This is a genomic window from Pantoea sp. BRR-3P (assembly GCF_039621635.1).
Taxonomy (GTDB): Bacteria; Pseudomonadota; Gammaproteobacteria; order Enterobacterales; family Enterobacteriaceae; genus Pantoea; species Pantoea floridensis.
Genome location: NZ_CP155066.1, coordinates 2989487 through 3047157 on the forward strand (window position 1 = coordinate 2989487; position 57671 = coordinate 3047157).

53 protein-coding genes (1 of these 53 cut by a window edge) are annotated in these 57671 nt (G+C 53.7%); 24 read left to right on the top strand and 29 right to left on the bottom strand.

Annotated features, from left to right (window positions below; translation table 11 throughout):
* Both AAGR08_RS13965 and AAGR08_RS13970 read right to left on the bottom strand, forming a co-directional pair.
* Nucleotides 1-1443 carry the 5' portion of a SmdA family multidrug ABC transporter permease/ATP-binding protein gene (locus AAGR08_RS13965; protein WP_345827152.1) on the bottom strand. Its footprint begins 327 nt before the window's first position, so the window shows 1443 of its 1770 coding nt (coding positions 1-1443); the start codon lies at nucleotides 1441-1443; its stop codon lies off the left edge, out of view.
* 23 nt (nucleotides 1444-1466) lie between these two features.
* Nucleotides 1467-1928, bottom strand: a complete 462-nt coding sequence (locus AAGR08_RS13970) for an Lrp/AsnC family transcriptional regulator (RefSeq protein WP_097094704.1) — start codon at nucleotides 1926-1928, stop codon at nucleotides 1467-1469.
* Between the two features lie 115 nt (nucleotides 1929-2043).
* On the opposite strand from AAGR08_RS13970, the gene AAGR08_RS13975 reads away from it, so the two are divergent.
* Nucleotides 2044-3078, top strand: a complete 1035-nt coding sequence (locus AAGR08_RS13975; protein ID WP_345827153.1) for a PLP-dependent cysteine synthase family protein — start codon at nucleotides 2044-2046, stop codon at nucleotides 3076-3078.
* 34 nt (nucleotides 3079-3112) lie between these two features.
* Here the strand turns inward: AAGR08_RS13975 and cof are convergent, their stop codons facing one another.
* Nucleotides 3113-3934 (bottom strand): HMP-PP phosphatase, encoded by an 822-nt coding sequence (cof, locus tag AAGR08_RS13980; RefSeq protein WP_345827154.1) that lies wholly within the window; start codon nucleotides 3932-3934, stop codon nucleotides 3113-3115.
* Between the two features lie 93 nt (nucleotides 3935-4027).
* Between cof and AAGR08_RS13985 the strand changes: the two genes are divergently transcribed.
* Both AAGR08_RS13985 and queC read left to right on the top strand, forming a co-directional pair.
* The gene (locus AAGR08_RS13985; RefSeq protein ID WP_345827155.1) at nucleotides 4028-5743 is read left to right on the top strand and encodes an SgrR family transcriptional regulator; all 1716 of its coding nucleotides are present in this window, start codon (nucleotides 4028-4030) and stop codon (nucleotides 5741-5743) included.
* 26 nt (nucleotides 5744-5769) lie between these two features.
* The gene (gene queC, locus AAGR08_RS13990; protein WP_097094708.1) at nucleotides 5770-6465 is read left to right on the top strand and encodes a 7-cyano-7-deazaguanine synthase QueC; all 696 of its coding nucleotides are present in this window, start codon (nucleotides 5770-5772) and stop codon (nucleotides 6463-6465) included.
* 32 nt (nucleotides 6466-6497) lie between these two features.
* Here queC and AAGR08_RS13995 read toward each other — a convergent pair whose 3' ends face one another.
* The 9 genes from AAGR08_RS13995 to bolA all read right to left on the bottom strand — a co-directional run bounded on the left by AAGR08_RS13995 (nucleotide 6498) and on the right by bolA (nucleotide 16887).
* On the bottom strand, nucleotides 6498-6905 hold the full coding sequence (locus tag AAGR08_RS13995) for a YbgC/FadM family acyl-CoA thioesterase (RefSeq protein WP_097094709.1): 408 nt from the start codon (nucleotides 6903-6905) through the stop codon (nucleotides 6498-6500).
* A 101-nt stretch (nucleotides 6906-7006) separates the two neighbouring features.
* Entirely contained in the window at nucleotides 7007-7330 is a 324-nt protein-coding gene (locus tag AAGR08_RS14000) for a ComEA family DNA-binding protein (protein ID WP_097094710.1), read from the bottom strand.
* A 139-nt stretch (nucleotides 7331-7469) separates the two neighbouring features.
* The gene (ppiD, locus tag AAGR08_RS14005; RefSeq protein WP_345827156.1) at nucleotides 7470-9338 is read right to left on the bottom strand and encodes a peptidylprolyl isomerase; all 1869 of its coding nucleotides are present in this window, start codon (nucleotides 9336-9338) and stop codon (nucleotides 7470-7472) included.
* A gap of 237 nt (nucleotides 9339-9575) precedes the next feature.
* Nucleotides 9576-9848 (bottom strand): nucleoid-associated protein HU-beta, encoded by a 273-nt coding sequence (gene hupB / locus AAGR08_RS14010; protein WP_036648244.1) that lies wholly within the window; start codon nucleotides 9846-9848, stop codon nucleotides 9576-9578.
* A gap of 213 nt (nucleotides 9849-10061) precedes the next feature.
* Nucleotides 10062-12416, bottom strand: coding sequence for an endopeptidase La (lon, locus tag AAGR08_RS14015; RefSeq protein WP_345827157.1), 2355 nt, complete (start codon nucleotides 12414-12416; stop codon nucleotides 10062-10064).
* A gap of 187 nt (nucleotides 12417-12603) precedes the next feature.
* Complete coding sequence (clpX, locus tag AAGR08_RS14020; protein WP_008103932.1) at nucleotides 12604-13875, bottom strand: ATP-dependent protease ATP-binding subunit ClpX; 1272 nt, start codon at nucleotides 13873-13875, stop codon at nucleotides 12604-12606.
* Nucleotides 13876-14004: 129 nt separating this feature from the next.
* Nucleotides 14005-14628: an ATP-dependent Clp endopeptidase proteolytic subunit ClpP gene (gene clpP / locus AAGR08_RS14025; protein WP_007886971.1), complete on the bottom strand. Its 624-nt coding sequence runs from the start codon at nucleotides 14626-14628 to the stop codon at nucleotides 14005-14007.
* 335 nt (nucleotides 14629-14963) lie between these two features.
* A complete protein-coding gene (gene tig, locus AAGR08_RS14030; RefSeq protein ID WP_097094714.1) occupies nucleotides 14964-16268 on the bottom strand; it encodes a trigger factor in 1305 nt (434 codons plus the stop codon).
* A 301-nt stretch (nucleotides 16269-16569) separates the two neighbouring features.
* Nucleotides 16570-16887 carry a transcriptional regulator BolA gene (gene bolA / locus AAGR08_RS14035; RefSeq protein ID WP_176519194.1) on the bottom strand — a complete coding sequence of 106 codons (318 nt, stop codon included), beginning with the start codon at nucleotides 16885-16887 and terminating at the stop codon, nucleotides 16570-16572.
* A 263-nt stretch (nucleotides 16888-17150) separates the two neighbouring features.
* Between bolA and AAGR08_RS14040 the strand changes: the two genes are divergently transcribed.
* The 8 genes from AAGR08_RS14040 (at nucleotide 17151) to AAGR08_RS14075 (ending at nucleotide 25960) form a co-directional block, all read left to right on the top strand.
* The gene (locus AAGR08_RS14040) at nucleotides 17151-17729 is read left to right on the top strand and encodes a lipoprotein (protein WP_097094715.1); all 579 of its coding nucleotides are present in this window, start codon (nucleotides 17151-17153) and stop codon (nucleotides 17727-17729) included.
* 54 nt (nucleotides 17730-17783) lie between these two features.
* On the top strand, nucleotides 17784-19259 hold the full coding sequence (ampG, locus tag AAGR08_RS14045) for a muropeptide MFS transporter AmpG (RefSeq protein WP_097094716.1): 1476 nt from the start codon (nucleotides 17784-17786) through the stop codon (nucleotides 19257-19259).
* A 449-nt stretch (nucleotides 19260-19708) separates the two neighbouring features.
* Nucleotides 19709-20635 (top strand): cytochrome o ubiquinol oxidase subunit II, encoded by a 927-nt coding sequence (cyoA, locus tag AAGR08_RS14050; RefSeq protein ID WP_097094717.1) that lies wholly within the window; start codon nucleotides 19709-19711, stop codon nucleotides 20633-20635.
* Between the two features lie 4 nt (nucleotides 20636-20639).
* Nucleotides 20640-22622, top strand: a complete 1983-nt coding sequence (cyoB, locus tag AAGR08_RS14055) for a cytochrome o ubiquinol oxidase subunit I (protein WP_097094718.1) — start codon at nucleotides 20640-20642, stop codon at nucleotides 22620-22622.
* A complete protein-coding gene (locus AAGR08_RS14060; protein WP_007886985.1) occupies nucleotides 22622-23236 on the top strand; it encodes a cytochrome o ubiquinol oxidase subunit III in 615 nt (204 codons plus the stop codon). The genes cyoB and AAGR08_RS14060 overlap by 1 nt, the downstream gene beginning before the upstream one ends.
* A complete protein-coding gene (locus AAGR08_RS14065) occupies nucleotides 23236-23565 on the top strand; it encodes a cytochrome o ubiquinol oxidase subunit IV (RefSeq protein WP_007886986.1) in 330 nt (109 codons plus the stop codon). Before AAGR08_RS14060 ends, AAGR08_RS14065 begins: the two co-directional genes overlap by 1 nt.
* A gap of 11 nt (nucleotides 23566-23576) precedes the next feature.
* Complete coding sequence (gene cyoE, locus AAGR08_RS14070) at nucleotides 23577-24464, top strand: heme o synthase (protein ID WP_008103945.1); 888 nt, start codon at nucleotides 23577-23579, stop codon at nucleotides 24462-24464.
* A 131-nt stretch (nucleotides 24465-24595) separates the two neighbouring features.
* Nucleotides 24596-25960: an MFS transporter gene (locus tag AAGR08_RS14075; RefSeq protein ID WP_097094719.1), complete on the top strand. Its 1365-nt coding sequence runs from the start codon at nucleotides 24596-24598 to the stop codon at nucleotides 25958-25960.
* A gap of 33 nt (nucleotides 25961-25993) precedes the next feature.
* On the opposite strand, the gene adhP is transcribed toward AAGR08_RS14075, so the two are convergent.
* Complete coding sequence (adhP, locus tag AAGR08_RS14080) at nucleotides 25994-27034, bottom strand: alcohol dehydrogenase AdhP (RefSeq protein WP_097094720.1); 1041 nt, start codon at nucleotides 27032-27034, stop codon at nucleotides 25994-25996.
* Between the two features lie 30 nt (nucleotides 27035-27064).
* Nucleotides 27065-28585, bottom strand: coding sequence for an aldehyde dehydrogenase family protein (locus AAGR08_RS14085; protein WP_345827158.1), 1521 nt, complete (start codon nucleotides 28583-28585; stop codon nucleotides 27065-27067).
* Nucleotides 28586-28874: 289 nt separating this feature from the next.
* Between AAGR08_RS14085 and AAGR08_RS14090 the strand changes: the two genes are divergently transcribed.
* Nucleotides 28875-30647, top strand: a complete 1773-nt coding sequence (locus tag AAGR08_RS14090) for a sigma-54-dependent Fis family transcriptional regulator (protein ID WP_345827159.1) — start codon at nucleotides 28875-28877, stop codon at nucleotides 30645-30647.
* On the opposite strand, the gene AAGR08_RS14095 is transcribed toward AAGR08_RS14090, so the two are convergent.
* Entirely contained in the window at nucleotides 30644-31135 is a 492-nt protein-coding gene (locus AAGR08_RS14095) for a YajQ family cyclic di-GMP-binding protein (protein ID WP_097094723.1), read from the bottom strand. The two genes, AAGR08_RS14090 and AAGR08_RS14095, sit on opposite strands and share 4 nt — an antisense overlap.
* 125 nt (nucleotides 31136-31260) lie before the next feature.
* On the opposite strand from AAGR08_RS14095, the gene panE reads away from it, so the two are divergent.
* Both panE and yajL read left to right on the top strand, forming a co-directional pair.
* Nucleotides 31261-32181 (top strand): 2-dehydropantoate 2-reductase, encoded by a 921-nt coding sequence (panE, locus tag AAGR08_RS14100; protein ID WP_345827160.1) that lies wholly within the window; start codon nucleotides 31261-31263, stop codon nucleotides 32179-32181.
* The gene (gene yajL / locus AAGR08_RS14105) at nucleotides 32135-32743 is read left to right on the top strand and encodes a protein deglycase YajL (RefSeq protein WP_097094725.1); all 609 of its coding nucleotides are present in this window, start codon (nucleotides 32135-32137) and stop codon (nucleotides 32741-32743) included. The genes panE and yajL overlap by 47 nt, the downstream gene beginning before the upstream one ends.
* 198 nt (nucleotides 32744-32941) lie before the next feature.
* Here the strand turns inward: yajL and thiI are convergent, their stop codons facing one another.
* The gene (gene thiI, locus AAGR08_RS14110; protein WP_097094726.1) at nucleotides 32942-34390 is read right to left on the bottom strand and encodes a tRNA uracil 4-sulfurtransferase ThiI; all 1449 of its coding nucleotides are present in this window, start codon (nucleotides 34388-34390) and stop codon (nucleotides 32942-32944) included.
* Nucleotides 34391-34626: 236 nt separating this feature from the next.
* Between thiI and xseB the strand changes: the two genes are divergently transcribed.
* From xseB to AAGR08_RS14130, 4 genes are all read left to right on the top strand, one after another.
* Nucleotides 34627-34869 carry an exodeoxyribonuclease VII small subunit gene (gene xseB, locus AAGR08_RS14115; RefSeq protein ID WP_097094727.1) on the top strand — a complete coding sequence of 81 codons (243 nt, stop codon included), beginning with the start codon at nucleotides 34627-34629 and terminating at the stop codon, nucleotides 34867-34869.
* Entirely contained in the window at nucleotides 34869-35768 is a 900-nt protein-coding gene (gene ispA / locus AAGR08_RS14120; RefSeq protein WP_097094728.1) for a (2E,6E)-farnesyl diphosphate synthase, read from the top strand. The genes xseB and ispA overlap by 1 nt, the downstream gene beginning before the upstream one ends.
* A 19-nt stretch (nucleotides 35769-35787) precedes the next feature.
* A complete protein-coding gene (gene dxs, locus AAGR08_RS14125) occupies nucleotides 35788-37653 on the top strand; it encodes a 1-deoxy-D-xylulose-5-phosphate synthase (protein ID WP_345827161.1) in 1866 nt (621 codons plus the stop codon).
* A 90-nt stretch (nucleotides 37654-37743) separates the two neighbouring features.
* Nucleotides 37744-38718, top strand: a complete 975-nt coding sequence (locus AAGR08_RS14130) for an aldo/keto reductase (protein WP_345827162.1) — start codon at nucleotides 37744-37746, stop codon at nucleotides 38716-38718.
* 45 nt (nucleotides 38719-38763) lie between these two features.
* On the opposite strand, the gene pgpA is transcribed toward AAGR08_RS14130, so the two are convergent.
* From pgpA to nrdR, 6 genes are all read right to left on the bottom strand, one after another.
* The gene (gene pgpA / locus AAGR08_RS14135; protein ID WP_097094731.1) at nucleotides 38764-39255 is read right to left on the bottom strand and encodes a phosphatidylglycerophosphatase A; all 492 of its coding nucleotides are present in this window, start codon (nucleotides 39253-39255) and stop codon (nucleotides 38764-38766) included.
* Nucleotides 39242-40219, bottom strand: coding sequence for a thiamine-phosphate kinase (thiL, locus tag AAGR08_RS14140; RefSeq protein ID WP_345827163.1), 978 nt, complete (start codon nucleotides 40217-40219; stop codon nucleotides 39242-39244). The genes pgpA and thiL overlap by 14 nt, the downstream gene beginning before the upstream one ends.
* A gap of 46 nt (nucleotides 40220-40265) precedes the next feature.
* Entirely contained in the window at nucleotides 40266-40685 is a 420-nt protein-coding gene (gene nusB, locus AAGR08_RS14145; RefSeq protein ID WP_007887007.1) for a transcription antitermination factor NusB, read from the bottom strand.
* A gap of 19 nt (nucleotides 40686-40704) precedes the next feature.
* Nucleotides 40705-41175: a 6,7-dimethyl-8-ribityllumazine synthase gene (ribE, locus tag AAGR08_RS14150; RefSeq protein ID WP_097094733.1), complete on the bottom strand. Its 471-nt coding sequence runs from the start codon at nucleotides 41173-41175 to the stop codon at nucleotides 40705-40707.
* A 90-nt stretch (nucleotides 41176-41265) separates the two neighbouring features.
* Nucleotides 41266-42369, bottom strand: a complete 1104-nt coding sequence (ribD, locus tag AAGR08_RS14155; RefSeq protein ID WP_345827164.1) for a bifunctional diaminohydroxyphosphoribosylaminopyrimidine deaminase/5-amino-6-(5-phosphoribosylamino)uracil reductase RibD — start codon at nucleotides 42367-42369, stop codon at nucleotides 41266-41268.
* 3 nt (nucleotides 42370-42372) lie between these two features.
* Complete coding sequence (gene nrdR / locus AAGR08_RS14160; protein WP_008103978.1) at nucleotides 42373-42822, bottom strand: transcriptional regulator NrdR; 450 nt, start codon at nucleotides 42820-42822, stop codon at nucleotides 42373-42375.
* 174 nt (nucleotides 42823-42996) lie between these two features.
* On the opposite strand from nrdR, the gene lysM reads away from it, so the two are divergent.
* Together lysM and AAGR08_RS14170 are read left to right on the top strand one after the other, a co-directional pair.
* Nucleotides 42997-43434 carry a peptidoglycan-binding protein LysM gene (gene lysM, locus AAGR08_RS14165; RefSeq protein ID WP_097094735.1) on the top strand — a complete coding sequence of 146 codons (438 nt, stop codon included), beginning with the start codon at nucleotides 42997-42999 and terminating at the stop codon, nucleotides 43432-43434.
* A 14-nt stretch (nucleotides 43435-43448) separates the two neighbouring features.
* Entirely contained in the window at nucleotides 43449-44012 is a 564-nt protein-coding gene (locus tag AAGR08_RS14170) for a DUF3251 domain-containing protein (protein WP_345827165.1), read from the top strand.
* 57 nt (nucleotides 44013-44069) lie between these two features.
* Here AAGR08_RS14170 and secF read toward each other — a convergent pair whose 3' ends face one another.
* Genes secF through queA form a run of 5 tightly spaced genes read right to left on the bottom strand, consistent with a single transcriptional unit; the run spans nucleotide 44070 to nucleotide 49505 of the window.
* Nucleotides 44070-45038 carry a protein translocase subunit SecF gene (gene secF / locus AAGR08_RS14175; protein ID WP_097094737.1) on the bottom strand — a complete coding sequence of 323 codons (969 nt, stop codon included), beginning with the start codon at nucleotides 45036-45038 and terminating at the stop codon, nucleotides 44070-44072.
* 10 nt (nucleotides 45039-45048) lie between these two features.
* On the bottom strand, nucleotides 45049-46896 hold the full coding sequence (secD, locus tag AAGR08_RS14180) for a protein translocase subunit SecD (RefSeq protein ID WP_345827166.1): 1848 nt from the start codon (nucleotides 46894-46896) through the stop codon (nucleotides 45049-45051).
* A gap of 25 nt (nucleotides 46897-46921) precedes the next feature.
* Nucleotides 46922-47254 (bottom strand): preprotein translocase subunit YajC, encoded by a 333-nt coding sequence (gene yajC / locus AAGR08_RS14185; protein ID WP_064740429.1) that lies wholly within the window; start codon nucleotides 47252-47254, stop codon nucleotides 46922-46924.
* 24 nt (nucleotides 47255-47278) lie between these two features.
* Complete coding sequence (gene tgt / locus AAGR08_RS14190) at nucleotides 47279-48403, bottom strand: tRNA guanosine(34) transglycosylase Tgt (RefSeq protein WP_097094739.1); 1125 nt, start codon at nucleotides 48401-48403, stop codon at nucleotides 47279-47281.
* 31 nt (nucleotides 48404-48434) lie between these two features.
* On the bottom strand, nucleotides 48435-49505 hold the full coding sequence (gene queA / locus AAGR08_RS14195; RefSeq protein ID WP_345827167.1) for a tRNA preQ1(34) S-adenosylmethionine ribosyltransferase-isomerase QueA: 1071 nt from the start codon (nucleotides 49503-49505) through the stop codon (nucleotides 48435-48437).
* A gap of 182 nt (nucleotides 49506-49687) precedes the next feature.
* On the opposite strand from queA, the gene AAGR08_RS14200 reads away from it, so the two are divergent.
* The 4 genes from AAGR08_RS14200 (at nucleotide 49688) to AAGR08_RS14215 (ending at nucleotide 54760) form a co-directional block, all read left to right on the top strand.
* Nucleotides 49688-50269, top strand: coding sequence for an ACP phosphodiesterase (locus tag AAGR08_RS14200; RefSeq protein WP_097094741.1), 582 nt, complete (start codon nucleotides 49688-49690; stop codon nucleotides 50267-50269).
* A 195-nt stretch (nucleotides 50270-50464) separates the two neighbouring features.
* Complete coding sequence (locus tag AAGR08_RS14205) at nucleotides 50465-51274, top strand: inositol monophosphatase (protein ID WP_345827168.1); 810 nt, start codon at nucleotides 50465-50467, stop codon at nucleotides 51272-51274.
* On the top strand, nucleotides 51274-52515 hold the full coding sequence (locus tag AAGR08_RS14210; RefSeq protein WP_345827169.1) for a histidine-type phosphatase: 1242 nt from the start codon (nucleotides 51274-51276) through the stop codon (nucleotides 52513-52515). The genes AAGR08_RS14205 and AAGR08_RS14210 overlap by 1 nt, the downstream gene beginning before the upstream one ends.
* Nucleotides 52516-52807: 292 nt before the next feature.
* Nucleotides 52808-54760 (top strand): acyltransferase family protein, encoded by a 1953-nt coding sequence (locus tag AAGR08_RS14215; RefSeq protein ID WP_345827170.1) that lies wholly within the window; start codon nucleotides 52808-52810, stop codon nucleotides 54758-54760.
* Between the two features lie 75 nt (nucleotides 54761-54835).
* Here AAGR08_RS14215 and proY read toward each other — a convergent pair whose 3' ends face one another.
* Together proY and brnQ are read right to left on the bottom strand one after the other, a co-directional pair.
* Nucleotides 54836-56191: a proline-specific permease ProY gene (gene proY / locus AAGR08_RS14220; RefSeq protein WP_097094744.1), complete on the bottom strand. Its 1356-nt coding sequence runs from the start codon at nucleotides 56189-56191 to the stop codon at nucleotides 54836-54838.
* A 67-nt stretch (nucleotides 56192-56258) separates the two neighbouring features.
* On the bottom strand, nucleotides 56259-57578 hold the full coding sequence (gene brnQ, locus AAGR08_RS14225; protein WP_097094745.1) for a branched-chain amino acid transporter carrier protein BrnQ: 1320 nt from the start codon (nucleotides 57576-57578) through the stop codon (nucleotides 56259-56261).
* Nucleotides 57579-57671 lie beyond the last annotated feature (93 nt).

Consider the following 57671-nt stretch of genomic DNA (forward strand, 5'->3'; position numbering starts at 1 on the left):
GATGCGCTGCTTCTGTCCACCAGACAGCATCACGCCGCGCTCGCCCACTTCGGTTTCATAACCTTGGGGCAGGCGTAGAATATCGTCATGCACGCAGGCCATTTTCGCCACTTGTTCCAGCTCTTGCTGCGTGGCATTTGGGCGACCGAGCGCCAGATTATTGGCAATGGTGTCGGAGAACAGAAATGGCGTTTGACTCACCACCGCCAAACGACTGCGCCAGCTATCAAGCCGTAGCTGCTGCAGCGGGGTATTGTGATAGCGAATATCTCCCTGGTCGATATCGAAATGACGCTGAATCAGGCTCAGCAACGTACTCTTGCCGCACCCGGTTGGGCCACATAAACCGAGCATCTGGCCCGGTTTTAGCTGGAAGTTAATATGGCTGAGAACGGCGCCGGAACTGGCTGGATAGCGAAATTCGCGGATCGCGACGTGCAGATCGCCGGGGTCGGCGGGCAACACTTTCTGTCCATCCTCAACCGCAGGCACTTCTGCCAGCAGCGAGCGAATGCGACTCCATGCCGCGCTACCGCGCTCAACAATATTGATCATCCAGGCCAGCGCCAGCATTGGCCAAATCATCAGACCGAGATACATCACGAAGCTGGTGAGCTGACCGAGCGTTAAACTGCCGTTCCACACCATCCAGCCGCCGCCGGCGATCGCCAGCAGATTGGATATCCCGACCGCAATATAGATGGTGGGATCGAAACGCGCATCGACGCGCGCCACATGCAGGTTTTTCTTGCCGGTATCCGCGGCAATGTCTGAAAACTGTTGCGACTGATGATCTTCCAGGCCAAAGGCTTTGATCATGCGAATACTGGTCAGGCTTTCCTGAGTTTGATCGTTGAGGCTGGAAAACGCCGCCTGGGCGACTTTGAAGCGCTGATGCAAACGGGCGCCATCTTTCTGAATGACGAACGCCATAATCGGCATCGGTACCAGTGCCAGCAGCGTAAGCTGCCAGCTGATTTGCGTGCTCATCACCGCCAGCACCACCAGCCCCATCACCAAAGAATCCACCAGCGTCAGCACGCCTTCACCCGCAGCAAAAACAACGCGATCAACATCATTGGTGGCACGCGCGATAAGATCGCCAGTGCGGTGGCGCAGATAAAACGCCGGATGCTGACGACTGAGTTGACGATAGAAATCCTCACGCAGTTCCACCGCCAGCTGATAGGAGGCCCCGAATAGCAGCACGCGCCAGACGTAACGCAGCAAATAGACCACAACAGCCGTCACCAGCATGATGCCGATCCACATGAAGATCTGCCCTGCGTCCAGAGTATGCTGTGTCACGCCATCGACAATCACGCCCACCACATGCGGTGGCAGCAATTGCAGAAGCGCAATCACAATCAGCAAGCTGACGGCACCTAAATACCGCCGCCACTCGCGCAAGAAATACCAACTTAACTGACTGAATAATCGCACAAGACTGTCTCTTTATGTGCCCGTTAGGGCGCTACCGGCAAGGCGGTGGTGTATTTGATTTCTTCCATGGCAAAACTGGAGGTCACATCCATCAGGCCCGGCACGCCATTCACCAGACGTTTGTAAAAACCGTCGTAACTCTTCATATCCGCGACCTGAATGCGCAACAGATAATCGTATTCGCCAGCCATGCGGTAAAACGCCATCACTTCCGGCATTTGCTGCACCACGCTGACGAATTGCCTGAACCATTCGCTGCTGTGCTGCTGGGTTTTAACAAACATAAAGGCAGTAAGAGATAGACCAATCTTTTCGCCATCGATCAACGCCACGCGCGCACGAATAATGCCATCATCTTCCAGTTTTTTCAGGCGTTTCCAGCAGGGTGTTGTGGTGAGATTTACCGCATCGGCTAATGTCTGCAGCGACAATGTGCAATCCTGTTGCAGCATTGACAGCAGAGTGCGGTCAGTTTTATCTAACATCGGCCACTCCCGGAGAAAAATTTTCTCTAATCGCACCATTATAACCGGATTAAGGCAACCTCTTTTTCCTGCCAGTGCCTTACACTGTGCGCAATAATGATCACGGAAAAGCAACATGCAAACGCCCTGGGTTCGCCACGCCATCAATGAAATTAACGCCGATTTTCAGCGCTCGGCGGATACGCATCTGATCCGCTTCGCGCTGGATGATTTTCCCGGCATTCACTTCTATCTGAAGGATGAAAGCACGCATCCCACCGGCAGCCTGAAACATCGACTGGCGCGCTCGCTATTTCTCTATGGTTTGGTTAATGGTCGTATCCGTGAAAATACGCCGATCATCGAAGCGTCATCTGGCAGTACTGCTGTATCAGAAGCCTACTTCGCACGTTTGCTTGGCCTGCCGTTTATCGCAGTGATGCCCGCCAGCACCGCCAAACGCAAGATCGAGATGATTCGTTTCTATGGTGGCGAGTGCCATTTCGTTGCCGATCCCTGCCAGCTTTACAGCGAATCGGAGCGGTTAGCGCGTGAACTCAATGGCCATTTTATGGATCAGTTCACCTATGCCGAGCGCGCTACGGACTGGCGCGGTAATAACAACATCGCTGAAAGCATTTTTCGTCAGATGTCCCACGAACCGTTCCCGGTACCGCATACGGTGATCATGAGCGCAGGCACCGGCGGCACATCAGCCACCTTAGGCCGCTACATCCGCTATCAGGGTCACAACACGCGCCTGCTGGTCGTGGATCCACAGCATTCAGTGTTTTTCGATTACTGGCACAGCCGCAATCCTGCGCTGCGTAGCAATCGCGGGAGCTTAATTGAAGGCATTGGTCGGCCGCGCGTTGAACCATCTTTTTTACCCGACGTGATTGACGAAATGATGAAAGTGCCCGACGGCGCAACCGTTGCCGCGATGCTGCAGCTAGAGCAGATCCTTGGACGTCGTCCTGGCGCCTCAACGGGTACTAATTTCTGGGGGATGCTGCAGGTGGCAAAACGTATGCGTGTAACAGGTGAGCAAGGCTCGCTGGTGACGTTATTGTGCGACAGCGGGGAACGCTATCCCGACACCTATTACAATGCAGACTGGGTGAAGCTGAATATCGGTGACATCGAGCCTTGGATCCGTGAACTGCAATAAAAAACCGGACGTCCTGTCCGGTTCACTGTAAGCCTCAGCATTCGGGGGAATAATCGAGGTGTGGTGTGGTCATCCAGTGATTTAAGTAGTGAGACACCGCCTGTGCCTCGCAATGACCAATAATCGGCAGGTGGGGCAACGACGTTTTAAGTTGATTCATCGCGTTGCCCATAATGAACCCGCGGCCGACGCGTTCCAGCATTTCACGGTCGTTCATCGCATCGCCAAACGCCATGCAGTCCGCCAACGACAGCGAAAGATGCTGGCACAAACGCCCCAGCGCTGCGCCTTTATGGCAATCGACCGGTAACACTTCCAGACAATCCCACGCGGAAAAGCAAATATTCGCCCGATCGCCCAGCGCTGCCTGCAATTCACTGCGCAATGCCTGCAACATCTCGTGAGGTGCAATAAAACAGATCTTGGTGACCTCATGCGCTGACATCTGGCGCAAATCACGCAGCTGATAATGGAAACCGCTCATAGCATGCGCCTCAAGCGCGCCGAGCAGCGGCTTATCGGTAAACCAGCCTTCGTCGTTGAAAATATGAATCGAAGCAGGGGTTTGCCAATGAGTATGAATCACCTCTTCTGCCACCGATGAGGTTAAATCACAGCCGTAAAGCTGGTTGCCTTCCAAATCGTGAATACGCGTGCCATTGCCGGTAATCAGCCATGCCGGCAAGGTAATTTGATCGCGCACACGCTGCATATCCATGAGATGTCGGCCGGTGGCAAAAGCCAGGGTTACACCGCGCTCATGCAACGCATGCAAACTTGCCAGCGTTTCATTACCTAAACGATGCGTGGGCAGAAGCAGTGTACCGTCCATATCAAATGCCGCGAGGCGTGCCATGCGAATTCTCCTGTCTGAGTGAGGAGCTTACTATCACCTGGTAATTACGGAACTAATAGTGAATACTTCATTAAAACTGTTCCGGGTTTAGCGATGCGCGAACTTCATCGGGTTAATCAATTTCAACGTCTTTGGCAACTCAGTCACGGTGAGACGCAACGCCTTAGCGTCGCCGCGATGGCGCAGCACTGTTTTTGCAGCGAGCGCCATGTGCGCACGCTACTACGACAATGGCAAGAGATTGGGTGGCTGCGCTGGCGTGGCGAATCAGGGCGCGGCAAACAGGGCGAACTGACTTTTTTAGTATCGCCAGAGCAGCTGCGTCAACAACTGTTAACTCAACAGCTTGACGCCGGCGAAGCGGTGCAGGCATTGCAGGTGTTGGATCTCGATCCTGAACGGCTGGTGAAAATGCTGCGGCCACTGATGGGTGGGCAATGGCAGAATCAGTCTCCGGTGCTGCGTATCCCCTACTACCGTCCAATGGAGCCATTGCACCCTCTGCAACTAACCGGACGCGCTGAACAGCATTTGGCGCGACAAATTTTCTCGGGATTAACGCGGTTTCGCGGTAATGATGTTGAAGGTGATATCGCCCATCATTGGCAGCACGATGCCAGCGGCAGGGACTGGTACTTCTGGCTGCGTCCACAGCTTAGCTGGCATAACGATGAGCCCATGCAGGCCGCGCAGTTGGTCGAACAACTGATGCAGATCAGGCAAACTCCGCGCGGCTTGCGTCTGCTATCGGCCATTGAAAAGATTGAAGCCCCGCATCCTCTGGCCATTCGCATCCAGTTAAATGAAAGTGATTACTGGCTACCGCAGCGGCTTGCGCATCAGTTTTGCTTGTTACCTCATCCTGACTTTGCTGATATTGGCAGCGGTCCCTGGAAACTGACTCATTTCACTCCTGAAATGGTGCGGCTGGAGAGCCATACTCGCTGGCACTTTCAGCGCCCGCTGATTCAGCGCATGGAATATTGGATCACACCACAACTGTTTGATCGTGACCTCGGCACCAGCTGTAGCCACCCGGTACAAATTGCCATTGGCGATCCGGATGAACTGGATAAGCTGCGATCGGTTGACCGCAGTATCAGCCTGGGATTTTGCTATCTGGCACCGCGTATCTCGTCACATTTCAGCACCAAACAGGCCCAATTATTGATTGCCCTAATTCAGCGCAGCGGCGTGATTCAGCAGCTACCGCTGGCTGAAGGGTTGATTACCCCCAGTCATGAGTTGTTGCCTGGCTGGCCGGTGCCATTAGCAGCAAGTGATGCGATAGCACTGCCGCAAACGCTAACGTTGCATTACCATTTACCGGTTGAACTACATGTGATGGCACAGGCATTGGTTCCGCTATTAGCGCAATACGGCTGCGCCCTTACCTGCGTCTTTCATGATGTAAAAAGCTGGCGCGATGATAGCGATCTTAGTCAGGCCGATGTGGTGATGGGCGATCGACTGATTGGCGATGCTCCGCTGTTTACTTTGGTAAACTGGCTGGAGAATGATCCGCTATGGCTGCCGCTGCGCGCAAAAGTATTGCAACCCTCCCTGAGCGCCATTGCTCAGCAGGATAGTGCGATGCAGCGCAGTGATTTAACCCAACAGCTGTTCCAGCAGCTGATGAGCGATGGCTATCTGCTCCCCCTGTTTAACTATCGCTATCAGGTATTTGCGCCACCGGGCGTGGAAGGTATCCAGCTTAACAGCTTGGGCTGGTTTGATTTCACCCGAGCATGGATCCCACCGCCAACGGCTGCCAACACTGTTCAGCCCTTGCCTGAGCCAGTACCATAGGCACACTGAATTTTGGGGAAGAACAAATGAAACGAGCTGTTGTGGTTTTTAGTGGCGGACAAGACTCCACCACGTGTTTAATTCAGGCGCTGCAACACTACGATGAAGTGCATTGCGTCACTTTTGATTACGGTCAGCGTCATCGTGAAGAAATTGAGGTTGCGGCAGCACTGTCACACCAGCTGGGCGCACGCGCGCACAAAGTACTGGATGTTACGCTGCTTAATGAACTCGCCGTCAGCAGCCTAACGCGCGACAACATTCCCGTGCCCACTTACGATCCTAATGCCAGCGGTTTACCGAGCACCTTTGTGCCGGGCCGCAATATTCTGTTCCTGACGCTGGCCGCAATTTACGCCTATCAGGTTGAAGCAGAAGCCGTGATCACCGGCGTGTGTGAAACGGATTTCTCTGGCTATCCGGATTGCCGGGATGAGTTTGTAAAAGCGCTCAACAACGCTGTGAGCCTTGGTATGGCGCGCAATATTCGCTTTGAAACGCCACTGATGTGGCTGAACAAAGCCGAAACCTGGGCGCTGGCTGATTACTGGCAACAGTTGCCGCTGGTGCGTGCAGAAACCCTCACTTGTTATAACGGCGTGAAAGGCGATGGCTGTGGTGAATGCGCGGCTTGCCACTTACGGGCTCGAGGCCTGGCAGATTATCAGGCTAATGCGTCAGCCGTAATGGCAGCAATGAAACAAAAAAGCGGCCTCAACTGATTAGGCCGCGACTTACACTGGCGCCACTGGCGTCAGTCACTTTCCGCCATCAGAGAAGCCAAACGCTCACGTAATTCTCCTTCCATCGGTACCGCTTTTTGCGTGCGCAAATCAATACAAACAAAAGTCAGTGCGGCATCGGCCACAACTGAGTTATCACTGGCCAGCAGCACCCGCTGTGTTATGACACCGCTTTTACCGCTCAGCTGTGACACTTCACTTTCAATATTGAGTACGTCGCCCAGCACCGCTGGACGACGGTAATTGATATTAATATTGACCACCACAAACGCCAGCTGCTGCTCCATCAGCCAATGAAACGCATCGACATCCTCCAGCCACTGCCAGCGCGCCTCTTCAAGAAACTCCAGATAGCGCGCGTTATTCACGTGCTGATAAACATCCAGATGATAACCGCGCACTTTAATTGTGGTTTGCATTGTAGCTCCTGTTCAGGCTGAGAATGACAACTGGTAAGACCTGTTGAGCATAGCACAGCCTGAATTCAGGCTATTTCATTCCTTCAAAGTCGCGAGTCGCTTCACAGTTTAAGCCGATCGCTATTCCGCTCAATCAATGCGCTGCCAATACCGGGAACCTCCTTAAGTTGCTCAATGGCAGTAAACGGACCGTACTGCTCGCGATAACTGACAATCGCCTGAGCTTTTTTCAGTCCAATACCATTCATACCTGCGGCGAGCTGTTCGGCGGTGGCAGAATTGATGCTGACCTGCCCTTCCTGTGGCGTTGAGACCTGGGTCGACTGCGTTTCGCTGGGACTTTCGGCAGCCGCCAGTCCGGTGGTATAAACTGCGCCACCCAGCGCCAGCGTAATGCATAGGGCTTGAAACGTTGATTTCACCATGCTGTGTTTCTCCTTGTGTTTGACAGCCACAGCAGGGTGTCACAGCTGAAATCAGGGCTCAAAAGGGCAATTTCAGAAATGGAAAAGGCCGCATAAGCGGCCTTTCGATATTGCAGTGATTTAACTTTTTTTGTGAGGCTTACTGGTTTTGTGCAGCGGCGCCGTACTTAATCTTCGCCTCTTTACGCAGGTTTTCCAGCAGCGCTTCGAAGGCGATTTGCGCATTATTTTGCGTCACACCTTTCACCATCTCGTCGATCTGCGCTTGCGGCATATTGCCCGCACTGACTTTATCCAACGCAACCAGCACCACGTTGCCCTGCATATCTTCGCTCACGCCCCAGGACGGCTTATTATCCGTCGGTTGTGGCAGATTAAAGGCCGACTGTGCCACTGGATCTTGCGCGTTACGATCAAACGATTTGCTGGCGCTCAGCGTCAGGCCCGCAGCTTGCAGTGCATCCGCTTTGCCGGCTTTCAGATCGGCCAGCAGTTTGTCTGCTTGTGCTTTCGCCTGTTGCGTTGCTTTATCGTGCTTCAGGGTATCCACAATCTGCGCTTTAACCTGATCTAACGGCTTCACCGCTTCCGGCTTATGCTCGCTGATACGCAAGACGAAGGCGCGATCGCCATCTACAGAGATGATGTCGGAATTGTTTCCTGGCGCACCGTTCTGGCCCACTAAACCACCGTTAAAGATGGCCTGCTTAACCTGGTCAAAATCCAGATCGGCTGGCAGATTATCACGCGTAATCCAGCCGGTTTCCGCCACTTTAAGACCTGAAGCCTGCGCAGCACCTGCCAGCGATTCGTTATCGTTGCTGGCCGCTTCGCTCACCTTCTGCTGCATCTTGTAGAAAGCATCAACCGCTTTTTCTTGTTTCACTTTGTCGGCAATGGCGTCATGTACTTCAACCAGCGGCTTGACCTGCTCCGGCTGGATGTCATCCAGACGCACCACCAGGAAACCAACAGAAGATTTGATAGCGCCGGAAAGCTGGCCTTTCTGCGTCAGGTTGGCGTTTTTCAGCTCATCTGGCGTAGTGTTAGGTTCCAGCCAACCCATGTCGCCGCCTTTGCGGGCTGAAATGGGGTCGATGGATTTGCTTTTCGCCAATGCGGCGAAATCTTCACCCTTCTTCAGCGCCTCAACAACCGCGTTTGCATCGGCTTCCGTTTTGGTCTGAATCACGCTGTAGCGGTTACGCTGTGGCTGTGAGTAATCGGCTTTATGTTGATCGTACCAGCTCTGAATATCTGCTTCGCTGGCGTTTTCCTGCAGGCTCGCGGCATCCATTTTGATATAGCTTACGCGGAACTGCTCCGGTGCCATAAAGCTGTTTTGATGCTGCTGATAATATTGGCTGACCTCTTCATCACTGGCAGTCTGCTTAGCCGCAAGTGCGTTGACATCAATCACCGCCTGACGGATTTCACGCTGCTGTGAAACCAGATCGACCAGCTTGCCGGTTTCGCCTTTCAGCATGAAATCGGTATTAGCAATCGCGTTGATCAGCTGCTGGGTTGCCAGCTGCTTACGCAGTGCTTCGGCGTATTGATCTGCCGTAAAGCCCATGCTGGTTATCAGACCGCTATATTTAGCGTTATCGAACTTACCGTTGGTCTGGAAAGCTTTTTGATTGAAAATCGCCTGCTTAACCTGCTCATCGCTAATGCCAATGTGCAGATCTTTGATGTACTGATCGAGCAACGCCTGATCAATCAATTGCGACAGCGCCTGTTGACGCATCTGCTGCATATAACCTTCATTGCTGGCTAACTGCGAGAACTGATCGCCTAGCATCTGCTGCTGACGATTGCGCTCATTGTTATAGCCCTGCTCCAGTTCTGCGCGACTGATCTCGTGACCGTTAACTTTAGCAGCATAATCATTGCCGCCACCAATCAGGTAGTTGCCCACCCCGGTGAGTACGAAAGACAGGATGATCAATCCCAAAATAATCTTGAGCACGACATGATTCGACGCCGCGCGTAAATTGTCCATCATGGTATGACAACACTCCGCTGTAGTGTGAATGTAAAGCTTTGACACGATGTCATCATCGTGCAACTGCTGTTCAGGCTGGCAGTTGGCAACCATGCGGAGACAACAACCATAGGCTATCGCCGCGCATCAAGAATAAAAAAGGCACATCAAAAATGATGTGCCCGTATGTTACATGAGAACGGCTTTTGCGTCCTCAATCCATAGAAGAAAATGCTTCAATGGAGGTATCAGCGGTCATTAATTGACGGAATCTTTCAGTGCTTTACCCGCACGGAAGCCCGGAACTTTACCAGCCGGAATGGTCAGCTCTTTACCGGTTTGTGGGTTACGGCCTGTACGAGCTGCACGCTCACGCACAGAGAAAGTACCGAAACCGACCAGTGCCACTTCATCACCGCCTTTCAGAGCTTCGGTAACGGAGTCCATGAATGCATCTAAAACACGTCCCGCTGCTGCTTTAGAAATGTCAGCATCTGCAGCAATTTTGTCGATCAACTGTGACTTATTCACTCTATTCATCCCCTCTTTTATTATTCACATCGCACCCGTGCTTCCCGCCCGGTGCGAACGCGCAGCAAGTTATATCAAGCCTGTGGAGCCGAAACAACGGTATTCATCTTAATCGTTGATCCAGCAGCCCACTAAGTTAGCGGCACAAAAAAAAGCTGGCAAGCACCATTTTGCCTGCCAGCTTCGCTTTTTAGCGGTTTATGCCGCTAATCACTATTTTGCGGTTGCAACCTGCATGCCGTAAGGCGCATTTTCGAGTGCCAGGTTCAGCACTTCTTCAATACGCTTCACCGGGTGAATCTCCAGATCGGCAATCACGTTCTGTGGAATATCATCCAAATCGCGCTTGTTTTCGTCCGGGATCAGTACCGTTTTAATGCCACCGCGGTGTGCTGCGAGCAGTTTTTCTTTCAGGCCGCCGATCGGCAGGACCAAACCACGCAATGTAATTTCGCCTGTCATCGCCACATCAGAACGCACCGGATTACCGGTTAAGCAGGAGACCAGCGCGGTGCACATGGCGATACCAGCACTCGGACCATCCTTGGGTGTTGCACCTTCAGGCACATGCACGTGGATGTCGCGTTTTTCGTAGAAATCAGCATTGATGCCGAGTTTCTCCGCACGCGCACGCACAACTGTCAGCGCGGCCTGAATCGATTCCTGCATCACTTCGCCCAGCGAACCGGTATAGGTAAGTTTTCCTTTGCCTGGCACGCATGCGGTTTCGATGGTCAGCAGATCGCCGCCCACTTCTGTCCATGCCAAACCGGTGACCTGCCCCACGCGGCTTTCACTTTCAGCACGACCATAATCAAAGCGCTGTACGCCAAGGAAATCCTTGAGGTTGTCACCGTTGATCACGATATATTTTTTCGATTTGTCCATCAGCAGCGTTTTTACCGCTTTACGGCACAGCTTGGAGAGTTCGCGCTCCAGACTACGCACGCCCGCTTCACGGGTGTAATAGCGAATAATACCGACAATGGCGCTGTCATCGACAGTGATCTCTTTGTCTTTCAGCGCATTACGCTCAATCTGCTTCGGCAGCAAATGTTGCTTAGCGATGTTTAGCTTTTCATCTTCGGTATAACCGGAAAGACGAATCACTTCCATACGGTCAAGCAGCGGTGCCGGAATGTTCATGGAGTTGGAGGTCGCCACAAACATCACGTCAGAGAGATCGTAATCGACTTCCAGATAGTGATCGTTGAACGCGATGTTCTGCTCGGGATCCAGCACCTCAAGCAGCGCTGAAGCTGGATCGCCACGCATATCAGACGACATCTTGTCGATCTCATCCAGCAGGAACAGCGGGTTTTTCACGCCGACTTTCGCCATTTTCTGGATCAGTTTGCCCGGCATAGAACCGATGTAGGTGCGACGATGTCCGCGGATTTCCGCTTCATCACGTACACCGCCCAGCGCCATACGCACATATTTGCGTCCGGTAGCCTTAGCAATTGACTGGCCCAGCGAGGTTTTACCTACGCCTGGCGGTCCAACGAGGCACAGAATCGGCCCTTTGATTTTGCTAACACGGCTTTGCACCGCAAGGTACTCAAGGATGCGATCTTTGACGCGCTCTAAACCATAATGGTCGATATCCAGTGTCTCTTGCGCTTTGCGCAGGTCTTTTTTCACCTTGCTGCGCGCGACCCATGGAACCTGTACCATCCAGTCGATGTAACCACGAACTACCGTAGCTTCTGCAGACATCGGCGACATCATTTTCAGCTTCTGCAGTTCAGCTTCCGCTTTTTCACGCGCTTCAGTCGGCATTTTTGCCGCTTCAATTTTACGTTTCAGCGCCTCGTATTCGTCAGGCGCGTCATCCATTTCGCCCAGCTCTTTCTGAATGGCTTTCATTTGCTCATTCAGGTAATACTCGCGCTGGCTTTTCTCCATCTGCTTCTTAACGCGGTTGCGAATGCGCTTCTCAACCTGCAGCAGATCGATTTCTGATTCCATCATCGCCATCAGATATTCCAGACGTTCATTGACGTCGGACATCTCCAGCACCGACTGTTTGTCAGCCAGTTTTAGCGGCATATGCGCGGCTACGGTGTCGGCCAGACGGGCCGCATCGTCGATGCTGTTGAGGGAAGTTAATACCTCAGGCGGGATCTTTTTGTTGAGCTTGATATAGCCTTCAAACTGGTTAATGGCCGTGCGCACCAGCACTTCCTGCTCACGCTCTTCAATTTCAGGTGAGATCAGGTATTCGGCTTGAGCAACGAAATGGTCGCCATTATCCGCCAGCGTGGTGATGTGCGCGCGCTGCAAACCTTCAACCAACACTTTTACTGTGCCGTCTGGAAGTTTCAGCATCTGCAATACAGAAGCGACGGTCCCTACTGAGAAGAGATCGTTAATGCCAGGTTCATCCGTTGAAGCCTCTTTCTGTGCAACCAGCATGATTTTTTTATCATGATCCATCGCGGCTTCTAGGCACCGAATCGATTTTTCCCGGCCAACAAACAACGGAATTACCATGTGCGGATAAACCACCACGTCGCGCAAAGGCAACACGGGGATTTCAATGCGTTCAGAACGCTCAGGATTCATAGAGCTCTCTCTTAGTTTAATGTCCGCCAGGTGATGGGTACCGCGTAATTGAGGTTTTGCAGTTAAACCCACAGGATATTGAGTATATGGGGATGCTTGTACGACATTCAATGTCACTGGCGAGAGAAAAACAAAAGGGGAAAGATTTTCCCCTTTTTTAAGACATCAACGTAGTGCGATTGTTTATTTATTCACCAGAAGCCTGGGCTTCATGCTTTCCATAAATCAACATTGGCTCAGATTGACCCTCAATAACTGACTCATCAATCACTACTTTTTCGACATCATCCATTGAAGGCAAGTCATACATGGTTTCGAGTAGTGCGCCTTCCACGATGGAGCGCAGACCACGAGCACCTGTTTTACGCGACATCGCTTTTTTGGCGATAGCCGTTAATGCCTCGTCACGGAACTCAAGTTCAACGCCTTCAAGATTGAACAGCGCCTGATACTGTTTCGTTAACGCGTTCTTAGGCTCACGCAGAATCTGAATCAGCGCCTCTTCGCTCAGTTCGCTCAGCGTTGCCACAACCGGCAGACGACCAATGAACTCAGGAATCAGGCCAAATTTAATCAGATCTTCAGGTTCAACCTGCGACAGCAGTTCACCTTCGCTCGCTTTCTGCGATTTACCTTTCACCGTTGCACCGAAGCCGATACCCGATCCTGTCTCAACGCGTTGAGAAATCACTTTGTCGAGACCGGCAAATGCGCCACCACAGATGAACAGAATCTTAGAGGTATCAACCTGCAAGAATTCCTGCTGCGGGTGTTTACGTCCCCCCTGCGGCGGTACGGCAGCCACGGTGCCTTCAATCAGTTTCAACAGCGCTTGCTGTACACCTTCGCCCGAAACGTCACGGGTGATCGACGGGTTGTCTGACTTACGAGAAATCTTGTCGATCTCATCGATGTAGACAATGCCGCGCTGTGCTTTCTGCACGTCGTAGTCACATTTTTGCAGCAGCTTCTGGATGATGTTTTCAACATCTTCACCCACATAGCCCGCTTCGGTCAGCGTAGTGGCATCGGCCATGGTAAATGGCACATCCAGTAAGCGCGCCAGCGTTTCTGCTAGCAGGGTTTTACCGCTACCGGTTGGACCGATCAGCAAAATGTTACTTTTGCCCAGTTCGATGCCATTGCTGGTATCGCCATTGCGCAAGCGTTTGTAGTGGTTGTATACCGCTACCGCGAGCACTTTCTTCGCCCTTTCCTGACCAATAACATAATCATCAAGGTGATGGCGGATTTCATGCGGCGTCGGCAGTGAGCTGCGCTCGCGATGCGGCGCAACTTCTTTGATCTCTTCACGAATGATGTCGTTGCAGAGATCAACGCACTCATCGCAAATGTACACTGACGGCCCGGCAATTAGCTTACGGACTTCATGCTGGCTTTTGCCGCAGAAAGAGCAGTACAGCAACTTACCTGAACCGTCTTTGCGCTTATCTGTCATCAGCTAACCTCTTTTGTTTCTCAGACCAAATTTGTTGTACGGCTCTGGCCGCACATCAACGGCCGATATTCATTCAACCCATCTGCCTGTTCCCCGTTAACTATAGCGTAAGGGACAGACAGATGTGTCTTATTGGCGATGCGTCAGGATTGAATCGACTAAGCCATACTCTACCGCTTCGCCCGCTGAGAGGAAACGATCGCGCTCGGTATCGCGTTCAATCTCTTCCAGCGATTTGCCGGTGTGCTCAGCCATCAACTCATTCATGCGCTGTTTAACTTTCAGAATTTCACGCGCATGGATTTCGATATCTGTCGCCTGACCCTGATATCCGCCCAGTGGCTGATGAATCATCACACGTGAATTAGGCAGGCAGAAGCGTTTGCCTTTGGTGCCTGCAGTCAGCAGGAACGCGCCCATTGAACAAGCCTGGCCCATACAAATGGTACTTACATCAGGCTTGATAAATTTCATTGTGTCATAAATAGACATTCCCGCAGTAATCACGCCGCCTGGCGAGTTAATGTAGAGATAAATGTCTTTTTCAGGATTCTCAGCTTCCAGAAACAGCATCTGCGCCACGATCAGGTTAGCCATATGATCCTCAACCTGACCGGTCAGGAAGATCACACGCTCTTTGAGCAGGCGAGAGTAGATGTCGTAGGAACGCTCGCCGCGCGAGGTTTGTTCAACCACCATAGGCACCAGCGCCATGTGCGGTGCAGTAAATTCACGATCGCCACTGTATGACATTACCGTCTCCTGATAAATTTCATTGGCAACATTCTGTACCGATTTTACGTGAGGCGCGCAGGGAAAACTATGCGCGGTCCTCTCACTCCGACATAACAGGACGGTTAATCAGCCAGTCTCACTGTTTTCATGCATTCTCCCTGTATCTGGGGATGCTGCCCAGTTGTTTCAAGCATAACAACCTTTTGCTCATTCGCTAACACGGAAAAAGAGCTTAGCGGATAATTTGCCGATTAATTAAGCAAATAGACGACAAATCTGCGCACTTAACGCCAGAAACGAAAAAGCCCGCGACTTTTCAGTCACGGGCTTAGCACTTACGGTTAACGAACGAATCAAGCCGCTGAGGTTTGGTTCATCAGTTCCTGGAAGTTAGTGGCTTTATCGGTGACTTTCGCTTTCGCCAGTACCGCTTCAACCGCTTGCTCTTCCAGAGCCACGTTGCGCATGTTGTTCATCAGCTCGCTATTCTTGCTGTAGAACTCAATCACTTCCTGCGGATCTTCGTACGCAGAAGCCATCTCTTCAATCAGCGCTTTAACGCGGTCTTCGTCAGCCTGCAGCTCGTTGATGCGAATCACTTCGCCCAACAGCAGTCCAACAACAACGCGACGTTTAGCCTGCTCTTCGAACAGTTCACGTGGCAGTTCCAGCGCTTGCTTCTCGTTGCCACCAAAACGCTGTGCCGCCTGACGACGCAGAACGTCGATTTCGCTGTCGATCAACGCTACCGGTACATCGATTTCGTTAGCGTTAACCAGACCGTCGATCGCCTGAGACTTCACGCGATTACGGATAGCGCCTTTCAGCTCGCGATCCATGTTCTTACGCACTTCAGCACGCAGACCGGCAATTGAACCATCTTCCACGCCAAAGCGCTTGATGAACTCTTCTGTCAGCTCTGGCAGCTCACGGGTTTCAACTTTCTTCAGCACGATTTCGAACTTCGCGTCTTTCCCTTTCAGGTTTTCAGCGTGGTAATCGTCTGGGAATTTCACGTCGATAGTGAAGGTTTCGCCGGCTTTATGGCCAACAACGCCCTCTTCGAAGCCTGGGATCATACGGCCTTGGCCCATTGCCAGCACGAAGTCAGAGGCTTTACCGCCTTCGAATTCTTCACCGTCAACAGAACCGCTGAAGTCGATGGTAGCGCGATCTTCAGCCGTTGCTGCTGCATCGCTCTCTTTCCAGGTCGCCTGCTGCTTCTGCAGGGTTTCCAGCATGGTATCAACGTCAGCGTCGGTCACTTCTACCACTGGCTTCTCAACTTCGATAGCGTCCAGGCCTTTCAGCTCAACTTCTGGATACACTTCGAACTCAACCGCGTAGGTGAAGTCTTCGCCTTCTTTATATTCGCCCGGCACATAGTTTGGTGCGCCAGCCGGATTGATTTTCTCTTTGATGATGGCGTCAACGAAGTTGCGCGTCATCAGCTCGCCCAGCACGTCCTGGCGAACAGAAGCACCGTAGCGCTGAGAAATGATGTGTGCCGGCACTTTGCCTTTACGGAAACCGTCGATACGGACTTTCTTAGCCACTTCCACCAGTTCTTTCTTCACTGCGCTTTCGATGCTGTCAGCTGCAACAGTAATCGAAATGCGACGGCCCAGACCCTGAGTGGTTTCTACTGAAACTGTCATCTTGTTACCTCAAAAAATCACGTGCTCGGTCAACTTCAGACACCACACATAAATGCGCCGTATCCAACAACCGGGACGGCCTCTGCAGGCAGAACCTAATCCCTGTCACCAGAAGCGTCCCGAAGACATTCCGGAAAAATAGACGCCGCATTATAGCGGCATCGCTGGAATGAGTCGAGGCTGCAAACTCACCACTTTTTAGCGGTTTTGCTGCTTTTTTGCGCCGTGGATCGCGTTTAAGGGGAATAAAGGAAAAGAAAACGGCCTGCTGGCCGTTTTTAGATGACGTGGTGATAAGGTTTCAGGCGAGCGTCCCGGCACCGCGACAGTTTGGTGAAGCCAATACGGTATCCTGTAATCCATCCCACTCTTTTTGCGTATAGGTGTGCAGTGCCAGCGCGTGCACGCTGCCTGCTAGCTCAGCGGCCAGTTCACCATAAATGGCGCGATGACGCTGCAAAAAGCGCTGACCGGTAAATCGATCGCTGACAATCACCACTTTAAAGTGACTTTCAGAACCGGCGGGCACGTTATGACGATAGCTCTCATCATGCACTTCAAGATGTGCAGGCTCGAAAGCGTTACGCAGCTTTTCTTCTATTTGTTCGCGAATCATGATTAACACTCCTTTCCGGCGAGCGCTGTGCCCATCTGTATAAATATTAGTAGGTTTTTTGCCGCTTCCGCAGGTTAGCCGGAAATAAATCCCCCGCGCTGCGCATAGTAACCCGCTTATCTGCCAGGTCAACCGGACGACGTTCCCGTTAACCTGAAAAAATCCTTTACAATCAATTTCCATTCGCACGGGGCTTTTTTCACCGCTGCGCAATGCTATGATGGCCGCAGTTTTGCAAACCAACCCATATGCTAACGAGAATGAGTATGTTGAAAAAACTGTTATTCCCTCTGCTGGCTGCATTTATTTTGGCCGGCTGTGCCAGCAACACCACAACACTGGATATTCAACCGAAGATCCAACTTCCTCAGCAAGATCCCAGCCTGATGGGTATTACCATCAGCGTTAACGGTGCCGATCAACGTTCCGATCAGGCGCTGGCGAAAGTTAACCGTGATGGTCAGCTGATCACGCTGACCCCATCGCGCGATCTGCGTTTCCTGCTGCAGGAAGTGCTGGAGAAGCAGATGACGTCGCGCGGTTACATGATCGGCCCAAGCGGCGCAGTTGATCTGCAAATCGTGGTTAACGGCTTATATGCAGACGTGACCCAAGGTAACGTGCGTTATAGCATCACCACCAAGGCTGATATTTCAATTATTGCTACCGCGAAGAACGGTAACAAGCAGGTGAAAAACTATCGCCAGACTTATAGCGTAGAAGGGGCATTCACGGCCACTAACGAGAAAATCACCAACGCCGTTAACTCAACGCTGAGTGATGTGATCGCTGATATGGCGCAGGACACCAGCGTGCATAACTTTATTAAGCAGAACGCCCGCTAATTTCCGCAGTAATCTGCCCGGCGACATTCAGCCGGGCTTCATTTCAGGTTGGTTATGACTTCTCACTATCTACGTATTTTCACCCAACGCAATGCGGCGGTATTGCTGCTGCTGGGTTTTGCCTCCGGCTTACCGCTGGCGTTAACCGCCGGGACATTGCAAGCGTGGATGACGGTAGAGAATGTTGACCTGAAAACCATCGGGTTCTTCTCCCTTGTCGGTCAGGCTTATGTATTTAAGTTTTTGTGGTCGCCGATGATGGATCGCTATACGCCGCCGTTTCTCGGCCGGCGTCGCGGCTGGCTGCTGGTCACGCAGCTGGCATTGATTGGCGGCATTATCGCCATGGGTTTTATGCAGCCGTCACGTGATTTAGTGCTACTGGCTGCATTAGCGGTATTGGTTGCCTTCTGCTCTGCTTCGCAGGATATCGTGTTTGACGCCTGGAAAACCGACGTGCTGCCGCCGGAAGAGCGCGGCAGTGGCGCAGCCATAACCGTACTGGGTTACCGTTTGGCGATGTTGATTTCGGGCGGACTGGCGCTGTGGCTAGCAGATCGTTATCTCGGCTGGCAGGCCACTTATTGGCTGATGGCGCTGTTAATGGTGCCGGGACTCATCGCAACACTGCTAGCGAAAGAGCCAGCAACGCCAGCGCGGGAACCGCATACATTACGTCAGGCCGTGACCTTCCCGCTGAAAGATTTCTTCCAGCGCAATAATGCCTGGCTGCTGATCACCCTCATCATCCTGTATAAGCTGGGTGATGCCTTTGCTGCATCACTTACCACTACCTTCCTGATTCGCGGCGTTGGCTTCACTGCCGGTGACGTTGGCCTGGTTAACAAAACGCTCGGCCTACTCGCGACGATTATCGGCGCGCTGTATGGCGGAGTGTTAATGCAGCGCTTGAGTTTGTTCCGGGCGCTGATGATCTTTGGCGTGCTGCAAGCCGTTTCCAATTTCGCTTACTGGCTATTGGCCGTGACGTCACCGCACCTGTGGAGCATGGCGAGTGCCGTGTTTATCGAGAACTTGTGTGGTGGCATGGGTACGGCGGCTTTTGTTGCGCTATTAATGACGCTATGTAATAAGTCTTTCTCGGCGACGCAGTTCGCGCTGCTTTCTGCCCTTTCGGCCGTTGGGCGAGTTTACGTCGGACCCGCCGCCGGCTGGCTGGTGGAATTGTGGGGCTGGCCAACCTTTTACGCTTTTACCGTTTTTGCTGGCGTTCCAGGCTTGCTGCTGCTTTGGCTGTGTCGCGGCACCTTGCACCATATCCAGCAAAGTGGCGAGTTTGTGATGCGCAGTTTATGGCCGCAGGGCTATCGCTGGACGGTTCGTTTATTCAGCGTTGGCTGCGGTTTACTGGCCGTGTGGCTGCTCTCGCTCGCCCTGAATGCCACTGGCATGCTGCCGCTTGATGCACTACTCACACCGATGTTTGAGATTGGAATGGCCGTTGCGCTGCTCGCCGTTGCTTTAGGCGTAATTTTAGATGCTTTAGCGTTAAGAAAAATGCCCCGATAAAATCGGGATTAGGAAAAGGTTAATTGTTTGCCCCGGAATAATTGGCTAAAAATATCGCCTACTCTTTTTTACCAATAGCATTTTTTTTATCGCGAATTAGAAACATTAAATTAACATCAAAGGCTAATATTTAAATCCGGTGAGCAATTAGTTTGTTTAAAAGTCATCGCCAAAATGATGCAGAAATGTTAAATAAATGAGCATTAAGAGTACGGTTTATACTTTCCCTGATTTTTCTGCGGTTTCTATCATTGTTTTTTGTTATATTGACGCCAACTGCTTGTCGCAGTTAATAATTTGTCACCCTGCGTAACATCTGTGACACCCTTAGCAAAAGGTGTCAACAGCCTTCTGACACATCCTTAAGCTGGTTTACACTGCATAAACCTTCCCGTAAAATGCGCGCACACTTAAACGACAATAGAGCCCTTTGTCATTGAGGTCGTTAAATGAGACTCAGTAAATACAATAAAAGTTTGGGGATTTTGTCATTAATTGCAGGCGCTGTATTACTCAGTGGCTGCGATAGTGCGTTGTTAAATCCCAAGGGACAGATTGCACTGGAGCAACGTTCGCTGATTCTGACAGCTTTTGGCTTGATGATGATCGTGGTTATCCCGGCAGTCTTCATGGCAGTATTTTTTGCCTGGAAATATCGGGCAACCAATACTAATGCAACCTATAGCCCTAACTGGTCACACTCAAACAAAGTGGAAGCCGTGGTTTGGACCATTCCGATCCTGATCATTATCTTCCTCGGCGTTTTGACCTGGAAATCAACCCACGCGCTGGAACCAAGCAAACCGCTGGCTTCTGACGTTAAACCGGTTGAGATCGATGTAGTGGCGCTGGATTGGAAATGGCTGTTTATTTACCCAGAACAGGGTATTGCAACCGTTAACCAAATTGCCTTCCCGGCAAATACTCCGGTGAACTTCAAGATCACCTCCAACTCCGTGATGAACTCCTTCTTTATTCCTACTCTCGGCAGCCAGATCTACGCGATGGCCGGTATGCAGACCAAACTGCATCTGATCGCCAACGAGCCAGGAACATTTGACGGTATCTCTGCAAACTTCAGTGGTCGTGGTTTCTCTGGTATGAAGTTCAAAGCCATTGCAACCAAAGACGATGCGGAATTCCAGCAGTGGGTGGCCAAAGTTAAAGCGGCACCTAACACGCTGACCACCATGGATGATTTCGAGAAAGTGGCTACGCCAAGCGAAAATCACCCGGTGGAATATTTCTCAACTGCTAATCCAGAACTGTTCAAGCAAGTGATTGATAAGTTCATGATGAGCCACGGGAAGATGGACATGCCAGAGCATAAAGGTATGGACATGAGTCACGCCGCTTCCGCGGGAGCCGAGGAATAATACGATGTTCGGAAAATTAACACTGGATGCAGTGCCATACCACGAACCCATTATCGTGGTTACGGTTGCCGCTATCATTCTGGGTGGTCTGGCGCTGGTTGCGGCGATTACCTATTTTGGTAAGTGGCAGTACCTGTGGTCTGAATGGTTCACCTCCATCGACCACAAAAAACTGGGTATCATGTACATCATCATGGCCTTCGTCATGTTGCTGCGCGGCTTTGCCGATGCGGTAATGATGCGTACCCAACAAGTGATGGCTTCCGCTGGTGAAGCTGGCATTCTACCGCCGCACCACTACGACCAGATCTTCACCGCGCATGGCGTGATCATGATCTTCTTCGTGGCGATGCCTTTCGTGGTAGGTCTGATGAACATCGCGGTACCGCTGCAAATCGGTGCACGTGACGTTGCCTTCCCGTTCCTGAACAACCTGAGCTTCTGGTTTACCGCGATCGGTGTGATCCTGGTGAACATCTCTCTGGGTGTGGGCGAGTTTGCACAGACCGGCTGGTTGGCTTATCCGCCGCTTTCGGGTGCGGAGTACAGTCCTGGCGTCGGGGTCGATTACTGGATCTGGAGTCTGCAGCTGTCCGGTATTGGTACCACACTGACCGGTATCAACTTCTTCGTTACCATTCTGAAGATGCGTGCGCCGGGCATGGACCTGTTCAAAATGCCGGTATTCACCTGGGCATCACTGTGTACTAACGTCCTGATCATCGCTGCGTTCCCGGTACTGACCGTTACGCTGGCTCTGTTGACACTTGACCGTTATCTCGGCTTCCATTTCTTCACCAATGAAATGGGCGGTAACATGATGATGTATGTCAACCTGATTTGGGTCTGGGGTCACCCAGAAGTGTACATCCTGGTTCTGCCGGTGTTTGGTGTCTTCGCTGAAGTCACTGCAACCTTCTCTAAAAAGCGTCTGTTCGGTTACACCTCACTGGTGTGGGCGACCATCGCGATTACCGTACTGTCGTTCATTGTTTGGCTGCACCACTTCTTTACCATGGGTGCCGGCGCGAACGTAAACGCCTTCTTCGGTATCATGACGATGATCATCGCCATCCCGACCGGCGTGAAAATCTTCAACTGGCTGTTCACCATGTATCAGGGTCGCGTTGAGTTCCACTCAGCGATGCTGTGGACCATCGGCTTCCTGGTTACCTTCTCTATTGGTGGTATGACAGGTGTTCTGCTGGCGGTTCCAGGTGCAGACTTCATTCTGCACAACAGCCTGTTCCTGATTGCCCACTTCCATAACGTGATTATCGGTGGTGTGGTGTTCGGTTGTATGGCTGGCGTGACCTACTGGTTCCCGAAAGCATTTGGCTTCACGCTGAATGAAAAATGGGGTATCCGCGCGTTCTGGTTCTGGATCATCGGCTTCTTCGTGGCATTCATGCCGCTGTATGCGCTGGGCTTCATGGGTATGACGCGTCGTATCAGCCAGGACATCGATCCTCAGTTCCACACTCTGCTGGTGGTTGCAGCAGGCGGTGCGGCGCTGATCGCTTGCGGTATCCTGTGCCAGATTACCCAGTTCTACGTTTCAGTGCGTGACCGTGACCAGAACCGCGATCTGACCGGTGACCCGTGGGGTGGCCGTACGCTGGAGTGGGCAACTTCTTCACCACCGCCGTTCTATAACTTTGCCGTTATCCCACAGATTCACGAGCGTGATGCGTTCTGGGAAATGAAAGAGAAAGGCGAAGCGTATAAGCAGCCAGAAAAATATGAAGAAATTCATATGCCGAAAAACAGCGGTGCAGCTGTTGTTATCGCGGCTCTGATGACTGTCTTCGGTTTCGCAATGATCTGGCATATCTGGTGGCTGGCTGGCCTCACCTTCCTGGGTACTATCGTGACCTGGATTGTGAAGAGCTTCGATGAAGACGTGGATTACTACGTACCGGTTGCCGAAGTCGAGCAGATCGAGAAGAAGCACTTTGACGAAATCAGCAAAGCAGGTCTGAAATAATGTCAACTGAAACTGCAAAACACCACCACGACGCCCATGCGGAGCATGGGCATCACGATGCAGGAGCCAATAAAGTCTTTGGCTTCTGGATCTACCTGATGAGTGACTGCATTATCTTCGCAACCCTGTTTGCGACCTATGCAGTTATGGTCAATAACACTGCCGGTGGCCCGGCAGGTAAAGACATCTTCGAACTGCCGTTCGTTCTGGTCGAAACCGCGCTGCTGCTGCTCAGCTCCATTACTTATGGCATGGCAGTGATCGCGATGAACAACCAGAACAAAGGCTCGGTCATCAGCTGGTTAGCTTTGACCTTCCTGTTCGGTGCAGGCTTCATCGGGATGGAAATCTATGAATTCCATCACCTGATCAAGGAAGGCTTCGGTCCTGACCGCAGCGGCTTCCTGTCAGCGTTCTTTACGCTGGTCGGCACGCACGGTCTGCACGTGACCTCTGGTCTGATCTGGATGGCAGTGATGATGTTCCAGATTTCTAAACGTGGTCTGACTGCAACCAACCGCACCCGTATCATGTGCCTCAGCCTGTTCTGGCACTTCCTGGATGTGGTGTGGATCTGCGTATTCACCGTTGTCTACCTGATGGGAGCCATGTAATGAGTCATTCTGTTAACGAACATGGCGCTTCGCACGGTAGCGTGAAGTCTTACATGATCGGCTTCGTCCTCTCGATCATCCTGACCGGTATTCCGTTCTGGATGGTGATGGATGGCGGCGCTTCACACGGCACCATTCTGGGTGTGGTTCTGGTGTGTGCGGTGGTTCAGGTGCTGGTTCACCTGGTCTACTTCCTGCACTTAGACAGCAAATCAGAAGGTGGCTGGAACATGGTGGCCATCGTCTTCTCAGCACTCATCATCTTGATTGTTGTTGTAGGCTCACTGTGGATTATGTGGAACCTCAACTACAACATGATGGCCCACTAAAGAGTCGCGTAATGATTAAGCAATACCTGCAAGTAACAAAACCAGGAATTATTTTCGGCAATTTAATTTCTGTGATCGGTGGATTCCTGCTGGCTTCGAAAGGCAGCATTGATTACACCCTGTTTCTCGCCTCACTGGTTGGCGTATCGCTGGTTGTCGCATCAGGTTGTGTTTTCAACAACGTGATTGACCGCGATATCGACATCAAAATGGAGAGAACGCGGAACCGTGTTCTGGTCAAAGGCCTGATCTCGGCGAAAGTAAGCCTGGTTTATGCAACCGCATTGGGTATTGCTGGCTTTGCGTTGCTGTATTTCGGCGCTAATCCGCTGGCCATGTGGCTGGCGGTGATGGGCTTCGTGGTTTATGTAGGCGTTTACAGCCTCTATATGAAGCGTAACTCGGTCTACGGCACGCTGATTGGTAGCCTCTCTGGCGCTGCGCCGCCAGTGATTGGCTACTGCGCGGTGACCAACCAGTTTGATGCTGGCGCGTTGATTTTACTGGCTATCTTTAGCCTGTGGCAGATGCCGCACTCCTATGCGATTGCCATCTTCCGCTTTAAAGATTACCAGGCTGCCAACATTCCGGTGCTGCCGGTAGTGAAAGGCATCTCGGTGGCAAAAAATCATATTACGCTGTATATCCTGGCGTTCATGATTGCCACGCTGATGCTGACGCTTGGCGGTTACGCGGGCTACAAATATCTGGTGGTGGCTGCAGCCGTGAGCGTGTGGTGGCTCGGCATGGCGCTCTCAGGTTACAAAACCTCAAACGATAAAGTTTGGGCGCGTAAACTGTTTGTGTTCTCAATTGTCGCAATCACCGCATTGAGCGTGATGATGTCGGTTGATTTCATGACGCCAGCGTCAAAAGATCTGCTGACTTACGTCTGGTAATACAGCACCGCAAATGGAGTAAAGGGCGCGAATTTCGCGCCCTTTCTTTTTGTTACCACTGCTTAAGAACAAATGTTTTACCCGCCCTGCCCTGCTGCCTAAAATGGGCACAGCATAATTTTGAGGTAAACATGAACGACAATAAAATGACGCCAGTAGAGCTTCGCGCTACATGGGGTTTAGGCACCGTTTTTTCCCTGCGCATGCTGGGAATGTTTATGGTCTTGCCAGTACTCACCACGTACGGCATGGCGTTACAGGGCGCCAGTGAAACGCTGATTGGTCTCGCAATCGGTATCTATGGTTTAGCACAAGCCGTTTTCCAGATTCCCTTCGGTCTCCTCTCCGATCGCGTTGGCCGTAAGCCGCTGATCGTCGGCGGGCTGCTACTCTTTGTCTTTGGTAGCGTTATTGCCGCCACTTCCGATTCCATCTGGGGCGTGATTTTAGGCCGCGCCTTGCAAGGCTCCGGCGCGATCGCCGCTGCGGTAATGGCGCTGCTGTCAGATTTAACTCGCGAACAGAACCGCACCAAAGCCATGGCGTTCATCGGTATCAGTTTTGGCGTTACCTTTGCTATTGCGATGGTGGTCGGCCCGATTGTCACCCATGCGCTGGGCCTGCACGCGCTGTTCTGGATGATTGCCATCCTCGCCACGCTCGGCATCGTGATTACCTTGTTAGTGGTACCAACGGCGCCGAACCACGTACTCAATCGCGAATCGGGTATGGTAAAAGGCAGCATCCGCGCGGTGTTGGCCAATCCAAGATTGTTAAAACTGAATATCGGTATTCTCTGCCTGCACATTTTGCTGATGTCGAGTTTCGTGGCACTGCCAGGCCAGTTTGAACAGGCCGGTTTGCCCGCGGCAGAACACTGGAAAGTCTATTTGGTCACGATGCTGATCGCCTTTGTCGCCGTGGTGCCTTTCATTATTTATGCCGAAGTGAAGCGCCGCATGAAGCGCGTGTTTGTCGGCTGCGTAGCAACCATTATCGTCGCGGAGATCGTGCTATGGGGCGCTGCGGGCCACTTCTGGACGTTAGTGATTGGCGTGCAGCTGTTCTTTCTCGCCTTCAATCTGATGGAAGCAATTCTGCCATCCTTGATCAGTAAAGAGTCGCCCGCGGGCTATAAAGGCACCGCAATGGGTATCTACTCCACCAGCCAGTTCATTGGTGTGGCGATTGGCGGCAGTATGGGCGGTTGGATCTTTGGGCACGTAGACGCACAAACCGTATTCCTGGTGGGTGCGATTGTCGCAGCAGCGTGGCTGTTTGTGGCGATGTCGATGCAGGAGCCACCTTACGTCAGCAGCCTGCGCATCATGCTCAGTGATGCGGTGCTGGCGGTGCCAAACCTTGAGAAACGTTTGAAAGCGCAGCCTGGCGTAGCATCGGTATTTATCGTGCCGGAAGAGAAAAGTGCTTACATCAAGATCGACAGTAAAGTGACGAGCCGCGTCGAACTTGAAGCGCTGCTCGCCAGCTGCTAATAAACATGCCCGACCCTAGCGTCGGGCTTTTTATTACAACGACATATCCACCACAATGCGCCCTTCAATCTTACCGGCGTGCATGCGTGCAAAAATATCGTTGATGTTGGTCAGTGGTTCCACCGCCACGGTGGCTTTCACTTTGTGACGCCCGGCAAAATCTAATGCTTCCTGCAAATCTTTACGCGTACCGACGATAGAACCGCGCACCGTGATGCCATCCAGCACCATATTAAAGATCGACAGATCGAATTTGCCCGGTGGTAAACCATTTAGCACCATGGTGCCGCCACGACGCAGCGTGCCAATCGCCTGCTCGAAGGCTTTTGGTGAAACCGCAGTGACCAGTACGCCGTGCGCCCCACCGAAACTCTCCTGGAACACCTTCGCCGGATCGACATTTTTCGCATTGGCCACCACGCTGGCACCAAGGCGTTTCGCAAACTCGAGCTTCTCGTCGTCGATGTCTACCGCCGCCACGTTGAGCCCCATCGCCACCGCATACTGAACCGCCATATGTCCCAATCCACCGATACCAGAAATCACCACCCAATCGCCAGGCTTGGTGTCAGTCATCTTCAGGCCTTTGTAGACGGTGACCCCCGCGCAGAGGATCGGCGCAATTTCATTGTAATCAACGTTATCCGGAATGATGCCAACATAGTTGGCATCGGCGAGGCAATATTCTGCGAAGCTACCGTTTACTGAATAACCGGCATTTTGTTGCGACAGACACAGTGTTTCCCAGCTATCCAGACAGTGTTCACAGTGACCGCATGCCGAATAGAGCCACGGCACACCTACGCGATCGCCCATCTTCAGATGTTTAACCCCTTCCCCTAGCGCCACAACCTGCCCTACCCCTTCGTGACCGGGAATAAACGGCGGATTGGGCTTGATTGGCCAGTCTCCTTCCGCCGCATGTAAATCGGTATGGCACACGCCGGTTGCCGCGATCTTCACCAAAATCTGCCCCGGTCCAACCTGCGGCACCGGTACCTGCTCAATCACTAACGGTTCACCAAAAGACTTTACAACGGCGGCTTTCATGGTGGTTTTGATGTGCATATTCATCTTTCACTCTCCATTTGATCGGATGCGGACTCAGAACAGACCCAAAGGCGCGGTGCCATAGCTGACCAGCAGATTTTTGGTTTGTTGATAGGCGCTCAGCGCCATCTTGTGCGTCTCACGACCCACACCCGATTGCTTATAGCCGCCGAATGCCGCGTGAGCGGGATAGATGTGATAGCAGTTGGTCCAGACGCGCCCAGCTTTAATACCGCGTCCCATGCGATACGCCAGATTGGTATCGCGTGTCCATACGCCAGCCCCGAGACCAAACTGCGTTTCGTTGGCGATGGCGAGCGCTTCTGCCTCATCCTTAAAGGTGGTGACGCCAATCACCGGCCCAAAAATCTCCTCCTGGAAACAGCGCATCTGGTTAGTTCCTTTGATTAAGGTAGGCTGAATATAAAATCCGTTATTCAGCTCAGCAGCGACGTTTGCACGATCGCCCCCCGTCAGAATCTGCCCACCTTCGTCGCGTGCGATGTTGATATAAGACAGGATTTTGTCGAATTGCTGACGCGAAGCCTGCGCGCCAATCATGGTGTCGGTATCCAACGGATCACCACGGCGGATATTTGCCACCTTCGCCATCACGCGATCCATGAAGGCTTGATAGATCGATTCATGAATCAACGCGCGCGACGGGCAAGTACAGACTTCGCCCTGATTGAAGAAGCCGAGCACCAAACCTTCCACCGCCTTTTCAATAAAATCGTCCTCGCCGTCCATGACATCAGCGAAATAGATGTTCGGTGATTTACCACCCAGCTCGACGGTACAGGGAATGATGTTTTCCGCAGCACACGCCATGATGTGACGCCCTACCGGCGTAGAACCCGTAAAGGCGATTTTGGCGATACGCTTGCTGGTCGCCAGCGCCTCACCGGCCTCGCGGCCAAAACCCTGCACCACATTTAGCACACCCGCCGGGAACAGATCGCCAATCACTTCCATCAGCAGCGTAATACCCAGCGGCGTTTGTTCCGCCGGTTTTAACACCACACAATTCCCCGCAGCCAACGCCGGCGCAAGTTTCCACGCCGCCATTAATAGCGGAAAGTTCCACGGGATAATTTGTCCCACCACGCCCAGCGGTTCATGGAAGTGATACGCCACGGTCGTTTCATCGATTTCTGCGGTGCTGCCCTCCTGTGCGCGCAAGCAACCGGCAAAATAGCGGAAGTGATCCACCGCCAGCGGTAGGTCGGCATTCAGGGTTTCACGAATCGGTTTACCGTTATCCCAACTCTCCGCTACCGCCAGTTTCTCGAGATTCGCCTCAATGCGATCCGCCACCTGCAACAGGATGTTGGCGCGGTGCTGGACGCTGGTTTTCCCCCAGGCTTCCGCTGCCTGATGAGCGGCATCCAGTGCTAAATCGATGTCGCGTGCATCCGAGCGAGGAAACTGTGCGATATCGCCGCCAGTCACCGGTGAGGTGTTAGTAAAGTATTGGCCGCTCAGCGGCTCGACGAATTTGCCCGCAATATAGTTGCCGTACGTCGCTTGAAAGGAAACCAAAGCGCCGGTCGTACCGGGATGTGCATAACGCATCGCAAACTCCTTAATGTAGGGTCAGATAATCTGAACGGACAGCGTCAGCCCTGTGGCTTCTCATTGAGTCAATCGCCGTCGCGTAAGCTATTGCAGCGCGCGTGCCAGCTTTTCCCAATTGGCGAAAAATGAAATAAAAACGATTTAATTCAAGAAATTAATAAAAAATAAGCATTCTTATAATGGGTATTAACGCAGCAAAGTTCGTCATCTGTGTTGCGTATCGCAACAGTACGGAAACTGAACCGCTACAATGCTGCAACACATTTATCAGCACACGAGGTCAACAATGCAGGGAAATCCATCCGCGTCTGCCGCTAACGGCAATCCGCTGTTAAGCGACTCCTGGTTCCGTAGCCAGCTGTATGGCCTCGACCGCACCGCCGATGATTTTCCGCGCGTTCGCCAGGGTGAACTGGCAGATTTACTCGCCAGTAACGCCGGGCTTCAGCAGTTTGCTCAGCCGGTCATCAAGCAGCTGGCGCAGAAACTGGCTGAAAAGCAGTCAGTGCTGATCCTGTCGGATGCCACCGGTATGGTGCTTAATACCTTTGGCGACATGCCTTCAATGGAGAAAGCCCAGCGTTATGCGCTCGCGCCCGGCAATTTATGGAGTGAATGCGGCCGCGGCACCAATGCGATTGGTACCGCTTTGGCGATTGATGACGGCTGTGAAATCGCCGGCCATCAACATTTCCTTACGCTCAATCAAGGCCTGTACTGCGCAGCGATGCCGCTACAAATGCCAAATGGTCAGATTGCTGGCGTGCTGGACATTTCCGGTCCTGCCCACTTCCCACATCCGCAAACCTTTAGTTGGGTGAAAGCAGCCGCTAAACAGATTGAATACCTCTGGGTGAAGCAAAGCCTGCATCCACAGCAGTGGTTGATGAGTTTGCATTGTCAGCCGCAGGGTATTGATACTCGCGATGAACTGCTGCTGGTGTTCTCCGACAACGTGTTAACTGCCGCTAATCGACTGGCGATGCGTGAGCTGGCGCTGAGTGCGGAGCAGCTGGGCACCCTGACTTTCCAGCAGCTGTTTCCACAACAGCAGCAACAAGACAACACCGTTCCCGCTCCGCTCGAGTACGCCACGCAGCGCTACTATTTCCGCCTGCGCGCTCCGCATCGCAACCATTTCGCTATACCGAGTGAATCCACCCGTGATTTACCTTTCTCCCTGCGTCGCGATGGCGAAAAAATGGTGCGGCTACTCAATGCTGGCGTATCGCTGTGTATTCACGGCGAAACCGGCAGTGGCAAAGAGTACGTGAGCCGGGCGTTGCATCAGCAGAGTCGCTGGCAGGCCGGTAAATTTGTCGCCATCAACTGCGCAGCGATTCCCGAAGCGCTAATCGAATCTGAACTGTTTGGCTATCAGCCCGGTGCCTTTACCGGTGCCAGCAAACAGGGCTACATCGGTAAGATCCGTGAGGCGGACGGCGGCGTGCTGTTTCTTGATGAGATTGGCGATATGCCGCTGGCGCTGCAAACACGTTTACTGCGCGTGTTGCAGGAGAAAGAAGTGGCACCGCTCGGGTCCAGTCGCAGCTGGCCGGTGAATTTTGCCGTCATCTGCGCCACGCACCGTGATTTAGCCTCACGCGTTGCCGCTGGGGAATTCCGGGAAGATTTGCTCTATCGGCTGCAGGAGTTTTCTATGACCATTCCACCCCTGCGCGACTGGCCAGATGTGGAAGGATTTATCAGCCGTTTATGGCTGGAGTTAGGCGGTGGCGAGCGCGATATTCAGCTCTCGCCTGCGCTACTAACTTCTCTGGCTCAGCTCCCGTGGCCAGGTAATGTGCGACAACTACGCAGCCTGCTACGCGTACTCTTAGCGCTGGCGGATGAAGGTGAGGAAGTGACAGACGTACATTTACCTGCGGAATATCGTCGCGCGACGAGGCCTTCTCAGGAAAATCGGCAGAGTCATGATGAGCGGCTGATTAACGAAACGCTACAGCGTTTCAATGGCAACATCAGCAAAGCAGCAGAGGCATTAGGCGTTGCGCGCAGCACAATCTATCGTCGTGCTGCGCGCGATAAACGCGATTAGTCGCGGAAGTTTTTAAACTGGAAAGGTTGACCAAGGTTGCCACCGCGCACCAGCGCCATCGCACCTTGCAGGTCGTCACGTGACTTGCCGGTTACGCGCAGCTCTTCACCCTGAATCTGCGTTTGCACTTTCAGCTTGCTGTCTTTGATCAGTTTTACCAGCTTTTTAGCCACATCACTTTCGATGCCTTTTTTCAGCTTGGCTTCAACAGACCAGCTTTTACCGCTGTGCACAATCTCTTCTGGCACGTCAATCGCCGCGCCTTCAATGCCACGCTTCAGCAGCTTTTCGCGCAGAATATCCACCAGCTGTTTTACCTGGAAATCAGATTCGCTGCTGATTTTGATGGTCTCATTCTTTTCGTTGAGCTCAATGGTTGCACTCACGTTACGGAAATCGAAACGGGTTGAGATCTCGCGGCTCGCATTCTCCACGGCATTTCGCACTTCCGGCAATTCGACTTCGGAAACGATATCGAAAGATGGCATCTTTTCTTCTCCTGATACTAAAGTGACATGCATAATACGCGTCTTGAGGCGCTAATAAAACACGATACGCGGAAAGCTATACTTACCGATGACGTGCAAACAGGAACCCACCCACGGGAGGAAAAATGAAAATTACCGTGCTAGGGTGCGGCGCTCTGGGTCAGATTTGGCTCGCGGCTCTCGCCCGCCAGGGACATGAGGTCCAGGGTTGGTTACGTGTGCCGCAGCCGTACTGCTCGGTGAATGTGGTTGATCTACAGGGTCACGTAAGTAATCAAACTTTTATTGCCAACGATCCGCTATTCCTCGCTGAAAGCCAGCTGTTGCTGGTAACGCTCAAAGCACCGCAAGTCTCTCCGGCCGTGAAAAACCTGCAAAGCGTGCTGCCCGCACATACACCGGTTCTGCTGCTGCATAACGGCATGGGGACGCTGGACGAGTTGAAAGATCTGCGTCAGCCGCTGCTGCGGGGGATCACAACGCATGCCGCCATGCGTGATGGAACGGTCATCAAACATATCGCTCAGGGCATTACCCATATTGGCCCCGTCAGCCGGGAAAGTGCCGCGCTGAGCGATATCGCCGATATTCTGCATCAGGCCCTGCCAGATGTGGCCTGGCATGACAATATCGCTGCAGCCAGCTGGCGTAAGCTGGCGATCAACTGCGTCATCAATCCGCTTACCGTGGAGCACAATTGCCAGAACGGCGCGTTGCGTGCATGGCCACAGCAAATCGCAGCCTTATGCGAAGAAATCGCGTGGGTTATGGAGCGCGAAGGCCAGCATATCGCGGTGGATAATCTGCGCGACATTATCTATGACGTGATTGATAGCACCGCCGCGAATGTCTCATCCATGCTGCAGGATGTACGGGCGCAGCGTCTGACTGAAATTGATTACATCACTGGCTACCTGTTACGCCGCGCCCGGGCGCAAGGGATTTCGCTGCCAGAAAACACCCGTCTGTACGATCTGATTAAACGTAAGGAGTCCCACTATGAGCGCGAACGCATCGGTTCTGGTTTGCCTGGCACATGGCAGTGAAGAGACCGAAGCGGTCACCACTATCGATTTGCTGGTGCGTGGCGGATTAAGCGTCACCACCGCTAGCGTGGAGAGCGATGGCACCCGTGAAATTGTCTGTTCACGCGGCGTCCGCTTACTGGCGGATGCACCACTGGTTGAAGTGGCCGATAATGAATACGACGCGATAGTGCTGCCCGGTGGCCTAAAAGGTGCCGAAACCTTCCGCGACAGTCCGCTGTTGGTGGAAACCGTGCGCCAGTTCCATGTTTCAGGCAAAATTGTGGCGGCGATCTGTGCCGCGCCGGGTACGGTTTTGGTGCCACACGATCTTTTCCCGGTCGGCAATATGACTGGTTTCCCCGGCTTACGCGACACCATTCCAGACAATAAATGGATGGAGCGTCGTGTGGTGTGGGATCCGCGCGTTAATCTACTCACCAGCCAGGGGCCAGGCACCGCAATGGATTTTGCCTTGAAGCTGATTGATTTGCTGGTAGATAAAGAGAAAGCGCGCGAAGTGGCTTCGCAGCTGGTGCTGGCGGCGGGGATTTATAATTATCAGGAATTTGAAGAGCGTTAATTTGCAGGGGTCGCCCTAAATGGCGTAATGCTGCTCACTCAAGTAAAAAAATGCCTGTTCAAGCAGGTGCGCATGAATGCGCACCCTACGAAGACCCGGCTATATCCACGTAAGGTCACCATTCATGGTGACCGATTCACGCTTAACTGACGAGCATTACGCCCTAAATGGCGCCGCTGCGACAAACGTCAGCAGCCTTTAAGGGCGATAGACCTTCACGTTTTTGAAACCCTGTTCGTGCAGATAGAGCGCCTGCAGGCGACTCATCACACCGCGATCGCAATACAGCAGCCAGGTTTTGCTCTGGTCCAGATCGCCGAATTGGGTGCTGAGTTTGTAGAACGCCAAAGGTTTGACCTCAACGCCTTCAACGATCAGTGGCTTCGCATCCTGCTCATCCGCCGAACGAATATCCAGCACCACATCGTTGCTGGTGAAGGAGTCGACGGTTTCCACTTCCACCACTTCTTCTTCGGTTTGTTCGGCGATTTCACGGATATCGACGTTGCTGGCTTCCTGCACCACGCGATTGAGGATCTCGAAATCGAAATTCAGCTCTTCCGCTTCGATCTTCGCCTTCACCGCCTTCACGGTTGGGCTTTTCGAAATCACACCGCAATATTCCGGCATGGTGCGTGCAAAATCTTCGGTGCCAATTTTGCGCGCCACATCGATGATATGTTCTTTGTCGTGGGAAATCAGCGGACGCAGAATCAGTGTATCAGATGCGTTATCAATCAAGCGCAGATTGGTCAGCGTCTGACTGGACACCTGGCCCAGCGCTTCGCCGGTCACCAGTGCTTGCACGCCGTAACGTTCCGCCACCATTGACGCCGCACGCACCATCATACGTTTCAGCACCACGCCCATCTGACCGTCGTCAACTTTCTCCAGAATCTCACCCACCACGGGTTCGAAATTGATCGCCACAAAACGTACGCGGTGCGAACGACCGAAGCGCTGCCACAGATAATGCGCGACCTGACGAACGCCAATCTCATGCGCTGCGCCGCCAAGGTTAAAGAAGCAGTAATGCACGCGGCAACCGCGACGCATCAGCATGTAGCTGGAAACGCCGGAATCGAAACCACCGGAAATCAGCGACAGCACATCTTCCTGGGTACCAATTGGGAAACCGCCCAAACCTTCATAGCGTGCGGTGATCAGTAGCAGGCGATCGTCTTCGATCTCCAGGTTCACCGTTTCATCCGGGCGATTGAGCTGCACGCGCGCGCTGGCGATGTGCTGATTGAGGCCGCCACCGACGTAGCGCTCAACGTCCTGCGAGCTGAAGCTGTGGGTTCCGCGACGCTTTACGCGCACGCAGAAACTTTTGCCTTCCAGGCGCTCGCGGTTCAACGCCAGCGTCTGCTCGAAGATATCGTGCATATCGCTATACGCGCGATCTTCCACCGCCAGCACGTGATGAATGCCGGGAATGCGCGTCAGTTCAGTGACGATGGTTTCACGCAGCGCTTCATTTTTGGAACGCACTTCAACGTGGTCCCAATGACGCACGACCTTGATCTCTTCATCGACGGTACGCAGGATATTACGAATGCTGCTGGTGAGAATTTTGATAAAGCGCAGACGCACCGACTGACTTTTGATGGTGATTTCTGGGAACAGCTTGATGATAAACTTCATGGCGACAGGGGTTCGTTTGGGCAAATAAGTGCTAAAAGCATCGGCACTTAGCTGTTAAAATCATGTAATTGCGGGTTGATTCAGGAGCCCCCGCATCCGAGGCGCAAAAGTATATCACCTTTGAGGGGTGACTGCTTCTGCTACCGCAGTCACATTCATTATTTTGCTAATTAATCCTCGTCGGCTACCATGACCGATTGCAAGATAATGTCCTAACCTGTGAGTCGACACTGAATATGCCGAAAAAAGCCGAAGCGCCAGCCAGTTTTGAAAGCGCATTGCAGCAGCTGGAACAGATTGTCAGCCGCCTGGAAAGTGGCGAGCTGCCGCTGGAACAGGCGCTGAATGAATTCGAACGCGGCGTACAATTGGCACGTACCGGTCAGCAAACCCTGCAACAGGCAGAGCAGCGGGTGCAAATCCTACTTAGCGACGAGAAAGATGCCGCCCTCACCCCTTTTACCCCGGAAAATGAGTAATGGATTTCGCCAAACTGCTGAGCGCGTACCATCAACGCGTTAATCAGGCGTTGACGCGCTTAATAGATCCACTTCCTTTTCAGAGTTCTCCTCTGGTGAACGCCATGGAATATGGGGCATTATTAGGTGGTAAGCGTCTGCGCCCCTTTCTGGTGTACGCGACAGGCGAAATGCTAAAGGCCGACGCGGCCAGCCTGGATGTGCCGGCTGCTGCCGTTGAATGCATTCATGCATATTCCCTGATTCATGACGATCTGCCGGCGATGGATGACGATGCGTTACGCCGCGGGCAGCCAACCTGCCATATTAAATATGGTGAAGACACGGCGATTCTCGCCGGCGATGCTTTGCAAACCCTGGCATTTTCGATTCTGGCCGACGAGCCGATGCCTGGCGTTAACGCCGAAGCGCGTATTGCGATGATTTCTGAACTGGCACAGGCCAGCGGCGTTGCGGGCATGTGCGGCGGTCAGGCACTGGATTTAGCGGCAGAAGGCAAACGTATCGATCTGGCACAGCTTGAGCAGATTCATCGTCATAAAACCGGCGCGTTAATTCGCGCAGCGGTGCGTCTTGGCGCATTAGCCGCCGGAGAACGTGGCCGCGCCGCATTACCGGTACTGGATATCTATGCCAACGCCATCGGACTGGCGTTTCAGGTGCAGGACGACATCCTTGATGTCGTTGGTGACACTGCCGTGTTAGGGAAAACGCAGGGCTCGGATCAGGCGTTAGGTAAAAGCACCTATCCGGCGCTGATGGGATTAGAAAATGCCCGCAGTAAAGCCTGGGACCTCTATCAAGAAGCGCTCGGCGCGCTCGATATTCTGGCGGCACAGTCTTACAACACAATCGCCTTACAAGCGCTGGCAAGCTTCATAATTGAACGCGATAAATAACTTTCATAATGAGTCTCTGATGAGTTTTGATATTGCAAAATACCCGACACTGGCGTTAGCAAACACGGTTCAGGAATTACGTTTATTACCGAAAGAAAAACTTCCGGAGCTGTGTGACGAACTGCGTCAGTATCTGCTGGACAGCGTAAGCCGTTCTTCCGGTCACTTTGCCTCGGGTCTGGGCGTCGTCGAGCTAACCGTGGCGCTGCATTATGTTTATAACACCCCATTTGACCATCTGGTGTGGGACGTGGGCCATCAGGCTTATCCACACAAGATTCTGACCGGACGCCGCGATCGCATCGGCACCATCCGCCAGAAAAATGGCCTGCATCCCTTCCCGTGGCGCGGTGAGAGTGAATACGACGTGCTGAGCGTCGGCCACTCTTCAACTTCGATCAGCGCCGGTCTCGGCATGGCGGTTGCCGCCGAGCGTGAAGGCAAAGGTCGCCGCACCGCCTGCATCATCGGTGATGGCGCCATCACCGCGGGTATGGCGTTTGAAGCCATGAACCACGCCGGTGATATCAAGCCGGATATGTTGGTGATCCTCAACGACAATGAAATGTCGATCTCTGAGAACGTCGGTGCGCTCAACAATCGGCTGGCACAGATTCTCTCTGGCAAAACCTATTCTCGCCTGCGCGAAGGTGGCAAGCGTGTGCTGGGCGGATTACCGCCGATCAAAGAGCTGGTGAAACGCACCGAAGAGCACCTGAAAGGTATGGTGGTGCCGGGCACGCTGTTTGAAGAGCTGGGCTTCAACTACATCGGACCGGTGGATGGTCACGACGTGCTGACGCTGGTGAGTACGCTGAAGAACATGCGCGATCTGAAAGGCCCGCAGTTCCTGCACATCATGACCAAAAAGGGCAAAGGTTATGCTCCGGCGGAACAGGATCCGATCGCCTGGCACGCGGTACCGAAGTTCGATCCCGCTAGCCTGTCGCTGCCAAAAAGCGTACCGGGCCTGCCAAGCTATTCGAAGATCTTCGGCAACTGGCTGAGTGAAATGGCCGCTGACGATCCGCGTTTGATGGCCGTTACGCCAGCGATGCGCGAAGGTTCGGGCATGGTGAGTTATTCCCGCGACTATCCGCAGCAATATTTTGATGTGGCGATTGCTGAACAGCATGCGGTAACGTTCGCGGCAGGCATGGCGATTGGTGGTTATAAGCCGATTGTGGCGATCTACTCGACCTTCCTGCAGCGCGCCTACGATCAGCTGATCCACGATGTTGCGATCCAGAAACTGCCGGTACTGTTTGCTATCGATCGCGGCGGCATTGTCGGTGCCGATGGCCAAACCCATCAGGGCGCGTTTGATATCGCCTTTTTACGCTGTGTGCCAGAAATGGTGATCATGACGCCAAGCGACGAAAACGAATGCCGTTTGATGCTCTACACGGGTTATCACTATCAAAATGGCCCGAGCGCAGTGCGCTATCCACGCGGCACCGGCACCGGTGCAGTGCTGGAACCGCTGGCAAGTTTGCCGCTGGGCAAAGGCATTGTGAAGCGTCGCGGCGAGAAACTGGCCATCCTCAATTTCGGCACCTTGCTGCCAGAAGCGGCGGCGGCGGCGGAAGCGCTCAACGCCACGCTGGTGGATATGCGTTTTGTGAAGCCGCTGGATGAAGCGTTAATTGCCGAACTGGCTGCCAGCCACGACGCGCTGATTACGCTGGAAGAAGGGGCGATCAAAGGCGGCGCCGGCAGCGGCGTTAACGAATACGTGATGGCGAAACGCCTGCGCGTACCGGTACTCAACCTCGGCCTGCCGGATGAGTTCATTCCACAGGGCACGCAGGAAGAAGTACGCCAGGATTACCAACTGGATGCCGCCGGTATTCAGCAACAAATCGCTAACTGGCTCGCCCAATAATCTTCAACCCTCCTCGCTCACCGCCCGGTGAGCGAGCCTGCTGCTATGCTTAGGGAACGATTTCCCTCAAGCATAAGAGCAGGAGCCCACATGAAAACTATTCCCTTAGGCCAAACCGACTTACAGGTTTCGCGTCTCTGTTTAGGCTGTATGACGTTCGGCGATCCTACGCGCGGTAATCACGCCTGGACGCTGCCGGAAGAGAGCAGTCGACCGCTGATCAAACAAGCGCTGGAGGCTGGCATTAACTTCTTCGATACCGCCAACAGCTATTCCGATGGCAGCAGCGAAGAGATTGTCGGCCGTGCGTTAAGAGACTTTGCGCAGCGCGATCGGGTGGTGGTCGCCACCAAAGTCTATTTCCCGCTGAGCAATCTGTCACAGGGATTGTCGCGCCAAAACATCCTGCAATCGATTGACGACAGCCTGACACGCCTCGGCATGGAGTATGTCGACCTGCTGCAGATTCACCGCTGGGATTACAACACGCCAATCGAAGAGACGCTGGAAGCACTGCATGAGGTAGTGAAATCGGGCAAGGCGCGCTATATCGGCGCCTCGTCGATGCATGCATCACAGTTTGCTCAGGCGCTGGAACTACAGAAGCAAAACAACTGGGCACGCTTTGTCAGCATGCAGGATCAGTACAACCTGATTCAGCGTGAAGAAGAGAATGACATGCATCCGCTGTGTCAGCGTGAGGGGATTGCCGTGCTGCCGTGGAGCCCGCTGGCACGCGGTAAACTCACGCGTCCGTGGGGCGAAACCACCGCCCGCTCCGTATCAGACAATGTGATGGAAAAGCTGTATACCGGCACCGAAGAGAACGATGCAGCGATCGCCGAACGGCTGGCTAACGTTGCGGCGGATAAAGGCGTGACGCGCGCGCAGGTGGCGCTGGCATGGCTGCTACATAAACCTGCCGTCACCGCGCCGATCATTGGCGCCTCGCGCGAGCAGCAGTTTGCTGAGCTAGTGAAGGCCGTCGATGTAGAGTTGAATACAAATGAAATTGCAGAGCTGGAAACGGTGTATCAACCGCATCCGACCGTCGGATTTGAGTGATGTCCCGCATCCTCTCCCGCCAGCGGGAGAGGATGCGGTTTTCGGCTAAAAGGCCAATCCCAGCCCGTACAAAATCACCGCAGAAATCACGCCAGCAATAATGTCGTCGACCATAATTCCCATGCCGCCATGCACATTCTGATCGAACCAGCGAATTGGCCAGGGTTTCCAGATATCGAAAATGCGGAAAATCACAAATCCCGCCACCACCCATTGCCAGCTCATGGCCGGAATTGCCATCAGCGTAATCCACATGCCAATGAACTCATCCCAGACAATGCTGCCGTGATCGTGCACGCCCATATCTTTGGCGGTGCGGTGACACAGATAGACGCCGACGCTGATCCCCACTAACAGCACCAGCGTATAGATCTGGAACGGCAGGAAGGTCAGCAGCCACCAGAAAGGGATGGCGGCAACCGAGCCAACGGTGCCCGGCATTGACGGACTTAAGCCGCTGCCAAACCCCGTCGCCAGCAGATGCCATGGATTGCGCAGGCGCAGGCGACTTTTAGCAACATCTTTACTTGCTAGCAAAGTGATCAAATCCTTTTAGATTGACGCTGCGCGGCTTACCGTTCTCCAGCAGGTTCAGCCCTTCTGATTCCGGAGCAATTTGGCCAATGCAGGTATAAGGCACGCCAAAATGACCGAGCGCCAAGTCAAGCGCGCCACGGTTAACTTCGGGCACGGTAAAGCACAGCTCGTAATCTTCGCCACCGCTCAGCGCCCATTGCAGCACCAGCTCAGGTTCGAAGTGGTCGCGCAGCGCCGGAGAAAGCGGTAACGCGTCAAGATTAAGGCGCGCACCCACGCGGCTGGCGGTCAGCACATGCCCGAGATCGGCAATCAAACCGTCTGAAATATCGATCGCCGAGGTCGCCAAACCGCGCAGCGCCTGCCCTTGCAGTACGCGCGGCATCGGACGCAGATGGCGCTTAATCAACGCTTCGTGCACCGCAGGATCGTTCAGGCGATGGCGATGCTGCAGCAGCGATAAACCAGCAGCGCTATCGCCCAGCGTACCGGTGACGAAGATCCAGTCGCCTGGCTTGGCACCAGAGCGTTTCAGTGCCCTGCCCACCGGCACCAGGCCATGAATGCCGAGCGTCATGCTCAGCGGGCCGCGCGTGGTATCACCGCCAATCAGCTGCATATCGTAATAATCCAGCAGCTCAAACAGGCTATCGCTAAAGGCAGCCACCCAACTTTCATCGATCTCGGGCAGCGTTAATGCCAGCGTTAGCCAGGCAGGATCGGCGCCCATGGCGGCTAAATCGCTGAGGTTGACGGCAACGGCTTTGTAGCCGAGATCGGCAGGATGGATGTCACGTAAGAAGTGGACGCCCGCCACCAGCGTGTCGGTACTGATGGCGAGGGTCTGTTTTTCTGGCACGTTGAGTAACGCGCAGTCATCACCAATTCCTTTCTCCACATCGCGGCGGGAGCTGGTGACGCGGTTAAAGTAACGTGCGATCAGTTCGAATTCACCACAAGACATAAGTCAGGTCTCAATGAGAAAAAGGCCGGTAAACCGGCCTTCATTACTATTTTTTATTGGGTCGAATTTGCGGGGCAGCTTTGTCGAGGACACCGTTGACGAATTTGTGGCTGTCTTCAGCACCAAACACTTTGGCCAACTCAATGCCTTCGTTGATGGCCACTTTGTAAGGCACATCAGAACGCTTGCTCAGCTCATACAGCGAAATACGCAGGATGGCTTTTTCTACCTGGCCCAGCTCTTCCAGCTGACGCGACAGGTAAGGCTTCATCAGACCGTCCAGGTACGCGCTGTTAGTCGCCACACCGGCCAGCAATTCGCGGAAATAGCTAATATCGACGTCTTTGACGTCTTGTTCCGCCAGAAACTGGTATTCCACATCGGCAATGTCGTTCTTAGACAGCTGCCAGGAGTAAAGCGCCTGAACAGCGCACTCACGGGCGCGACGACGAGCAGCAGGTTTCACAAAATTCCCCTTACAAAAATCAGGCTTTGATGGCTTTCAATACGTTGATCATTTCGAGTGCAGTCAGGGCCGCTTCGGCACCTTTATTTCCTGCTTTCGTGCCGGCGCGTTCAATCGCCTGCTCGATATTTTCAGTGGTCAACACGCCGAAGGTCACCGGGATTTCGCTGGACATGGCGACGTGCGCAATGCCCGAGCTGGCTTCACCGGCCACATATTCGAAGTGTGCGGTGCCGCCACGGATGACAGTGCCCAACGCGACAATGGCGTCGTGCTTACCGGCTTTCGCCAGTGCGCGTGCTGCCAGCGGCAGTTCGTATGCGCCCGGAACCCAGACAACGGTGATGTTATCTGCTTTCACCTGGCCGATGCGCTTAAGTGCATCCACCGCGCCGTCCAGCAGGCTGTCATTAATGAAGTTGTTAAAACGCGCAATTACGATGGCAATCTTTGCATCAGGCGTGGCAACAGGAGCTTCGATAACTTTCATACATATCCTTTGGGTTGTTTTATGGCCCCGCAGAAGGGGGCGGATTCTATCATACTCTTTGGCGACGCGCTCAGGCTTTTCCGCGCGCTGTCAACGCGGGGTTAACGTTAAGCGCAGGTCTTCGCCGACCCGGCGCACATCGCTAAAATTCAGGGCGGGCGCATCCGTCAATTGTTCCAGTCCGGGCAGCTCGCACAGGCCACGCGCGGCGTTGCCCAGCAGCTTCGGTGCCATATACACGATCAACTCATCCACCAGCCCCGCCTGCAGCAGCGCGCCGGCTAAGCTGGCACCCGCTTCAACCCAAACGCTGTTAATCTGGCGCTGGCCGAGCAACATCATCATGGCGACCAAATCGAGCTGTTCGCCGCGTTGCGGCACCGCAATCTGTGTAACGCTAGCAGGCCACGTTTGGCGATCGGGTTCGCTGCGCATCAGCCAGGTTTCGCCGGGCTGGTCAATCAAACTATGCTGCGGCGTAACGCGCTGTTGGCTGTCAATCACCACCCGCACCGGCTGACGCAGCTGGTTTTCATCGAGCCGTGCACGGACATCGGCACTCAGTTCATTCCAGCGCACCGTCAGCGAGGGATTGTCGGCTAACACGGTGGCGCTGGTGCTAAGGATAGCTGAACTCTGGGCGCGCAGACGTTGCACATCGCGCCGTGCCGCTGCCGAGGTGATCCATTGACTTTCGCCGCTCGCCATCGCGGTGCGCCCATCAAGGGATGCGCCAAGTTTCAGCTGAATCCACGGGAAGCCGGTGCGCATCCGTTTCAGAAAACCGCGATTCAGCGCTTCCGCTTCGTTGATCATGACGCCATGGCTGACATCGATGCCCGCCTGCTGTAAACGATACAGTCCGCGCCCTGCCACCTGCGGATTGGGATCCTGCATCGCGGCGACCACGCGTGTGACGCCTGCGGCAATCAGCGCATCGCAACAGGGCGGCGTGCGTCCATGATGGCTACAAGGTTCCAGGGTGACATAGGCGGTTGCGCCTTTGGCACGTTCGCCCGCCATACGTAGCGCGTGCACTTCCGCATGAGGTTCGCCCGCGCGCTGATGCCAGCCTTCGCCGACAATTTCGCCCGCGCGCGCAATCACGCAGCCAACGTTAGGATTAGGCGTGGTGGTAAAGCGTCCGCGGCGCGCCAGTTCCAGCGCGCGCGCCATGTAGCGTTCGTCAGTCATGGATTAATCCTGTAAACGGGCAATCTCTTCGCCAAAATCGCGAATATCTTCAAAGCTGCGGTAGACCGAGGCAAAGCGGATGTAAGCGACTTTATCGAGCTTTTTCAGCTCATCCATTACCAGATTACCAATCAGGGCACTGGGTACTTCACGTTCGCCGGTGGCACGCAGCTGGGTTTTTATATGATTTACCGCGCTTTCCACCGCATCGGCGCTCACTGGGCGTTTTTCCAGCGCCTTGATCATGCCGCTGCTGAGCTTATCTTCGTTGAAGGGTTCACGTACATCGTTGCTTTTCACTACGCGCGGCATCACCAGTTCAGCCACTTCAAAGGTGGTAAAACGCTCGTGACACACCAAACACTGGCGGCGGCGGCGCACCGAAGAGCCTTCACTGACCAGACGCGAATCAATCACTTTGGTGTCCACAGCGGAGCAGAATGGGCAATGCATGACGTTTCCTGTCGCGAGATAATTAGGTCACACAGTGTAGCGCGATCTCGGTTGCAACTAAATACAAGGCGCGGAATCTGCATCCCCTTCACAGACATGGCATCAGCATGCCAGCAAACGGTAAAAAACCACTACGCTTTAAGAGCCAATCCGGCACATTTTCAGGAGGTTTCTATGGGTCTGTTCGATTTCGTGAAAGAAGCTGGAGAAAAACTGTGGGATGCCGTCAGTGGCGGCGATGATGCGAGTAAGAAACTGCAGGATCACATCAATAAACTGGGTTTACCCGACAGCGATAAAGTGAAGGTGAATGTGCAAGGGGACACCGTTACGGTCAGCGGCGATGGCGTTTCCCAGGAACTGAAAGAGAAGATTCTGGTAGCGGCGGGGAACGTGGCAGGGATTACTAAAGTAGACGATCAGGTAAAAACCACCGATTCCGCCACGCCAGCCGAATTCTACACGGTGAAAAAAGGCGATACCTTGAGTGCGGTATCAAAAGCCGTTTACGGAAATCCTAATGAATACAACAAGATTTTCGAAGCAAACAAGCCAATGCTGACGCATCCTGATAAGATCTATCCAGGTCAGGTTTTACGCATTCCCAAATAACAGAAGGATATTGCATGACGATCAGGAGGTTTATGGTGCCAGCGGCGCTCTCAATGCTGGTGCTAAGTGGTTGCAGTTCAACGCCGGTTTCACCGCAGGTCAAAGAGTTGCATCAGGAAGTGAGTCAGCTTAATCAACAGATGCGCAAGCTGACGAATCAGGCAACGGCACTGGAAATCCAGGGACAGCTGAACAGCCAGTCGACGCAAGGCGCATGGCTGTTACCGCAGGCAAACACGCCGGTGGAGTTGCAAACACAGCTCGGCAAGCTGCGTTTATCGCTTACTCAGGTGGCGGGTGAAGCCAACGGCAGTCGTGCCAACCTCAATATCCGCGCCACCGATGACCAGCCGATTCCGGCGCTGCGCGCTACCGTTGTCTGGGGTGAAATGGATCCAGCCAGCGGCAAACCGCTTAATGCAGAGAGTCTTAGCCAGACCATCGACGTTCCGGCTAGCTTGATGCCGCGTAGCACGGTGACCGTACCGCTGCGGCTGAGCGGCTTAGCGCCAGATCAGCTCGGCTACGTACGCGTGCACGATGTTGAGCGTCCCGCGGCGAACACCACCACGCCCTGATCGCAGGCATAAAAAAACGGGCTGCCACTGGCAGCCCGTTTACTTTTTCACGTAGCGTTAAGGCAGAATAGAAGGCTGATCGGCGCCCTCTTTTTCCACTTTCTGCACCAGCATGTGTTCGCGCTTCATACCGAGTTTCAGCGCCAGCGCTGAAGAAACGTAGATGGACGAAATGGTACCGATGGTGACACCGATCAGCATGGTCAGTGAGAAGCCTTTCAGCAACGCACCACCAAACACGAACAGAATCAGGATCATCGCCAGCGTGGTGAGTGAGGTGATCAACGTACGGCTCAGCGTTTGGGTAAGCGACACGTTAGTGATGTCGTAAGAGGAACCGCGACGAATCTTGCGGAAGTTCTCACGAATACGGTCAGATACCACGATCTTATCGTTAAGCGAGTAACCAATCACCGACATCAGTGAAGCGACAATGGTCAAATCGATCTCAACATGCGCCAGCGACAAAATGCCGCAGGTGATAATCACGTCGTGCGCCAGCGCCAGCACGGTACCGAGCGCTAAACGCCACTCAAAGCGGAAGCCGATGTAGATCAGAATCGCAATCAGTGCCGACAGCAGCGCCATTGCGCCGGCCTGCGCCAGATCGCTACCCACGCTGGGTCCAACGAACTCGACACGCTTCACGGTGGCGTTCTGTTGCGTAGTCTGACTGATGGATGCCAGCACTTTATTACCCAGTTCCGTACCGGCATTGCCGGTGGCTGGCGGCATACGCACCATCACGTCGCGGCTGCTGCCAAAGTTCTGCACCAGCGGCTCTTCAAAGCCCGCCTTCACCAGCCCTTCACGCAGCGCATCCAGATCCGCCGGTTTTTCCAGGTTAATCTCAATCACCGTTCCGCCGGTAAAGTCGAGGCCCCAGTTGAAGCCTCGCACACCAACGATGGCAATAGACGCCACAATCAGCAAACCGGAGATGATGAAAGCCAGCCGATCCCAGCGCATAAAGTCGACGACTTTACGCCCGTGATTGAGCTGCTCAATACTATATTCCTGTGCCACAACGCACTCCTCAGATAGACAGCTTGTTGATGCGTTTGCCGCCGTACACCAGGTTAACGATGGCACGGGTGCCGACGATAGCGGTAAACATCGAGGTTGCGATACCGATAGCGGTGGTAATCGCAAAGCCTTTGATTGAACCGGTACCGACCGCATAAAGAATGATGACTTTAATCAGCGTGGTGACGTTGGCGTCGACGATACTGGAGAAGGCGCCTTTATAGCCCTCATGAATCGCCTGCTGTACCGAGCGTCCGTTACGCAACTCTTCTTTAATACGTTCGTTAATCAACACGTTAGCATCGACCGCCACCGCCAGCGTCAACACAATACCGGCAATACCCGGCATGGTGAGCGTCGCGCCTGGCAGCAGTGACATGATGCCGACAATCAGCACCAGGTTACACAGCAGTGCGCTGGTCGCGATAAGACCAAACTTCTTGTAGAACACCACCATAAAGATGATAGAGGCGATCAAACCCCACAGGCAGGCTTCAAGGCCTTGTGTGATGTTCTGCTGGCCCATGGTTGGACCGATGGTACGCTCTTCTACAATCTGGATCGGCGCAATCAACGCACCCGCGCGCAGCAGCAGCGACAGCTGGCGTGCTTCGTTTGGATTGCTGATGCCGGTGATACGGAAGCTATTGCCGAGGCGCGACTGAATGTTCGCCACGTTAATCACTTCTTCCTGTTTCACCAAAATGGCACGGCCGTTGGCATCTTTCTTACCGCTGTCTTTGTACTCCACAAACAGGGTCGCCATCGGTTTACCGATGTTGTCCTTAGTGAAGTTCGACATCATGTTGCCGCCCGCGCCATCCAGCGAAATGTTCACCTGCGGCTGGTTGTACTCGTCCATGTTTGAAGTGGAATCGGTGATGTGGTCACCGGTCAGAATCACACGTTTGTACAGCACCACGGGCTGCCCTTCACGCGTCTTCTTCACTTCTGAATCGCCTGGCACACGGCCGCTTGCCGCCGCGCTTGGGTCTACGCTGGTGTTAACAAGACGGAACTCCAGCGTCGCGGTTGCACCCAGAATCTCTTTGGCGCGCGCGGTATCCTGAATACCCGGTAGCTCCACCACGATGCGGTCAGAACCCTGACGCTGCACCAGCGGTTCGGCGACACCAAGCTGGTTCACACGGTTACGCAGGATAGTGATGTTCTGCTGAACCGCATACTCACGCGCTTCGCTCAGACGCGCATCGCTCATGACGGCACGCAGCGTATCGCTGCCAACGCTCGAAATCACCAGATCGCGATGACGAGATGACAAATAGCTGATTGCTGCGTCGCGGCTAGCGCCGTCACGGAAACGCACTTCTACGCCATAGTTCGCGATTTTGTTAACGGTAGTATACGGAATGCTTTTGTCGCGCAGATCACTGCGCAGGCTATCGGCATTCTGCTCTTGCAGTTTGCCCAGCGCGGTATCCATATCCACTTCCATCAGGAAGTGAACGCCGCCGCGCAGATCAAGACCGAGTTTCATCGGTTCTGCGGCCAGCATGGTCAGCCAGCGTGGCGTAGCCGGCGCGAGGTTGAGTGCCACAACGTAGTCTTCGCCCAGCGCGGTGGTGATTGCATCACGCGCGCGCAGCTGCACATCCTGAGTAGAAAAACGGGCCAGAATGGCACCATTTTCCAGAGCAAGAGATTTGCTCTCAATATTGTCTTGTTTTAATACGGTCTGGATCTGATCCAACGTTTGCTCACTGGCGGCGCCACCGCGCGCACCAGTGATCTGAACGGCCGGATCCTCACCATAAAGGTTAGGAAGCGCATAGAGCAGGCCGACGAGAATCACGACGACCAGCATGATGTACTTCCACAAAGGATAACGGTTTAACACGGCAGTTCCCTTCGGGAAGAAAAAATTACAGCGCCTTCATAGTACCTTTCGGCAGAACGGCGGCCACAAAATCACGTTTAACAACTACTTCAGTGGTGTCGTTCAGGGCGATAGAAACATAGCCAGTTTCTGCCACTTTGGTCACACGGCCAACCAGGCCACCGCTGGTCAACACTTCATCACCTTTAGAGATGGAATCCATCAGCTTCTTGTGATCTTTGGTACGCTTCTGCTGCGGGCGCAGAATCATGAAGTAGAAGATCAAACCAAAGACCACCAGCATGATCACCAGAGAATACGGACTTCCCTGCGACGGTGCGCCTGCTGCGGCTACGGCGTCAGAAATGAAAAAGCTCATTAAATTTCCCTCATTGATGAATTATCAGACGTTCAGCGGAGGAACCGCTTTCCCCGTCCGTTGGTAGAACTCGCTAACAAAGTGCTCTAATTTACCCTCTTCGATGGCATTGCGTAAACCTGCCATCAAACGCTGGTAATAGCGCAGATTGTGAATCGTATTCAGGCGTGCGCCCAGTATTTCGTTACAGCGATCAAGATGATGCAAGTAGGCACGGCTATAATTGCGACAGGTGTAACAATCACACTCAGCATCAAGCGTTGCGGTGTCATCTTTATACTTGGCATTACGAATTTTCACCACGCCATCGGTAACAAACAGATGACCGTTACGCGCATTGCGCGTTGGCATGACGCAGTCAAACATATCGATACCGCGGCGAACGCCCTCCACCAGATCTTCTGGCTTGCCGACGCCCATCAAATAACGCGGTTTGTCTTGCGGAATTTGCGGACAGACGTGCTCCAGGATACGGTGCATGTCCTCTTTAGGTTCACCCACCGCCAGGCCGCCCACAGCGTACCCATCAAAGCCAATCTCTACCAGACCTTTAACCGAGACATCTCGTAAATCTTCGTAAACACCGCCCTGAATAATGCCGAACAGCGCATTTTTGTTGCCGAGCGAATCAAAACGGTCGCGGCTGCGTTGTGCCCAGCGCAGCGACATCTCCATTGAACGCTTGGCATAATCCCAATCGGCAGGATAAGGCGTACATTCGTCGAAAATCATCACCACGTCAGAACCGAGGTCGAACTGAATCTCCATCGATTTTTCCGGATCGAGGAAAATCGGGTCGCCGTTGATCGGGTTACGGAAGTGCACGCCCGCTTCAGTGATCTTACGGATGTCGCCAAGGCTGAATACCTGAAAGCCGCCGGAATCAGTGAGGATTGGGCCCTGCCAGTTCATGAAATCGTGCAGATCGCCGTGCAGCTTCATGATCTCCTGGCCTGGGCGCAGCCACAGGTGGAAGGTGTTGCCCAGCAGGATCTGTGCGCCGGTCTCTTTCACTTCTTCCGGCGTCATGCCTTTTACCGTGCCGTAGGTGCCGACGGGCATAAAGGCCGGGGTTTCGACAACGCCACGATCAAAGACCAGACGGCCACGGCGCGCGCGCCCGTCGGTAGTATCTAATTCAAATTTCACATTAACCTCATCAGAAAGACAGTCTGACTTTTTATGCCCCGACACTTTCGTCAGGTGCTTGTGGATTACGGGTGATGTACATCGCATCCCCGTAGCTAAAGAAACGGTACTGCTCTGCCACCGCGCTGTGATAAGCCGCCATGGTGTGTTGATAACCGGCAAAGGCCGATACCAGCATAATCAGGGTCGATTCCGGCAGATGGAAATTGGTGATCAGCGCATCAATCACCTGATAGTGATAGCCGGGATAGATAAAAATCTGCGTGTCATCGAAGAACGGTGCAATCAGCGCGTCCTGGCTGGCCTTCGCCGCGCTCTCCAGCGACCTTACCGAGGTGGTGCCCACGGCAACCACTTTATTGCCGCGCGCTTTACACGCCAGCACGGCATCGACTACATCCTGCGGCACTTCGGCGTATTCAGCGTGCATGATGTGATCTTCGATGGTTTCCACGCGCACCGGCTGGAAGGTGCCGGCACCAACGTGCAGCGTGACAAACGCCATCTCCACGCCTTTGGCTTTCAGCGCCTCCAGCAGCGGTTCGTCGAAGTGCAAACCGGCGGTTGGCGCGGCGACAGCACCCGGGCGCACGCCATACACGGTTTGGTACAGCTCGCGATCGGCATCTTCATCCGGACGATCGATATACGGCGGCAGCGGCATATGGCCGACGCTGTTAAGAATATCCAGCACCGCGCGATCGTCTTCAAAGGCAATTTCAAACAGCGTGTCATGACGCGCCACCATCGTCGCTTTGACGCTTTCGTCATCGCCAAGCAGTAACTCTGCGCCTGGCTTTGGCGCTTTCGAGGCGCGCACGTGCGCCAGCACGCGTTTATCGTCCAGCATGCGCTCAACCAACATCTCGATTTTCCCGCCGCTGGCTTTACGGCCAAAGACGCGCGCCGGAATCACGCGGGTGTTATTGAACACCAGCAGATCGCCCGGATTGAGCTTATCCATCACGTCAGTAAATACGCCGTGGCTTAACACACCGCTTGGGCCATCCAGCGACAGCAAGCGACAACCGCTTCGCTGCGCCTGCGGATAATGGGCGATTAAGGATTCAGGCAACTCAAAGGTAAAATCGGCTACGCGCATGCTTCACTTCTTCAGGACTTAAAATCAGGCGGCATAGTCTAGCGGAAAAGCGGCAAATTCTGAACAACTGGCTGTGCTTCTGTGATTCTGCCTAAACACACCATAATTCGAGTCAGTGATTCGGGTGAGCGAGAGCAGCCAGCGCACCTGTAACTTGAAGTCTGACGTGTATATAATGCGCCATGAACTTTCTCGCTCACCTTCACCTGGCGCAGCTGGCAAACAGCTCACTGCTGGGCAATCTCATGGCCGACTTCGTGCGCGGCAACGTGCAATCGCAATGGCCTGCTCCCGTTGTGGATGGCATTGCCATGCATCGCCGCATCGACGTGTTGACCGACAATCTGCCCGAAGTGCGTATTGCTCGTGAACTGTTTCGCCCTGAAACGCGCCGCGTGGCGCCGATCACGCTGGATGTGATTTGGGATCATTTCCTTGCGCTGCATTGGGATAAATTTCACCCTACGCAATCGCTGGTCGCATTCACCGCCGCGGCCGAGCGCGACATCGTGCCGCAGCTGGCGGGTACGCCGGAAGGCTTTATCGAGCTAAACGCGGTGATGTGGCGCGAGCGCTGGTTTGAGCATTACGCTGAGCCGACGCGGCTGGCGCGCGTATTAAGCGGCATGGCGCATCGCCGTCCACGCCTGGCGGCGTTACGCGATTCCTATCAGGATTTTGTCGATCACTACGATCAACTTGAACCGCTTTTCTTCCAGTTTTATCCCCGCCTGATGGCCGACGCGCGCGCGCAGCGACTGTAAGTGCAACGCCGCGTTCGCCGCTTTACACACCACGCGTGCGAAATTTCCTGCTGTCCCGCCCTGCCCTCTTGTCAGCCGCAGTCATCTGCGGCTTAATGAAGCCTTTCTTAACTTTTGTTAAGTCTGTCACACAGCCAATGCGCCATTTTTGGCGTTTGATGTTGCTTCTCCGGCCTGAAATCATAAGAGGGAAAGATGTCATCAGCTTCGCTTACCGAACTCGACGCTCGTTATCAATTCGCCCGCGATGTGGCAAAAGCCGCCGCCAGTCGCGCCTTATCCTGGTATCAGCAACGCCATCAGTTAGTGATTGAGCATAAAAAGAATCTGCAGGATGTTGTGAGCGAGGCGGATCGCAACGTGGAGGAGCTGGTCAAGCACCTGATCGATGAACGCTTTCCTGAGGATGCGGTGCTCGGCGAAGAGAGCGGCGGTGAAACCGCTAACGCACGTTTCATCTGGGTGATTGATCCCATCGACGGCACCAGCAGCTTCCTCAATGGGCTCCACAACTGGTGCGTTTCGCTGGCAGTGGTGTGCGAAAACGAACCGGTGATTGGTGTGGTATGCGATCCTAATCATCAGGAAACCTTTCATGCCTGCCGTGGTAAAGGGGCGTGGGTCAATGACCAACGCATCCATGCGCATGGCGCGCAGCGGCTCGATCAAGGCGTGCTTGGCCTTAGCAGTTCGAACAGCCAACCGATTGAACCTCTTACCCGGTTTATTGGCGCACTCCTGACGCAGGGCGGAATGTTTATCCGTAATGGTTCGGGTGCGTTAATGAGCGCCTGGGCGGCTGCCGGTCGCCTGATCGGTTACTACGAAGCACATATGAATCCGTGGGATGGCTTGCCAGGCATTGTCCTGATGCGCGAAGCGGGTGGGATCACCAACGATTACCTTAGCCACGACGGACTTCAGCACGGCAACCCTGTTCTGCTGGCGAATGCGGTCATTTACCCCCAGCTGAAAGCGCTGCTGCCTGCGCACCAGAGCCTGTGATGGCACGCTTGTTTCTCGCCTTGATCTTCTGCTTGCTGGCGACGCAGGCAGCCGCCGACGAGCGCTATCAGTTGGAAAAAGTGGTAGAGATCAGCCGCCACGGCGTCAGGCCCCCGACGCCAGGCAATCGCAAAGAGATTGAAGCCGCAACGGCACGGAGTTGGCCGCAGTGGAATACCGCTGATGGCGATCTCACCGGGCATGGCTATGCGGCAGTTGTGAATAAAGGGCGCTGGCAAGGCGAGCACTATCGCCAACTCGGGCTGCTAACCACCGGTTGTCCGGATAGTGCGCAGATCTACGTGCGTGCCAGCCCTCTGCAGCGCACGCGCGCCACCGCCGATGCGCTGGTAGACGGCGCCTTTCCGGGCTGCGGCGTTCAGATCCATCATGTGGATGGCGATATCGATCCGTTATTCCAAAGTAATAAGCTGCCGTTCGCGCAGCTCGATCCCACGCAGGAAAAAGAGGCCATTGCCGCGAGAGCGGGTGATCTTGCGGCGTTACAACGGCGTTTACAGCCCGAAGTTCAGCAATTGAAACAGGCCGTCTGCAGTAGCGACTGCGCCTTTTTTGATCGACCCTGGCAACTGCGGCAGACCAAAAGCGGCCACACTTATGTGCAGGGTTTGAGCGTGCTGGCGAGCATGGTGGAAACGCTACGGCTCGGCTGGAGCGAGAATTTGCCGCTCAGCCAGCTGGCGTGGGGAAACATCACCTCGGCGCAGCAAATCAGCGCCCTGCTGCCGTTGCTCACCACCAATTACGATCTCAGCAATGACGTGCCCTACATCGCCCAAAAGCGCGGTTCAATCCTGCTCGATGCGATTGTAAAAGGGTTAGATAACCGCGCTGATTCGCCAAATACCCGCTGGCTGCTGCTGGTCGCGCATGATACCAACATTGCTATGCTACGTACGCTGATGCATTTCAGCTGGCAGCTGCCCGGCTATGCGCGCGGCAATATTCCGCCCGGCAGCAGTTTAGTATTCGAGCGCTGGCGGGACACCACTGATAACACGCGTTTCCTGCGTATCTATTTTCAGGCACAAAGCCTGGACGATCTGCGCCATCTCACGCCGATCGATGCACAACATCCGTTACTACGCGCAGAGTGGCATCAGCAAAACTGTCGTGAAACCAAGGTGGGTACGCTTTGCCCTTATCAATCAACCCTGCAACAGTTGAACCAAGCCATCGATCGCCATGCATTAAGTACGGTGGATTACCCTCAACCCTAAGATTGATTTCAATTACGCTTAAGCTCGATAAATGATGCGGGCTTAACTTTCCTGAAAAATTACTCAAGCTCAGCGTAAGTAACGATCTCATTCCGGCTGCGACTTTTCTCCTTTTAGCTTTCTCTATCCCGGCGCCAATAAAAATAGGATATGCTGCGCAAGTCAAACATCCCTTAGTCATACTCATTTTCTCTTTTTTGCAGTTTTTTCGGCGACAGGATGCGCCGATTTATTTTTTAACGCCCTGTATTCGTCCAAGCCCAAATCATTAATATCAATTTGGATCACTATTATGACTGCGACTGCCTCTCACCGCTATCGGGCGGACATCGACGGCCTGCGTGCCGTGGCCATTATCCTGGTGGTACTGTTTCATTCCGGCGTCACCACGCTGCATGGCGGCTTTATCGGTGTTGATGTGTTTTTTGTTATTTCTGGCTTTTTAATTGGCGGGATTATTAGTAAAGAAATAGCCGAAGGGCGTTTCTCGTTTTATCAATTCTATTTGCGCCGTATTCGTCGTATCGCCCCTGCGCTATTTTTTATGATGACGATATTGCTGCTGCTCGGATTTATTCTGCTTTCACCGCTGGAGTTCAGCCAGCTGGCGAAATACAGCGTGGCGGTATTTATCTCCGTACCCAATATGTTATTGCTGAAAAGCGGTGACTATTTTAGCAGTGATTCCGATTTAAACCCGCTCCTGATGACCTGGTCGCTGGGCATTGAAGAACAATTCTATATCGTGCTGCCGTTTATTCTGCTGTTGGCGGCGCGTTTTACGCGTTCCATGGTTGGCATCGTGCTGGCACTGAGCGTGCTATCGCTGGCGGCCTGTATTTGGCTGACACCTTTTGCCAGTACGCATGCTTTTTACCTGCTGCCAACCCGCGCCTGGGAATTGGGTGCCGGCGTACTCGTGGCGCTGTGGAAACCACAGCCGCTAGAAGGTCGCTCCGCTAATCTGCTCAATTTGCTCGGCTGGCTGCTGATTATTGCCGCCAGCTTATTGCTCAGTAAACAAGATAGTTTTCCCGGCTGGCTGGCACTTATTCCCGTAGTAGCGGCATGCCTGATGATTGGCGCGCGCGGCGAGCTGAACAAACGGCTGCTGGAAAACGCGCCAATGCGCTTTATCGGCAAAATATCTTACTCCTGGTATCTGTGGCACTGGCCGCTCCTCAGCCTGGCACGCATCTGCAGCGATCGTCCGCTCAACGCATGGCAGGGATTAGCGATCAGCAGCATAGCATTCGGTATCGCCTGGCTATCATGGCGTTTCGTTGAACAGCCATTCCGTCAGGCAGGAAGCCGTACGCGTTGGGTGATTCCGGGTTACTGTGCCTCATCGCTGGTAGCTGCTGGCGCGATGGTGCTGCTATGGCAAACTGGCGGCATGAAGTCGCGCGTAAGTGAGATAGTGGTTAACGGGGAATCGTGGAAAATTTCCGCTCAGCGTAATCCGTGCTTACTGGATTACGGTGCCAATTTCCCCTCACTGAATGCCGAGTGCCATCCCGTTACCGATCGTCCCGGCATCGCGTTGATTGGCGATAGCCACGCCGCAGCGTTACGCGCTTCCGTCGCCGGTTATGCGCTGCGTCAGCACAAGCCGTTATTTCAGCTTACCAAGGCTTCTTGTCCGTTCCTGATTGGCGCGACACGGGTGGTTAGCCAAATGCCAAAACACACTCAGCAGTGCATCGATTTCAATCAGCAAGTATTGAAAATGGTGCTCAGCGACAAGATTGATGAAGTGGTCATCAGTGCCTATTGGGCCTCGGGGATGAGCCTGCTGCCTGGCGCTGGCTTCAGGGCCATCGATCATCCCGAAAAAAGTAATCTTGAAGCACTCAAATTGGGTATGGACCAAGTGCTGGTACTACTGCGTCAGGCGGGCAAAAAAATCACACTGATTGAGGATGCGCCCTCGGTGGATGTCGATCCGCTGCGCTTCAGCAATAACCGTAATATGCCGCTTCGCCGCGAGCTGAGCGCCTGGTTGGGGAAATGGGAAACGCCGCCGCTACGTAGCGAGCGTACTCAACTGTTCCAGTTGCCGGAAGAGGCGGTTGAGACGCTCCTGAAAAGCTATCAGCAGCAAGGCGTGCGCGTGCTTTCGTTACGTGACAATCTGTGCAACCAGCAGGGTTGTATGATTACCCGCGAAGGGCTGCCGCTCTATTACGACAACAACCATTTGAGTCCCTTCGGCGGCGAGATTGCGTTAGGGAAGAATTGGTAACGCGAGACGGCAAGCTTCGAAGGGCGCCATTCATGGCAATCAGGTGCGCAGAAATGCGCACCTGGAATAACAACCTCAGCGCTTATGCTTTTTCACCAGCGGCCACGCCAGTAACAGCAACACAATCCACGCGAAACCGACATACAGCGACACGCGCGTATCCGGGAAATAACCAATCAACCCGATGATAAACGCCAGGAACAGCACGCCGAACCACGCCGTAGCGCTGCCGCCCGGCATGGCAAACTGCAACTTACCGGCTTCTTCTTTGCCAATCTTGCGGCGGAAAGCGATCTGCGACAGCAGAATCATGATCCACACCCAAACGGTGGCAAAGGTCGCCAGCGAGGCGATCACCAGGAACACTTTTTCCGGCATCAGGTAATTCAGATACACCGCAACCAGCATCGCCAGCATCATCACCACAACAGTGACCCACGGAATGCCGCGCTTAGAGATCTTCTGGAACACCTTTGGTGCGTGGCCCTGCTGCGCCATGCCGTGCAGCATACGCCCTACACCAAACACATCGCTGTTAATCGCTGACAGCGACGCCGTCAGCACCACGAAGTTAAGGATTGAGGCCGCGGCGGCAATACCCAAATGCTGGAAGGTCAGCACAAACGGGCTGCCTGAGGTGCCAACCTGGTTCCACGGATAAATCGACATGATCACGAACAGCGTGCCGACATAAAACACCAGGATACGCATCGGTACCGAGTTGATGGCGCGTGGAATTGAGGTCTTTGGATCGTCGGCTTCACCGGCCGTGATGCCGATAATCTCAATGCCGCCGTAGGCAAACATTACCATCTGCAGCGAAAGCAGCATGCCAACGATGCCGTGGGCGAAGAAGCCGCCGTTCGTCCAGAGATTGTGAATACCGGTCGGCTGACCACCGTTGCCAATACCCCAGAAAATCATGCCGAAGCCCGCGATGATCATAATGATGATGGTGGCGACTTTGAAGAACGAGAACCAGAACTCCACTTCGCCAAACACTTTCACACTCATCAGGTTAATGGCACCGATAATCAGCACCACGCTCAGCACCCATATCCAGTGCGGCACCTCGGGGAACCACACGCCCATGTAGATACCAAAAGCCGTTACGTCGGCAATCGCCACAATCAGGATTTCAAAGCAGTAGGTCCAACCGGTGATGTACCCCGCCAGCGGGCCGAGATAGTCCTGCGCATAGCGCGAGAAGGAGCTGGCCTGCGGATTGTTCACCGACATCTCACCCAGCGCGCGCATGATGATGTACGCCACCGCACCGCCGATGATGTACGCCAGCAGCACGCTAGGGCCCGCCATTTTGATGGCATCAGCCGAGCCGTAAAACAGCCCAGTACCAATTGCCGATCCCAGCGCCATAAAGCGAATGTGGCGCGTGCTCAGTCCGCGTTTGAGCTTATTGGTTTCTTGCATAACACTCAGTACCTTGAAATGAAAAAACCACGGGCGAGCCCGTGGTCGAAATTAACAGCAGTGTCGCTTACTGATGCACAGCGACCTGTTCACGTCCTTTGGCCCGATCGACCACTGCGGCAATCACCAGCATCGCCAGTGACGGCGGCAACCAGGAGAGTCCCTGATCGGCCAGCGGCAGATGCTGGCTAAACAGCGGCAGCACATCTTTAAAGCTGGTGGTTTTAATCGCATCCACAACACCGAAAAGCAGGCTTATCAGCATGGTCGGCGCAATGATACGCGTGCTTTTATTCCACCATTTCAGGGTGAAACTCAATACCACCAGTACGATGCATGGCGGATAAATCGCCGTCAGCACCGGAATCGAGATCTGAATCAGATGGCTCAGGCCGAGATTCGACACCACCATGGAGAACAGACCCAAAATAAATACCAGCGTTTTATACGACAGTGGCAGGTATTGCGCAAAGAATTCTGCACAAGCGCAGGTCAGTCCAACCGCCGTCACCATGCAGGCCACGAAGATCAGCGCCGCAAGGAAGAAGCTGCCCATGCCGCCGAACGTCTGCTGTACGTAAGCATGCAGAATCTCTGCACCGTTGGCGCTCTGCGCCACCAATGCACCGCTATCGTTGCCGAGTTTGAACAGCGTCAGATAAATCAGCGTTAAACCGATACCCGCGATGATGCCAGCCAGCATGGTGTAGCGCGTCAGCAATTTGGCATCTTCAACACCGCGTGAACGCGCCGCATTGACGATGACGATACCGAACACCAGTGCGCCCAACGTATCCATGGTCAGATAACCGTTGACGAAACCGCTGGAGAAAGCCGCACGCTGATACTCTTCAGTGGCCGGCGACAGGCCGCCAGCTGGCCAGATCAGTACGGCAACGCCAAGTACAATCAGTGCCAGAATTTTCAGCGGTGCGAGGAAATGGCCCACGGTATCCAGCAATTTGCCCGGATAAAGCGAAATGCCGATCACCAGCGCGAAGTAAATCAGGCTGTAGATAAACAGCGGCATGGCGCCATCGCCTGTCAGCGGAGCAATACCCACGGCAAAGGAGACGGTGGCCGTACGCGGAGTCGCAAATAGCGGTCCAACGGCCAGGTAGCAGACGGTTGCCAGCAGCAAACCAGCCGCTTTACCAATCGGTGAGCTCAGCGCATCAATGCCGCCGCCAACGCGCGCCAGCGCAATAACGGTGATCACCGGAAGACCTACAGCAGTAATCAGGAAGCCGAGAGCAGCCACCCAAACGTGTTCGCCAGACTGAATACCCACCATCGGTGGGAAGATAATATTTCCTGCGCCAACGAACAGGGCAAACGTCATAAAGCCCAGCGCCAGGATATCCTTGGAGGTTAAACGGTGTGTCATAAACTTCTGTACTGCCTGTAGCTGATGTTGCGGTGGAAGTTGGGTTCGTGTTGTCCTCTGGATGCGCTAAAACAAGGGCTTAACTGACAAGAC

Bases quoted from the DNA above. Each gene is read 5' to 3' on its own strand.
- cyoE (WP_008103945.1), top strand. From the start codon at position 23,577: ATGATTAAGCAATACCTGCAAGTAACAAAACCAGGAATTATTTTCGGC.
- queA (WP_345827167.1), bottom strand. From the start codon at position 49,505: ATGCGCGTAGCCGATTTTACCTTTGAGTTGCCTGAATCCTTAATCGCC.
- cof (WP_345827154.1), bottom strand. From the start codon at position 3,934: ATGGCACGCCTCGCGGCATTTGATATGGACGGTACACTGCTTCTGCCC.
- cyoA (WP_097094717.1), top strand. From the start codon at position 19,709: ATGAGACTCAGTAAATACAATAAAAGTTTGGGGATTTTGTCATTAATT.
- AAGR08_RS14065 (WP_007886986.1), top strand. From the start codon at position 23,236: ATGAGTCATTCTGTTAACGAACATGGCGCTTCGCACGGTAGCGTGAAG.
- AAGR08_RS14130 (WP_345827162.1), top strand. From the start codon at position 37,744: ATGAAAACTATTCCCTTAGGCCAAACCGACTTACAGGTTTCGCGTCTC.
- yajC (WP_064740429.1), bottom strand. From the start codon at position 47,254: ATGAGCTTTTTCATTTCTGACGCCGTAGCCGCAGCAGGCGCACCGTCG.
- ppiD (WP_345827156.1), bottom strand. From the start codon at position 9,338: ATGATGGACAATTTACGCGCGGCGTCGAATCATGTCGTGCTCAAGATT.
- AAGR08_RS14210 (WP_345827169.1), top strand. From the start codon at position 51,274: ATGGCACGCTTGTTTCTCGCCTTGATCTTCTGCTTGCTGGCGACGCAG.
- panE (WP_345827160.1), top strand. From the start codon at position 31,261: ATGAAAATTACCGTGCTAGGGTGCGGCGCTCTGGGTCAGATTTGGCTC.
- tig (WP_097094714.1), bottom strand. From the start codon at position 16,268: ATGACAGTTTCAGTAGAAACCACTCAGGGTCTGGGCCGTCGCATTTCG.
- clpP (WP_007886971.1), bottom strand. From the start codon at position 14,628: ATGTCATACAGTGGCGATCGTGAATTTACTGCACCGCACATGGCGCTG.
- thiL (WP_345827163.1), bottom strand. From the start codon at position 40,219: ATGTCTTGTGGTGAATTCGAACTGATCGCACGTTACTTTAACCGCGTC.
- ispA (WP_097094728.1), top strand. From the start codon at position 34,869: ATGGATTTCGCCAAACTGCTGAGCGCGTACCATCAACGCGTTAATCAG.
- AAGR08_RS14075 (WP_097094719.1), top strand. From the start codon at position 24,596: ATGAACGACAATAAAATGACGCCAGTAGAGCTTCGCGCTACATGGGGT.
- AAGR08_RS14040 (WP_097094715.1), top strand. From the start codon at position 17,151: ATGTTGAAAAAACTGTTATTCCCTCTGCTGGCTGCATTTATTTTGGCC.
- AAGR08_RS13975 (WP_345827153.1), top strand. From the start codon at position 2,044: ATGCAAACGCCCTGGGTTCGCCACGCCATCAATGAAATTAACGCCGAT.
- AAGR08_RS14215 (WP_345827170.1), top strand. From the start codon at position 52,808: ATGACTGCGACTGCCTCTCACCGCTATCGGGCGGACATCGACGGCCTG.
- nrdR (WP_008103978.1), bottom strand. From the start codon at position 42,822: ATGCATTGCCCATTCTGCTCCGCTGTGGACACCAAAGTGATTGATTCG.
- cyoB (WP_097094718.1), top strand. From the start codon at position 20,640: ATGTTCGGAAAATTAACACTGGATGCAGTGCCATACCACGAACCCATT.
- AAGR08_RS14090 (WP_345827159.1), top strand. From the start codon at position 28,875: ATGCAGGGAAATCCATCCGCGTCTGCCGCTAACGGCAATCCGCTGTTA.
- proY (WP_097094744.1), bottom strand. From the start codon at position 56,191: ATGCAAGAAACCAATAAGCTCAAACGCGGACTGAGCACGCGCCACATT.
- AAGR08_RS13970 (WP_097094704.1), bottom strand. From the start codon at position 1,928: ATGTTAGATAAAACTGACCGCACTCTGCTGTCAATGCTGCAACAGGAT.
- thiI (WP_097094726.1), bottom strand. From the start codon at position 34,390: ATGAAGTTTATCATCAAGCTGTTCCCAGAAATCACCATCAAAAGTCAG.
- brnQ (WP_097094745.1), bottom strand. From the start codon at position 57,578: ATGACACACCGTTTAACCTCCAAGGATATCCTGGCGCTGGGCTTTATG.
- AAGR08_RS14200 (WP_097094741.1), top strand. From the start codon at position 49,688: ATGAACTTTCTCGCTCACCTTCACCTGGCGCAGCTGGCAAACAGCTCA.
- AAGR08_RS13985 (WP_345827155.1), top strand. From the start codon at position 4,028: ATGCGCGAACTTCATCGGGTTAATCAATTTCAACGTCTTTGGCAACTC.
- lysM (WP_097094735.1), top strand. From the start codon at position 42,997: ATGGGTCTGTTCGATTTCGTGAAAGAAGCTGGAGAAAAACTGTGGGAT.
- dxs (WP_345827161.1), top strand. From the start codon at position 35,788: ATGAGTTTTGATATTGCAAAATACCCGACACTGGCGTTAGCAAACACG.
- AAGR08_RS14000 (WP_097094710.1), bottom strand. From the start codon at position 7,330: ATGGTGAAATCAACGTTTCAAGCCCTATGCATTACGCTGGCGCTGGGT.
- AAGR08_RS14085 (WP_345827158.1), bottom strand. From the start codon at position 28,585: ATGCGTTATGCACATCCCGGTACGACCGGCGCTTTGGTTTCCTTTCAA.
- clpX (WP_008103932.1), bottom strand. From the start codon at position 13,875: ATGACAGATAAGCGCAAAGACGGTTCAGGTAAGTTGCTGTACTGCTCT.
- ampG (WP_097094716.1), top strand. From the start codon at position 17,784: ATGACTTCTCACTATCTACGTATTTTCACCCAACGCAATGCGGCGGTA.
- lon (WP_345827157.1), bottom strand. From the start codon at position 12,416: ATGAATCCTGAGCGTTCTGAACGCATTGAAATCCCCGTGTTGCCTTTG.
- ribE (WP_097094733.1), bottom strand. From the start codon at position 41,175: ATGAAAGTTATCGAAGCTCCTGTTGCCACGCCTGATGCAAAGATTGCC.
- AAGR08_RS14205 (WP_345827168.1), top strand. From the start codon at position 50,465: ATGTCATCAGCTTCGCTTACCGAACTCGACGCTCGTTATCAATTCGCC.
- AAGR08_RS13995 (WP_097094709.1), bottom strand. From the start codon at position 6,905: ATGCAAACCACAATTAAAGTGCGCGGTTATCATCTGGATGTTTATCAG.
- AAGR08_RS14170 (WP_345827165.1), top strand. From the start codon at position 43,449: ATGACGATCAGGAGGTTTATGGTGCCAGCGGCGCTCTCAATGCTGGTG.
- ribD (WP_345827164.1), bottom strand. From the start codon at position 42,369: ATGACTGACGAACGCTACATGGCGCGCGCGCTGGAACTGGCGCGCCGC.
- xseB (WP_097094727.1), top strand. From the start codon at position 34,627: ATGCCGAAAAAAGCCGAAGCGCCAGCCAGTTTTGAAAGCGCATTGCAG.
- yajL (WP_097094725.1), top strand. From the start codon at position 32,135: ATGAGCGCGAACGCATCGGTTCTGGTTTGCCTGGCACATGGCAGTGAA.
- AAGR08_RS14095 (WP_097094723.1), bottom strand. From the start codon at position 31,135: ATGCCATCTTTCGATATCGTTTCCGAAGTCGAATTGCCGGAAGTGCGA.
- queC (WP_097094708.1), top strand. From the start codon at position 5,770: ATGAAACGAGCTGTTGTGGTTTTTAGTGGCGGACAAGACTCCACCACG.
- adhP (WP_097094720.1), bottom strand. From the start codon at position 27,034: ATGAATATGCACATCAAAACCACCATGAAAGCCGCCGTTGTAAAGTCT.
- AAGR08_RS14060 (WP_007886985.1), top strand. From the start codon at position 22,622: ATGTCAACTGAAACTGCAAAACACCACCACGACGCCCATGCGGAGCAT.